The sequence below is a fragment of the Macrococcus sp. CoH-51_TC_04 genome (assembly GCF_058188655.1).
Window position 1 is genome coordinate 1 of the sequence record NZ_JBVGOY010000003.1, and the last position, 57671, is coordinate 57671.

59 protein-coding genes and 1 rRNA gene are annotated in these 57671 nt (G+C 37.9%); 14 read left to right on the plus strand and 46 right to left on the minus strand.

Annotated elements, in window-relative coordinates; translation table 11 throughout:
* Positions 1–1148, minus strand: a 16S ribosomal RNA gene (locus ACZ2V4_RS03955); the annotation flags it as partial.
* Between the two features lie 537 nt (positions 1149–1685).
* Here ACZ2V4_RS03955 and ACZ2V4_RS03960 point away from each other — a divergent pair.
* A complete protein-coding gene (locus ACZ2V4_RS03960) occupies positions 1686–2090 on the plus strand; it encodes a YgzB family protein (protein WP_086039104.1) in 405 nt (134 codons plus the stop codon).
* A 6-nt stretch (positions 2091–2096) separates the two neighbouring features.
* Here the strand turns inward: ACZ2V4_RS03960 and perR are convergent, their stop codons facing one another.
* The 3 genes from perR to ACZ2V4_RS03975 form a co-directional block, all read right to left on the minus strand.
* Positions 2097–2546 carry a Fur family transcriptional regulator gene (perR, locus tag ACZ2V4_RS03965; RefSeq protein WP_219492958.1) on the minus strand — a complete coding sequence of 150 codons (450 nt, stop codon included), beginning with the start codon at positions 2544–2546 and terminating at the stop codon, positions 2097–2099.
* Positions 2547–2617: 71 nt separating this feature from the next.
* A complete protein-coding gene (locus ACZ2V4_RS03970; protein WP_283722572.1) occupies positions 2618–3565 on the minus strand; it encodes a phosphoglycerate dehydrogenase in 948 nt (315 codons plus the stop codon).
* The gene (locus tag ACZ2V4_RS03975; RefSeq protein WP_219492962.1) at positions 3566–4030 is read right to left on the minus strand and encodes a peroxiredoxin; all 465 of its coding nucleotides are present in this window, start codon (positions 4028–4030) and stop codon (positions 3566–3568) included.
* 81 nt (positions 4031–4111) lie between these two features.
* Here ACZ2V4_RS03975 and ACZ2V4_RS03980 point away from each other — a divergent pair, with 81 nt between their 5' ends.
* Together ACZ2V4_RS03980 and ACZ2V4_RS03985 are read left to right on the plus strand one after the other, a co-directional pair.
* Positions 4112–5398: a glutamate-1-semialdehyde 2,1-aminomutase gene (locus ACZ2V4_RS03980; RefSeq protein ID WP_283722574.1), complete on the plus strand. Its 1287-nt coding sequence runs from the start codon at positions 4112–4114 to the stop codon at positions 5396–5398.
* Positions 5399–5460: 62 nt separating this feature from the next.
* The gene (locus ACZ2V4_RS03985) at positions 5461–6543 is read left to right on the plus strand and encodes an FUSC family protein (RefSeq protein ID WP_219492965.1); all 1083 of its coding nucleotides are present in this window, start codon (positions 5461–5463) and stop codon (positions 6541–6543) included.
* Between the two features lie 43 nt (positions 6544–6586).
* On the opposite strand, the gene ACZ2V4_RS03990 is transcribed toward ACZ2V4_RS03985, so the two are convergent.
* From ACZ2V4_RS03990 to mutY, 4 genes are all read right to left on the minus strand, one after another.
* The gene (locus tag ACZ2V4_RS03990; protein WP_490514520.1) at positions 6587–7189 is read right to left on the minus strand and encodes a DNA-3-methyladenine glycosylase; all 603 of its coding nucleotides are present in this window, start codon (positions 7187–7189) and stop codon (positions 6587–6589) included.
* A 141-nt stretch (positions 7190–7330) separates the two neighbouring features.
* Positions 7331–9079 carry an ABC transporter ATP-binding protein gene (locus tag ACZ2V4_RS03995; protein WP_490514521.1) on the minus strand — a complete coding sequence of 583 codons (1749 nt, stop codon included), beginning with the start codon at positions 9077–9079 and terminating at the stop codon, positions 7331–7333.
* A 122-nt stretch (positions 9080–9201) separates the two neighbouring features.
* Positions 9202–9753 carry a nucleoside tri-diphosphate phosphatase gene (gene ntdP, locus ACZ2V4_RS04000; RefSeq protein ID WP_041636159.1) on the minus strand — a complete coding sequence of 184 codons (552 nt, stop codon included), beginning with the start codon at positions 9751–9753 and terminating at the stop codon, positions 9202–9204.
* A 65-nt stretch (positions 9754–9818) separates the two neighbouring features.
* On the minus strand, positions 9819–10853 hold the full coding sequence (mutY, locus tag ACZ2V4_RS04005) for an A/G-specific adenine glycosylase (RefSeq protein ID WP_490514522.1): 1035 nt from the start codon (positions 10851–10853) through the stop codon (positions 9819–9821).
* Positions 10854–10949: 96 nt separating this feature from the next.
* On the opposite strand from mutY, the gene ACZ2V4_RS04010 reads away from it, so the two are divergent.
* On the plus strand, positions 10950–11930 hold the full coding sequence (locus tag ACZ2V4_RS04010; RefSeq protein WP_490514523.1) for a metal-dependent hydrolase: 981 nt from the start codon (positions 10950–10952) through the stop codon (positions 11928–11930).
* A 47-nt stretch (positions 11931–11977) separates the two neighbouring features.
* Here the strand turns inward: ACZ2V4_RS04010 and ACZ2V4_RS04015 are convergent, their stop codons facing one another.
* The 8 genes from ACZ2V4_RS04015 to ACZ2V4_RS04050 form a co-directional block, all read right to left on the minus strand.
* Positions 11978–12772: a hypothetical protein gene (locus tag ACZ2V4_RS04015; protein ID WP_219492973.1), complete on the minus strand. Its 795-nt coding sequence runs from the start codon at positions 12770–12772 to the stop codon at positions 11978–11980.
* Positions 12773–12780: 8 nt separating this feature from the next.
* Positions 12781–14310, minus strand: coding sequence for an ABC transporter ATP-binding protein (locus ACZ2V4_RS04020; protein WP_219492974.1), 1530 nt, complete (start codon positions 14308–14310; stop codon positions 12781–12783).
* A gap of 12 nt (positions 14311–14322) precedes the next feature.
* Complete coding sequence (locus tag ACZ2V4_RS04025; RefSeq protein ID WP_219492975.1) at positions 14323–14637, minus strand: YfhH family protein; 315 nt, start codon at positions 14635–14637, stop codon at positions 14323–14325.
* A complete protein-coding gene (gene recX, locus ACZ2V4_RS04030; RefSeq protein ID WP_219492976.1) occupies positions 14615–15427 on the minus strand; it encodes a recombination regulator RecX in 813 nt (270 codons plus the stop codon). Before recX ends, ACZ2V4_RS04025 begins: the two co-directional genes overlap by 23 nt.
* A 66-nt stretch (positions 15428–15493) precedes the next feature.
* A complete protein-coding gene (locus tag ACZ2V4_RS04035) occupies positions 15494–16201 on the minus strand; it encodes a glycosyltransferase (RefSeq protein ID WP_420493914.1) in 708 nt (235 codons plus the stop codon).
* A gap of 196 nt (positions 16202–16397) precedes the next feature.
* Positions 16398–16913 carry a type 1 glutamine amidotransferase domain-containing protein gene (locus tag ACZ2V4_RS04040; protein WP_283722580.1) on the minus strand — a complete coding sequence of 172 codons (516 nt, stop codon included), beginning with the start codon at positions 16911–16913 and terminating at the stop codon, positions 16398–16400.
* A gap of 90 nt (positions 16914–17003) precedes the next feature.
* The gene (gene rlmD, locus ACZ2V4_RS04045) at positions 17004–18383 is read right to left on the minus strand and encodes a 23S rRNA (uracil(1939)-C(5))-methyltransferase RlmD (protein WP_490514524.1); all 1380 of its coding nucleotides are present in this window, start codon (positions 18381–18383) and stop codon (positions 17004–17006) included.
* A gap of 11 nt (positions 18384–18394) precedes the next feature.
* Entirely contained in the window at positions 18395–18553 is a 159-nt protein-coding gene (locus ACZ2V4_RS04050) for an SE1561 family protein (RefSeq protein WP_157819712.1), read from the minus strand.
* A 131-nt stretch (positions 18554–18684) separates the two neighbouring features.
* On the opposite strand from ACZ2V4_RS04050, the gene yfkAB reads away from it, so the two are divergent.
* Positions 18685–19812, plus strand: coding sequence for a radical SAM/CxCxxxxC motif protein YfkAB (yfkAB, locus tag ACZ2V4_RS04055; RefSeq protein ID WP_490514525.1), 1128 nt, complete (start codon positions 18685–18687; stop codon positions 19810–19812).
* A 297-nt stretch (positions 19813–20109) separates the two neighbouring features.
* On the opposite strand, the gene ACZ2V4_RS04060 is transcribed toward yfkAB, so the two are convergent.
* The 4 genes from ACZ2V4_RS04060 to ACZ2V4_RS04075 form a co-directional block, all read right to left on the minus strand.
* The gene (locus ACZ2V4_RS04060; RefSeq protein ID WP_211321858.1) at positions 20110–20628 is read right to left on the minus strand and encodes an acyl-CoA thioesterase; all 519 of its coding nucleotides are present in this window, start codon (positions 20626–20628) and stop codon (positions 20110–20112) included.
* 90 nt (positions 20629–20718) lie between these two features.
* Entirely contained in the window at positions 20719–20892 is a 174-nt protein-coding gene (locus tag ACZ2V4_RS04065) for a hypothetical protein (protein ID WP_170134823.1), read from the minus strand.
* Between the two features lie 55 nt (positions 20893–20947).
* Positions 20948–22177 carry an aminopeptidase gene (locus ACZ2V4_RS04070; protein ID WP_219492981.1) on the minus strand — a complete coding sequence of 410 codons (1230 nt, stop codon included), beginning with the start codon at positions 22175–22177 and terminating at the stop codon, positions 20948–20950.
* 11 nt (positions 22178–22188) lie between these two features.
* Positions 22189–22386, minus strand: coding sequence for a DUF1128 domain-containing protein (locus ACZ2V4_RS04075; RefSeq protein ID WP_133445801.1), 198 nt, complete (start codon positions 22384–22386; stop codon positions 22189–22191).
* 174 nt (positions 22387–22560) lie between these two features.
* Here ACZ2V4_RS04075 and ACZ2V4_RS04080 point away from each other — a divergent pair, with 174 nt between their 5' ends.
* From ACZ2V4_RS04080 to ACZ2V4_RS04090, 3 genes are read left to right on the plus strand one after another with little or no spacing between them, the layout of a single operon-like run.
* Positions 22561–22866: a YtxH domain-containing protein gene (locus tag ACZ2V4_RS04080; RefSeq protein WP_219492982.1), complete on the plus strand. Its 306-nt coding sequence runs from the start codon at positions 22561–22563 to the stop codon at positions 22864–22866.
* 24 nt (positions 22867–22890) lie between these two features.
* Positions 22891–23919 (plus strand): YihY/virulence factor BrkB family protein, encoded by a 1029-nt coding sequence (locus ACZ2V4_RS04085; protein ID WP_490514526.1) that lies wholly within the window; start codon positions 22891–22893, stop codon positions 23917–23919.
* Positions 23920–23938: 19 nt separating this feature from the next.
* The gene (locus ACZ2V4_RS04090) at positions 23939–24508 is read left to right on the plus strand and encodes a beta-class carbonic anhydrase (protein WP_219492985.1); all 570 of its coding nucleotides are present in this window, start codon (positions 23939–23941) and stop codon (positions 24506–24508) included.
* A gap of 37 nt (positions 24509–24545) precedes the next feature.
* Here the strand turns inward: ACZ2V4_RS04090 and ACZ2V4_RS04095 are convergent, their stop codons facing one another.
* The 5 genes from ACZ2V4_RS04095 to map all read right to left on the minus strand — a co-directional run bounded on the left by ACZ2V4_RS04095 (position 24546) and on the right by map (position 28097).
* Positions 24546–25169: a response regulator transcription factor gene (locus ACZ2V4_RS04095; protein WP_219492986.1), complete on the minus strand. Its 624-nt coding sequence runs from the start codon at positions 25167–25169 to the stop codon at positions 24546–24548.
* A gap of 1 nt (position 25170) precedes the next feature.
* Positions 25171–26190, minus strand: a complete 1020-nt coding sequence (locus ACZ2V4_RS04100; RefSeq protein WP_219492987.1) for a sensor histidine kinase — start codon at positions 26188–26190, stop codon at positions 25171–25173.
* Entirely contained in the window at positions 26187–26882 is a 696-nt protein-coding gene (gene liaF, locus ACZ2V4_RS04105; RefSeq protein ID WP_219492988.1) for a cell wall-active antibiotics response protein LiaF, read from the minus strand. Before liaF ends, ACZ2V4_RS04100 begins: the two co-directional genes overlap by 4 nt.
* Positions 26883–26894: 12 nt before the next feature.
* Positions 26895–27248, minus strand: coding sequence for a hypothetical protein (locus ACZ2V4_RS04110; RefSeq protein ID WP_219492989.1), 354 nt, complete (start codon positions 27246–27248; stop codon positions 26895–26897).
* A gap of 93 nt (positions 27249–27341) precedes the next feature.
* Positions 27342–28097 (minus strand): type I methionyl aminopeptidase, encoded by a 756-nt coding sequence (gene map, locus ACZ2V4_RS04115; protein WP_219492990.1) that lies wholly within the window; start codon positions 28095–28097, stop codon positions 27342–27344.
* A gap of 124 nt (positions 28098–28221) precedes the next feature.
* Here map and ACZ2V4_RS04120 point away from each other — a divergent pair, with 124 nt between their 5' ends.
* Positions 28222–29211: an FUSC family protein gene (locus tag ACZ2V4_RS04120; RefSeq protein WP_413475227.1), complete on the plus strand. Its 990-nt coding sequence runs from the start codon at positions 28222–28224 to the stop codon at positions 29209–29211.
* Positions 29212–29602: 391 nt separating this feature from the next.
* Here ACZ2V4_RS04120 and scdA read toward each other — a convergent pair whose 3' ends face one another.
* From scdA to murT, 3 genes are all read right to left on the minus strand, one after another.
* Positions 29603–30283 carry an iron-sulfur cluster repair di-iron protein ScdA gene (gene scdA / locus ACZ2V4_RS04125; RefSeq protein ID WP_219492992.1) on the minus strand — a complete coding sequence of 227 codons (681 nt, stop codon included), beginning with the start codon at positions 30281–30283 and terminating at the stop codon, positions 29603–29605.
* Positions 30284–30489: 206 nt separating this feature from the next.
* Positions 30490–31215 (minus strand): lipid II isoglutaminyl synthase subunit GatD, encoded by a 726-nt coding sequence (gatD, locus tag ACZ2V4_RS04130; protein WP_419895075.1) that lies wholly within the window; start codon positions 31213–31215, stop codon positions 30490–30492.
* Positions 31215–32528 carry a lipid II isoglutaminyl synthase subunit MurT gene (gene murT, locus ACZ2V4_RS04135; protein WP_490514527.1) on the minus strand — a complete coding sequence of 438 codons (1314 nt, stop codon included), beginning with the start codon at positions 32526–32528 and terminating at the stop codon, positions 31215–31217. The genes gatD and murT overlap by 1 nt, the downstream gene beginning before the upstream one ends.
* A gap of 156 nt (positions 32529–32684) precedes the next feature.
* Here murT and ACZ2V4_RS04140 point away from each other — a divergent pair, with 156 nt between their 5' ends.
* Positions 32685–33185 (plus strand): ferritin, encoded by a 501-nt coding sequence (locus ACZ2V4_RS04140; protein WP_219492996.1) that lies wholly within the window; start codon positions 32685–32687, stop codon positions 33183–33185.
* Between the two features lie 78 nt (positions 33186–33263).
* On the opposite strand, the gene ACZ2V4_RS04145 is transcribed toward ACZ2V4_RS04140, so the two are convergent.
* Positions 33264–34346 (minus strand): YkvI family membrane protein, encoded by a 1083-nt coding sequence (locus ACZ2V4_RS04145; protein ID WP_219492997.1) that lies wholly within the window; start codon positions 34344–34346, stop codon positions 33264–33266.
* Between the two features lie 152 nt (positions 34347–34498).
* On the opposite strand from ACZ2V4_RS04145, the gene ACZ2V4_RS04150 reads away from it, so the two are divergent.
* A complete protein-coding gene (locus ACZ2V4_RS04150) occupies positions 34499–35392 on the plus strand; it encodes a 3'-5' exonuclease (RefSeq protein WP_490514528.1) in 894 nt (297 codons plus the stop codon).
* A gap of 23 nt (positions 35393–35415) precedes the next feature.
* Here the strand turns inward: ACZ2V4_RS04150 and ACZ2V4_RS04155 are convergent, their stop codons facing one another.
* The 4 genes from ACZ2V4_RS04155 to rlmD (ACZ2V4_RS04170) all read right to left on the minus strand — a co-directional run bounded on the left by ACZ2V4_RS04155 (position 35416) and on the right by rlmD (ACZ2V4_RS04170) (position 39036).
* Positions 35416–35622 (minus strand): hypothetical protein, encoded by a 207-nt coding sequence (locus ACZ2V4_RS04155; protein WP_219492999.1) that lies wholly within the window; start codon positions 35620–35622, stop codon positions 35416–35418.
* 15 nt (positions 35623–35637) lie between these two features.
* Positions 35638–36702, minus strand: a complete 1065-nt coding sequence (gene dinB / locus ACZ2V4_RS04160) for a DNA polymerase IV (RefSeq protein ID WP_219493000.1) — start codon at positions 36700–36702, stop codon at positions 35638–35640.
* 135 nt (positions 36703–36837) lie between these two features.
* Positions 36838–37539: a glucosamine-6-phosphate deaminase gene (locus tag ACZ2V4_RS04165; RefSeq protein WP_490514529.1), complete on the minus strand. Its 702-nt coding sequence runs from the start codon at positions 37537–37539 to the stop codon at positions 36838–36840.
* Positions 37540–37671: 132 nt separating this feature from the next.
* On the minus strand, positions 37672–39036 hold the full coding sequence (rlmD, locus tag ACZ2V4_RS04170; protein WP_420493923.1) for a 23S rRNA (uracil(1939)-C(5))-methyltransferase RlmD: 1365 nt from the start codon (positions 39034–39036) through the stop codon (positions 37672–37674).
* Between the two features lie 330 nt (positions 39037–39366).
* Between rlmD (ACZ2V4_RS04170) and ACZ2V4_RS04175 the strand changes: the two genes are divergently transcribed.
* Positions 39367–40200 (plus strand): glucose 1-dehydrogenase, encoded by an 834-nt coding sequence (locus ACZ2V4_RS04175; protein ID WP_283722598.1) that lies wholly within the window; start codon positions 39367–39369, stop codon positions 40198–40200.
* A 77-nt stretch (positions 40201–40277) separates the two neighbouring features.
* On the opposite strand, the gene ACZ2V4_RS04180 is transcribed toward ACZ2V4_RS04175, so the two are convergent.
* From ACZ2V4_RS04180 to ACZ2V4_RS04190, 3 genes are all read right to left on the minus strand, one after another.
* Entirely contained in the window at positions 40278–41237 is a 960-nt protein-coding gene (locus ACZ2V4_RS04180; protein ID WP_219493015.1) for a diacylglycerol kinase, read from the minus strand.
* Between the two features lie 11 nt (positions 41238–41248).
* On the minus strand, positions 41249–42691 hold the full coding sequence (locus ACZ2V4_RS04185; protein ID WP_219493017.1) for a helicase HerA-like domain-containing protein: 1443 nt from the start codon (positions 42689–42691) through the stop codon (positions 41249–41251).
* 101 nt (positions 42692–42792) lie between these two features.
* Positions 42793–43314 (minus strand): GrpB family protein, encoded by a 522-nt coding sequence (locus ACZ2V4_RS04190; protein ID WP_219493018.1) that lies wholly within the window; start codon positions 43312–43314, stop codon positions 42793–42795.
* A gap of 224 nt (positions 43315–43538) precedes the next feature.
* Here ACZ2V4_RS04190 and ACZ2V4_RS04195 point away from each other — a divergent pair, with 224 nt between their 5' ends.
* A complete protein-coding gene (locus ACZ2V4_RS04195; RefSeq protein ID WP_420496164.1) occupies positions 43539–44261 on the plus strand; it encodes an SGNH/GDSL hydrolase family protein in 723 nt (240 codons plus the stop codon).
* A 63-nt stretch (positions 44262–44324) separates the two neighbouring features.
* On the opposite strand, the gene ACZ2V4_RS04200 is transcribed toward ACZ2V4_RS04195, so the two are convergent.
* From ACZ2V4_RS04200 to gatC, 4 genes are read right to left on the minus strand one after another with little or no spacing between them, the layout of a single operon-like run.
* Positions 44325–45134, minus strand: coding sequence for a tyrosine-protein phosphatase (locus tag ACZ2V4_RS04200; protein WP_219493023.1), 810 nt, complete (start codon positions 45132–45134; stop codon positions 44325–44327).
* A gap of 57 nt (positions 45135–45191) precedes the next feature.
* Positions 45192–46619 carry an Asp-tRNA(Asn)/Glu-tRNA(Gln) amidotransferase subunit GatB gene (gatB, locus tag ACZ2V4_RS04205; protein ID WP_012657537.1) on the minus strand — a complete coding sequence of 476 codons (1428 nt, stop codon included), beginning with the start codon at positions 46617–46619 and terminating at the stop codon, positions 45192–45194.
* A gap of 13 nt (positions 46620–46632) precedes the next feature.
* Complete coding sequence (gene gatA, locus ACZ2V4_RS04210; RefSeq protein WP_219493025.1) at positions 46633–48078, minus strand: Asp-tRNA(Asn)/Glu-tRNA(Gln) amidotransferase subunit GatA; 1446 nt, start codon at positions 48076–48078, stop codon at positions 46633–46635.
* A 1-nt stretch (position 48079) separates the two neighbouring features.
* Positions 48080–48379: an Asp-tRNA(Asn)/Glu-tRNA(Gln) amidotransferase subunit GatC gene (gene gatC, locus ACZ2V4_RS04215; protein WP_012657539.1), complete on the minus strand. Its 300-nt coding sequence runs from the start codon at positions 48377–48379 to the stop codon at positions 48080–48082.
* Between the two features lie 177 nt (positions 48380–48556).
* Here gatC and putP point away from each other — a divergent pair, with 177 nt between their 5' ends.
* Entirely contained in the window at positions 48557–50089 is a 1533-nt protein-coding gene (gene putP / locus ACZ2V4_RS04220; protein WP_490514530.1) for a sodium/proline symporter PutP, read from the plus strand.
* A gap of 85 nt (positions 50090–50174) precedes the next feature.
* Here putP and ACZ2V4_RS04225 read toward each other — a convergent pair whose 3' ends face one another.
* The 6 genes from ACZ2V4_RS04225 to ACZ2V4_RS04250 form a co-directional block, all read right to left on the minus strand.
* Positions 50175–51341, minus strand: coding sequence for a CamS family sex pheromone protein (locus tag ACZ2V4_RS04225; protein ID WP_219493026.1), 1167 nt, complete (start codon positions 51339–51341; stop codon positions 50175–50177).
* Between the two features lie 12 nt (positions 51342–51353).
* Positions 51354–53345 (minus strand): NAD-dependent DNA ligase LigA, encoded by a 1992-nt coding sequence (gene ligA, locus ACZ2V4_RS04230; RefSeq protein WP_420496166.1) that lies wholly within the window; start codon positions 53343–53345, stop codon positions 51354–51356.
* A 3-nt stretch (positions 53346–53348) separates the two neighbouring features.
* Entirely contained in the window at positions 53349–55514 is a 2166-nt protein-coding gene (pcrA, locus tag ACZ2V4_RS04235) for a DNA helicase PcrA (RefSeq protein WP_219493028.1), read from the minus strand.
* Positions 55514–56197: a heptaprenylglyceryl phosphate synthase gene (pcrB, locus tag ACZ2V4_RS04240; protein WP_219493029.1), complete on the minus strand. Its 684-nt coding sequence runs from the start codon at positions 56195–56197 to the stop codon at positions 55514–55516. The genes pcrA and pcrB overlap by 1 nt, the downstream gene beginning before the upstream one ends.
* 104 nt (positions 56198–56301) lie before the next feature.
* A complete protein-coding gene (locus tag ACZ2V4_RS04245) occupies positions 56302–56952 on the minus strand; it encodes a M15 family metallopeptidase (RefSeq protein ID WP_219493030.1) in 651 nt (216 codons plus the stop codon).
* A gap of 13 nt (positions 56953–56965) precedes the next feature.
* Positions 56966–57649, minus strand: coding sequence for a M15 family metallopeptidase (locus ACZ2V4_RS04250; protein ID WP_219493032.1), 684 nt, complete (start codon positions 57647–57649; stop codon positions 56966–56968).
* Between the last annotated feature and the right edge of the window lie 22 nt (positions 57650–57671).

Genomic DNA, 57671 nt, shown 5'->3' on the forward strand with positions numbered 1-57671 from the left:
TAATGATGGCAACTAAAGATAAGGGTTGCGCTCGTTGCGGGACTTAACCCAACATCTCACGACACGAGCTGACGACAACCATGCACCACCTGTCACTTTGTCCCCCGAAGGGGAAAGCTCTATCTCTAGAGTTGTCAAAGGATGTCAAGATTTGGTAAGGTTCTTCGCGTTGCTTCGAATTAAACCACATGCTCCACCGCTTGTGCGGGTCCCCGTCAATTCCTTTGAGTTTCAGTCTTGCGACCGTACTCCCCAGGCGGAGTGCTTAATGCGTTAGCTGCAGCACTGAGGGGCGGAAACCCCCCAACACTTAGCACTCATCGTTTACGGCGTGGACTACCAGGGTATCTAATCCTGTTTGATCCCCACGCTTTCGCACCTCAGCGTCAGTTACAGACCAGAGAGCCGCCTTCGCCACTGGTGTTCCTCCATATCTCTGCGCATTTCACCGCTACACATGGAATTCCACTCTCCTCTTCTGCACTCAAGTCTCCCAGTTTCCAATGACCCTCCCCGGTTGAGCCGGGGGCTTTCACATCAGACTTAAGAGACCGCCTACGCGCGCTTTACGCCCAATAATTCCGGATAACGCTTGCCACCTACGTATTACCGCGGCTGCTGGCACGTAGTTAGCCGTGGCTTTCTGGTAAGGTACCGTCAAGGTACGTTCAGTTACTAACGTACTTGTTCTTCCCTTACAACAGAGTTTTACGATCCGAAAACCTTCTTCACTCACGCGGCGTTGCTCCGTCAGACTTTCGTCCATTGCGGAAGATTCCCTACTGCTGCCTCCCGTAGGAGTCTGGGCCGTGTCTCAGTCCCAGTGTGGCCGATCACCCTCTCAGGTCGGCTATGTATCGTTGCCTTGGTGAGCCGTTACCTCACCAACTAGCTAATACACCGCGGGTCCATCTATAAGTGACAGCAGAACCGTCTTTCACTATCGCTTCATGCGAAGCTAGATATTATCCGGTATTAGCTCCGGTTTCCCGAAGTTATCCCAGTCTTATAGGTAGGTTACCCACGTGTTACTCACCCGTCCGCCGCTAACGTCAGAGAGTGCAAGCACTCTCGTCTGTTCGCTCGACTTGCATGTATTAGGCACGCCGCCAGCGTTCATCCTGAGCCAGGATCAAACTCTCCATAATAGATTGCTTGATAAAGCTCTTTGATTGCTTGAGGCAATCACTCTTGGGAGTGAACTTAATCACTCAAATTATTGGAATTAACGTTGACATATTGTCATTCAGTTTTCAATGTTCATTTTTGTTGCTACAAGATAAAATCTTAACACGTTTCTTTCTTGTTTGCAAGCTTTATTTTGAAGAAGTTTTACACTCACGATTTCTTATTTGAAATGTTTTGTGCGCCGTTCTTACTCAATTAATATTAAATGTTTGAGAACAAAGTTTCAATAGTCTTTTTTACACTTTTTCAATTTGTTTTTCAAACGCTTAATCGTTGGCGTCGCTTGTTTTTGCGACTTTTATATCTTAACAAGTGAACCCATATTCGTCAAGCCTTTTTATAATTATTTTTTATTTATTATTCTTTCTTCTATATATTATAGTTCTATTGATAATTATCCTTTAGGTTATAACACTCATTTTAATTATAGCGCGTTATTATAACAGTATATAAAGAATATGTTATAATTCTTGTCAGTATATATAGGAGATGATGATTTGAAGTTATTCAATAGAAAACCTACGAGTAAGATCAACAGAATGCGCACTTGGGCACTTTCTATTATATTTATTGCAATGATTGTAATGTATATAGGTGCGGCAATATTCTATTTCTCTCATAGTAAACTGCTGTTTTCATTGTTTTTATTGATTGGTACATTATTATTCTTATTTAGTTTCGTAATGTATTTCTGGATTGGTATGCTATCGACAAGAACTGTACAGGTACGCTGTCCAAACTGTGAGCATTATACAAAGATGCTTGGCAGAGCGGATATATGTGCTAACTGCAACCAGCCATTGACACTTGACCCTTCATTAGAAGGTAAAGCGTTCAATCAAGATTACAATAATAAGAGAAAGAGCAAGGCACTTGAAGAACAAAATAAAAACGGAAACTAATTTTAATTAGTTTCCGTTTTTATTTTGACATTCTGGACATACACCATAAATCTCCATACGATGATGGGTAACAGCATAACCTGTAATATGTTCTGCAATATTCTCTACTTCATCTAATCTCGGGTAGTGAAAATCTTTAATCTTACCACAAGCTGTACAGATAATGTGGTAATGATTCTGCGTATCAAAATCAAATCTGCTCGCTGCATCACCATATGTGAGTTCCTTTACAAGACCGCTCTCTTTGAAGACCTTTAAGTTATTATAGACAGTAGCCACACTCATATTAGGGAAATTCGGGGATAGCGCTTTATAAATTTCATCAGCTGACGGGTGACTATCTGTTGCAATAAGGTACTGTAAAATAGCTTGTCGTTGAGGTGTAATCCTTACGCCAGTCTTTCTTAACGTGCTAATTGCTTCTTGCAGAAAGTCTTTCTGCGTATGAACTGACATTTGATCACCTCTTTTTACTTTATAGTAATTCTATTTTACATCTTAATTTTCCTTATTGTCAAATACCTAGTTTAGTACCCTTTGTCTAAGTCTACCAGATTCTTGAAGTTATGTTTATTATCAATTCCCATATTCATATTATCAACAAAGATATTTGTAGCACGTTGATTGTAATGGGTACTCAGTCCAGTTATATGTGGTGTCATAATTACGTTGTCTAATTTATATAGTGGATGCTCCGCTTCAAGGGGTTCGTTATAAAAGACATCTAGGCATGCAAATCTAATGACTTTATCTGTCAATGCCTGAATCAGTATATCTTCTTTAACTACTGTACCTCTACCTACATTAATAAACAGTGCGTCACTCCCCATCGCCTGGAAATCTTCTTGTTTAAGTAGATTTATCGTACTTTCTGTTTCCGGTAATACATTGACAATTATATCTGATTGTTCAAATGCGTGTAGGCGTTCATCAATCGCATATACTTCATCAAAATACGCTATATCTTGCCCTGTTGTATTGATACCAATTACTTTCATATTGAATGCTTGTGCAATACGTGCAGCATACGACGGGATTTCTCCTGTACCGATAAAGCAGATGGTCTGCTCGAACAGTTCTTTGTGTCTAATGTCTGTTTTAAAGCCTTTATCCTGTTGTAATTTGTAATATTCTAATACATTTTTGTAGTCCGTCATAATATAGCTGAATATATACTCCGAGATTTGTACTTTATGAACGCCACGTGCGTTCGTTAATATCATATTTCTCTCTTTAATTGTTTTAAGTGGCAGCTTGTTAACTCCAGCTGCATACCATGCTATCCATTTTAAATTCGGGCATTGTGAGAGAAATGCTTCATCCACTCGTCCGTCATGTGAGATTAATATATCCATACTTTTCTTATCTTCATCAGTCATATCTTTTAGCGCTATTGATTTAAATGAATGCTCAGGGTACTGTGCTATAAGATTATTCAATAACTCTCCAAGTTTTACATTCGAAATAATGTTCATCTATTTTTCTCCTTGCAATACTTTTTTGATATCTTCCATCTGAGTCTTCACTTTAACACCGTCAAAGACTTCAATGATTCGTGTATCGTCATCAAGAATAATCGTTGTTCTGACAATGCCCATTGATTCCTTACCGAACGACTTCTTGAGCCTATATATACTTAGCTGCTTTGAAAAACCATAGTCTTCATCTACTAGCAAATCGAATTTCAGATTATGCTTATTAATAAAATTCGTATGCTTTACTTTACTATCTCCACTTATACCATATACTTGTGCATCCAGAGCATTAAGTACATCTAGATTATCATTGAAATCACACGCTTGAGTTGTACATGTTGGTGTATTATCTCTCGGATAGAAGTATAAAACTGTCTTTTTACCGAACAGATCTTGATTTGTAATGATTTCCCCATCTTGATTCTCCATCTTAAAATCAGGTAATAACATTCCCTTTTCTAACATAAATAACACTCCATCCTCAAATATTGTATAAGTATATGATAGTATAGTAGACGAAAATACAAAACAAAAGAGGTCGATAAAATGAACTTTAGTAATTCAGAAGCAATACAAAATCGTGCGAATGCGGCAATCCTTGGAGGTGTTAACTCACCTTCTCGTTCTTATAAAGCAGTTGGTGGCGGTGCGCCTGTAGTGATGGCGCGTGGTGAAGGTGCTTACTTCTATGATGTGGACGGTAATAAATATATTGATTATCTTGCAGCTTATGGCCCAATTATTACAGGTCATGCGCATCCTCACATTACTGAAGCCATTAAACGTGCAGCTGAAAGTGGTGTATTATATGGCACTCCAACAGAACACGAAGTTGTGTTTGCTGAAATGCTGCAAGAAGCAATCCCATCATTAGAAAAAGTACGCTTCGTTAACTCAGGTACGGAAGCTGTGATGACAACGATTCGTGTTGCGCGTGCATATACTGGCAGAGATAAGATTATTAAATTTGCAGGATGCTATCATGGCCATTCAGACTTAGTACTTGTGGCAGCAGGCAGTGGCCCTTCACAACTTGGTACTCCGGACTCGGCAGGCGTACCAAAGAGTGTGGCACAAGAAGTAATTACGGTTCCATTTAATGATATAGAACAATTCAAAGAAGCATTCCATCACTTCGGCGATCAGATTGCAGGTGTATTAGTTGAGCCAATCGTCGGTAATTTCGGTATTGTAGAACCATACGCTGGATTTCTTGAAGCAGTGAATGAAGTGGCACATAGTCACGGGGCGCTTGTTATCTATGATGAAGTTATCACTGCATTCCGTTTCTGCTACGGTGGTGCACAAGACATGCTTGGTGTAAAACCTGACTTGACAGCTTTCGGTAAAGTTATTGGTGGCGGCTTACCGATTGGGGCATACGGTGGACGTCAGGATATCATGGAACATGTTGCGCCTCTTGGTCCAACTTATCAGGCAGGTACGATGGCAGGCAATCCATTAAGTATGCAGGCAGGTATCGCTCTACTTGAAGTGATCAAGGCTGAAGGTACTTATGATTATCTGGATAAGCTTGGTGAGATGCTCGAGACAGGCATGAATGAACTGATTGAAAAATATAGTATCAAAGCCAATATTAATCGTCTTAAAGGTGCAATGACAATTTATTTTACAGATGAAAAAGTAGAGAATTATGAACAAGCTGAAGCTACCGATGGAGAAGCTTTCGCCAAATTCTTCAAACTGATGCTGCATCAAGGAATCAACCTTGCACCTTCTAAATACGAGGCATGGTTCATTACTATCGCGCATACCGAGCAAGATATTCAAGATACACTAATCGCAGTTGAAAACAGTTTCAAACAAATGTAGCTTGAAAAAATATGCAATGTCATGTATAAGTGTACTAACGAATAAATAAATGAGGTCAAAATATGAAATTAGGTGCACGTATATTCAAAACTGGAATTGCTATTATCGTTGCCCTGTTAATCGCACATCAAATCAATGGGCAAGGCGCTATCGTTGCTGGCATCTCAGCATTATTTGCAATGCAACCCAATGTGTACAGATCATTTAAAACGATTATTGAACAATTTCAAGGAAACTTAATAGGTGCTGTACTTGCAATAATCATGGCTTCTTTATTTGGTTTTCATATCGTCATTATCGGCATTACTTCTATCATGCTGATTTCAATATTACAGAAAGTCAACCTTTCACATGTTACAGGTCTTGCTGTAGTCACTCAGCTCATTATTATGGACCACCAGGACGGTGCGTTCCTAGAATCTGCTGTTTTACGATTTACGTTCGTTATGATCGGAGTGATCAGTGCGTTTGTCGTGAACACATTATTTTTGCCACCTAAATTCGAAAGTAAGATTTATTATCAATGTTTGAGTATCTCGAGTGATATTTTCAAGTGGATTCGTCTAGAAATTAATGGCTCAACAGAATTCCATGCAGTAAAAAGAGATATAGATAACATCCGCAGTCGTATCGAGAAACTTGAAGAACAGTATAACTTGTACAAAGAAGAACGTGCATACACGAAAAAAGGCAGTATTCGGAATCTACGCAAAAAGATCATCTTTAAAGAGACTGTACTGGCAACGCGTCGCGCCTATGATGTACTGCGCAAAATGCATAGATACGAAAATGATGTCATTAATTTGCCGGAAGAACTAAAAGTTCAGATTAAATTTGAACTCGATGAATTAATGACACTACATGAAGAGCTGCTTATGCGGATATCAAAGAAAGTGCCCGCTACAAAACATGACTGTCAAACCGGGATAACCGAACCTTATAAGCTCAATATCATGGATGCATTTCTTGAAGAGATCAACACGACACCAAGTGATGCATATAGCAAGGAACATATATTTGTAATTATCGGGACACTATTTGATTATCGTGATAAACTCGAACACCTTGATCGTATTACACATAGCTTCTATAAGTTTCATAAAGAGGATAAGAAATTCAGAATCGAACATAGTGAAGAGTTATAATTTGTTCAACATAAAAGGGAGTGCGAAATCGCACTCCCTTTTATCATTGCCAACCATTATTCTCTTCTACCACGACTTTATCTTTTGATACGTGTGGATTTCCTTTTACAGTAAATCGATAGAGATAATCCACCGCTTCTTCTTTATTATCGATTCCGATACGCTTTGATGCTGTAATTACTCTCGGTGTTCTGCCTTCTCTTATACATACGCCGTCGTCATTTAGACGCGTTCCGTTGTAATGTTCTCGTTTAATTCCTAAACTTTGTGTCAGTTTTCCTGGTCCGTCCGTCAGATGATTTTCACGACCTCGCCTCTCTATCATCGTATCTATTCCTGTTACTGGTTCGATTCCACGGATAAGCACCCCTTCAGGTTGTGTTCTATCTTTCGTTATAAAGTTCATACAATGATGTCCATGCATCGTATATACATAAATCGTACCAAAGTCGCGATACATCATTTCGTTCTTCTTAGTCCGACGCAGCTGATATGCATGTGCTGCTTTATCATGTTCCCCAAGATATGCTTCTACTTCAGTAATATATCCACCGGTAACAGCACCATCCTGCTCAGTGTAGATATACTTTCCGAGCAAGGCTTGTGCTGCTGTTAATGTATCATGTGCTAAAAATGTTAAATCCATTTAAATCACCTCTTCCAGACCTCTATATAACTTTGAGATAAACATAGATTGATCAATTTCCAGTTCACTTACTTCTTTTGGAAACAATGAATTTTGCAGATAGACCTTGTTGAAATCACTATAGATTTAAATAGATAATTCTTAATCAACATTTTCTAAGTTTTGAATAGAATAGAGATTATAATAATGTTCGTGCTTTTGCATCAATTCGTGGTGTGTACCCATTTCAACAATTTCACCATCTTGAACCACTACAATCTTATCTGCATGTGTGATTGTCGACAATCTATGTGCGACGATTACTGTTGTTCTATCTTGAGATAGAGACTCTAGTGCTTCCTGTATCACCGCTTCACTTTCAAGGTCCAGTGCACTTGTCGCTTCATCCAGTATAAGAATCGGTGGATTCTTCAGGAATACACGAGAAATTGCAACACGCTGCTTCTGACCACCTGATAACTTAACGCCACGTTCGCCTACTTCTGTATCGTAGCCGTCAGGTAAACTCATAATAAAGTCGTGGGCATTCGCGAGTTTCGCAGCCTGAATCATCTCTTCTTCTGTGGCACCAGGTTTTCCTAACAAGATATTATTACGAATCGATTCAGAGAAGAGAATATTATCCTGCATGACCATGCCTATCTGTGTACGTAAGCTTTCCAGTGTATAATCTTTAATCGGATGATGATCTACGATGATTTCACCTTGCGTAACATCGTAGAATCTCGGTATCAGACTGATCATCGTCGATTTACCCCCACCGCTCATTCCAACAAACGCTATAGTTTCACCACTTTTAATATCCAGATTAATATTGTGCAATACTTCTGTATCATCTTCGTTATACTTAAATCCAACATTGTTAAATGAAATATCTCCTCGGTGGATCTGAATATCACGTGCGTTCTTCGTATCTTTAATATCATAAGGTTCATCAAAGAGCTGGAACATTCGGTCCATCGACGCCATGCTTTGTGTTAATGTCGTTGATGAGCTGACCAGTCTTCTTAAAGGGCCATACAATCTGTCAAGATACGCGATAAATGCTGCTAATGCACCGACTGAAAGGTGGCCACCAATGACCTGCCATGCACCAAAGCCTACTACAAGCAATGGCCCGACATCTGTAATCGTATTGATTACAGCAAAACTTTTGGCATTCCATCTGGTATGATTCATCGCCTTATTCAAAAAGTTCTTGTTGCGTCTATCGAACCGCTTATTCTCCTCTTCTTCGATGGCAAACGTCTTGATCAATGTCATACCTTGAACACGTTCATGCAGGAATCCTTGCACTTCTGCCAGTGACTGACTACGTTCACGCGTAAGCCTACGTAGGTTGCCGAAGAAATAATAGACGCTGAACATATAGAATGGAAAGACGATCAATGACACAAGTGTCAGCTTGACATCCATCGTGAACATGATGGCAAGTGCAATGATAATCGTAACTAAGTCCAGCCATACATTCATCAGACCTGTTATGATGAAATCCTTCGTCGATTCGACATCATTGATAACACGTGAGATGACTTCTCCAACTTTATTGTTAGCATAAAATCTCACGCTCAGTGCCTGAAGATGCTTATAGAGCTTCTTTCTAATATCGTATAAAATCTTGTTGCTTGTCCATTGTGCAAGATACTGTCTGAAATACTCAACAGGCGGACGAATAACTGTGAAGATAAATCCAAACAGGAGTAATGCTTGCAGTAATGCTTCTTTCTTCTCTGCAACTGACATCGATGTGTTATTGATGACATCATCTATAACATATTTGATCAGTAATGGTATTAACAACGGAATTCCAAACTTTAATATCCCTATCATAATCGTCAAGATAATCAGCATCGTATAGGGTTTTACAAATTGCATATAGCGCTTTAACATATTATTCTCCTTCAATATTATTCTTCTTCGTTAATGAATCAAAAAAACGAACAATGCAGAAAACGACATACATTTTCTTCACACTGTCCGGATTTAACAAAGAGGATTACTGCCCCGTATCCTTAATCTTCCTTGATTCTCTTTTGAAAATGAAATCTTTCCTGCCAGACTTTGATAAAGTCCGGAGCAAATGGTCCTTTCTTTCTTTCAATCCATTGTTGCAAAATGTCAACGTTTCGCCTTAGAATCAAATCGATCTCTTCGGGATAGTTCATCTGTTTCATGTGCTGCTGATATTCATCTTCATCAAGCAGATGATACTTACCATTTGGATATACTTTAATATCCAGGTCGTAATCAATGTACTTAATAGCCTCACTATCACATACGAACGGTGAGGATAAGTTACAGTAATAATAAACGCCATCTTCACGGAACATACAGATGACATTGAACCAGTATTCTGCATGAAAATAGACGATTGCAGGTTCACGTGTAACCCAAGTTCGACCATCACTCTCAGTTACAAGAGTACGATTATTCCCTCCGATAATGACATGATTTGTTCCTTTTAAAATCGTTGTTTCGGACCAGATTCTGTGAATTTTCCCATTATGTTTATAGCTTTGAATCTGCACATTCTGGCCTTCTTTTGGTATGGATTCTTTGACCATGTTCCACACCACCTATATTTAGTATTTGCATTTTAAATTATAACATAACTTTTTTCACATTTAACCTATTTCAACTCATCAATATATTTTTTGAATATTTTTGTCATCGATACAGGGAAATTGAAACGTTCCTTCTCCTCTATATCTATAAATTTTGCGTCATCTACACGACCTAATGCCACGGCACGATAAACTTCCATATCCCATGTCACATGCGTAAACTGATGCTTAAGTGACATAAAAGGATCATCTTCAACATATAACGACATATTCAGCTGTTCTTCAATCGTGTCTTGATGCATGTCGATATTAAACATCGGAAACTGCCACATCGACTGCAGTAATCCAGTCGATGGTCGCTGCTCAATATATATCTTATCGTCATGCATAATTACAAGCACTTTCCAATGTTCTATCTTCTTTTTAATCTTCTTTAGTTTGACAGGTCTTAACTGTACAGTACCTGCATTATAACTTTCACAATGTTGTTGAACTGGACAGAACATACATAATGGTGCCTTAGGTGTACATACAGTCGCGCCAAGTTCCATCAAAGCTTCATTAAAGTCACCTGCTGCTTTTGGCATGACATCCATCACCTTGTCTTCAAAATGACGTCGTGCTGATGAGCTCGATATATCAAAATCATCATTATCCAATCTAGAGAACACACGATAGACATTGCCATCAACTGCTGGTATTTGATGATTAAATGCAATGCTCATTACCGCACCTTGCGTATAAGGGCCAACCCCTTTCAACTTTAAGAAGTCTTCAGGATTATTCGGTACCACGCCATCATAGCTTTCCTGTACTTCTTTTACTGCACTATGGAAATTGCGTACACGAGAATAATACCCAAGCCCTTCCCAATATTTCGATACTTCATCAATCTCTGCAGATGCCAGCGTCCGTATATCAGGAAATCGTTCTGTAAACTTCAAATAATAAGGTTTAACCGTATTGACCTGTGTCTGCTGCAGCATCACTTCTGATAACCAGATTTTATATGGATCTTTCGTTTCTCTCCAAGGCATCTCTCGTTTATTTTTATAAAACCAATCCAGGAGATGCTGCGAAAATTGCTGTTTGTTTAACATTGCTTTCCTCTTTCTAAAAAAATTTAAATTCTAAGCATGAATAATTTATCATTATATTCTATTTGTTCTATAATAAAACTTGAAAGGAATGATACTATGGATACTGCCACTCATGTCGTTATGGGCGTTGCACTTGCTGGCCTTGCAACAATCGATCCTGCAGTAACTTCTATGTATCCTGCGGTTGTGACCACTGTTATGGTCGGTTCACAAATACCTGATATCGATACCGTACTGAAGTTACGTAATAATGCAGTATATATCACTCATCACCGCGGGATAACACACTCAATACCATTTACATTATTCTGGCCAATTGTGCTTACTGTTATGGCGATGCTCATTTTTGAAGTGGATGCCCCGTTCCATCTATGGATGTGGGCACAAATTGCTGTATTGCTGCATGTCTTTGTAGATATCTTTAATTCATATGGGACTCAGGCGTTACGACCACTTACTAAGAAATGGATACAAATCGGTATTATCAATACATTTGATCCGATTATATTTATGTCACATATCATTGCAATATTGTTATGGTATATCGGCTTTAATCCCATCTCTACGTTTGGTAGTCTCTACTTACTCCTTATCGTCTACTATATCATTCGACGTATGCTGCAACAAATGATTAAGAAGAACGTCCTGTTACGTATTCCTAAAGATGAGACAGTCATTAAATCATTTGTTGCTCCAACAATAAGATTCTTTGAATGGCGTATTGCTGTCCAGACTGATAAGTATGACTATATCGGTAGAAGCTATAAGGGAAGTGTTCACTTCAGTGATAAGTTCGTACGTAAGAAACTACCAGATAAAGTAGTGATGCAGCACGCAAAGCATGACAGAAACTTACGTGCATTCTTAAGCTTTAGTTCTATATATCGCTATACAATCACAGAGACGGGTACAGGATATGAACTTCGCTTTATCGATTTACGTTACTTAAAGAACGGACATTATTCATTCGTTGCAATTCTCAGCCTGGATAGCGCATACCGCGTCACACATAGCTACACGGGATGGGTATTCTCAGAAGAAAAATTACAGCGTAAGCTCGTTAAGAGCAAAATTTAACCCGAATATCGACGTGTTATTAATAACACGTCGATATTCGGGTTTTTCTATGATTCAATTTTTTTACTGACTTTTTTATTAATATTAATTTCATCCTTCAAGATCGTAAATAAATAATCAAACCACGTATAGAGCATAACAAGTTCAAAAATAAAAATAACTTGTGAAGGCAGATTAAAAAATGCATTTGTGCCAAACACCGTAGATTCCTGTACCCCATTGATCACAAAGTTGAATGGGTTGAGTTTCAGTATATTCATCAGTAAGTCTGGCAAGTTTCCTGGAACCCAGAGAATCGGCGACGTGATAAGAATAATAAGCAGGAGCAATACAATCATCGATTTTATATTACGGGTTAAATGACCTCCTAGTGCGACTATAGTACAGATAGGCATCAGTAAAATAATGGTCATCAGTACAAAGTAAAGAATACAAAATATATTTGTCGTTAATTCAATTTTATTTCCTAATGCAACAAGCTGCAGTACGATATAAGAAATTATGAATATAAAAATAAAATTCATGATTTGTACTGTAATAAGCACATAACTCGGTAGATTCGTTATATTAAGTACATAGCCTCTCGTATGTAGAATCTTCATCGCATAATAAATCGAGCAACCGATACACATAAACATTAAATAACCACTGACCTGCCATATTTTTGTGATACGTTCTAACGGAAGACTCTCCGTAACATTCATATAGAAGAAAGTTGCAGCTATTACAAAAATATTTAAGGCAAGCCAGGATAAATAGAGCTTCTGGTTATAATAAAATTCAAGCAACGCATTTTTTAATGTGTGCGGAATATATTTTATTGAAAGATAAATTTCATTCATGTAAACACCTACATCTGTATAATCAGCCATTCGCCTTTGCTGAAGTCAGCAATAGCGTAGCCATCATCTAATTTAATAATCCATTGTTCTGTACTAATATTGAATTTCTGTCTCAGCTTTTCTTCATTGACTATCGGAAAACTAATGCCATTCATAATATCGTAGTCATTAAAGTGAAGATAGATTTCATTTTTAGTGAGTTTAATTTTAAATCGATCGTTGGTTTCAGGGTACAGTTCTTTATTGATAACACTATGATGCTTCCCGAGGTAGCCATTGAAGAATTCCCTGAAGTTCGAATAGTTGTCATACATATAATCTTCAAGCTCACTTATTGTATACTCATCATACAGTGCTGCTGGATTAATATATATAATGTCCTGCTGCTTAACTTCCATAGTCCTCTTCTGATAATCCACTTTATATGTTTCATCACCAATACTAGAAATCGTCATAGTATTACCAGCTGGTAATTTCACCTTTTGTCCGCCTTGAAGTTCGGTCGGTTTATTCGTAACACCAATTGCATACTTTTCACGAAATTCATCCACAGTTTTCTCTACAATCCCTTTTTCATCAGCTGCAACTTCTGTTTTCTTCATACCGATGTCATTGATCATCAATAGGAACATCATTGCAATACCTGCGATTAACATCAATGTCGATATTAATGTACGCTGTAGTTTTTCATCAAAGATTGCGCCGCCATACTTTTTTATACGACTTAACCGTTCATCTTTGTCGTGATTAAGGCTACGTGACATACGCATCTGAAGATCAAACAATTCACGCTCTTCATCTGTACGGCAACTATAATAATCACTTACATAAGATTGATATAAGGGCAGCACTTCATCAGGAGCCCCCGATTGCTTTACTTGCCCATGACTCATCCATGTAATGTAGTTTGCACGTGTTCGAATCAATTCCATATTTGAATCAATCAGCACGATAGCACGTCTTTCTTTCTTAAACATATCGATGACCATATGAAACTTCTTCTTAAAGTCCCTATCCATATACTGATAAAGTTCATCAAAGATAATCACATCGGGCTTTATAAAATATGCAAGGCTTACGAGCAGCTTCGTACGTTCTTCTATCGTTAATTGCTGGATCGAACACTTCTCCTTGCCACCAAGCTCAGCAAAGTCGAGCACATGTTTACGCTTTTCATTGTATGATTGAAGCGGCATATTGTACGTAAGGAAAACGGACTCGATCAGTTGTCTGACTGAAGTACTGCCTTCAAATATATGATTATGACTTGCAAGAAATGTTAAATATTCATTCTTAACACGACCACTGTTAGGTTCAACAACTTTAGCCATAAGTTTTCCGATAATGGATTTACCAGAATTCGGTAAGCCGACTAAAGCAAGTATTTCCCCGCGATAGAGATGAATTGTTACATCCTTAACTTCAACAACATGGTTCTTTGATTCAGGCAGCATCAAATCTCTGAACTTCTGAAAACCACTGACTTGTCTGAAATACTTTGTAACATTAAGCAACCTCACCAAAATTTCACTCGTCATCTTTCAATCTCCTTATAATTGTAGCAATGCAAGCGGGATACCTTCTTCATCAAGTGTTCCACCCAGTCTGAACCCCCAGGCAAACACACCTTTAACGCGGTCTACCTTAAAGTATTCCGGCTCGTTTCCTACGAGCGCATATACCTTGCCAGGCTGTACTTTCTGTGCATCGACTAAATAGCTTTCTGCAATAAGTGCTTTACGCATCCATACTTCGTATTCATTCACAATGCCCATCATTTCAGCTTTACGTGCTTGCTCTCTGTAATCTGCTGTAATCTGTTGTAACTCATGCGGCGTCATTTCAATCAATTTCTTCTCTTCCACTTAATCCACTATCCTTTATCTTTGTCATAATATCATCATACTGAAATCCTTTTTGCATTAAACTTTGAATAATTTTCTGATTAAGCATGAAACCTTCATGTTTTCTTGCGAGTCTGGTCACCGTTTTTTCGAATGCTTTATCTAATGCCAGGTCACTTGTCTCAAGTTTAACATTTTTCATCACATCATTTGCAATATCCAAATTATACCCTTTTTGAATAAGAGTTTGAATAATTTTCTGTTCAATCATTTTAGCGGATTGTTTCTTTTCATATTTTCTCATAACTTTCTGTGCAATCTTATCGATACGCTCTGAAGTGATCAGACCTTCAAACTGTACATTATATTTATCTATAATCGCTTGTTCAACGCCGAGCTGCTTTAAGTTTTGCACGAATATTGCAGGACCTTTATCTGTTGTGTTCAGCAATGTATTCATATAACTCTTCGCATAATCATCATGGTCGATATACTTATTTTCTTTACAATACTGAATGACCCGCTCGATTACTTCACTACGCACTTCATCGCCTGCGAGATAATTTCTCACTTCTGATTCTGTGCGTTTCTTATATGATAAATAGTTTAAAGCATTGTTAATCGCAACTCGGTAACCATCATATTCACCGATATTACGTAGATCTTCATCTGATAATATGAGATCTTTCCTCAAATTAAAATAGACATACGTCGCTGCATCAATACCGGCAAAGAAATTGCCGTTTATGTATAGGTTAAATCTATCCTTGTTATGTTTTTGAACTTCAATCTTCGTAATCTTATGTTCCATCATAACCCTCCATCATACCGCCCTCAAAAATAAAAAATACGAGACAGTATCTCGTATTTCATTATATTATAAACCCGTTAATGCTTCATTATATTGCATTTCAGTTATTACATTCTGCTCTAACATTTTATTTAACGTGAACTCTGTTCTGGATTTGAGCGCTGCATCATTGTGGTAATCATCGATCTGATAAATAGACGGTGCATTAATTGCACTTGCAAGCAGCGCACTTTGCAGAACGGTTACTGGTGGATAGTACGCATTACTCACATGTGTACTCCTATTAAAATAATAATTTGCAGCATCTTCAGCTGAGTACAGATTATCACCAAAGTAAATCGTATTTAAATAATAACTTAATATCTGATCCTTTGAATAATTGTTCTCAATGCGTTTAGCTACTACCACTTCTTTAATCTTTCTGGAAATCGATTTCTCATTGTTAAAGAAATAGGTCTTCGCCAACTGCTGTGTAATCGTACTGCCACCTTGAGATGCTTCACCATTTTTCAATGAGACAACTATTGCACGCGTCGTACCTAACCAGTCTACGCCAGTATGTTTGTAAAATCTTTTGTCTTCTAATGCGACAAATGCACCCGTTAAATTTTTTGGCATATTATTTGCCGCAACGAACGTCTGTTTTTGTTCAATTGATTGCAGATCATCAATATTAACACGATAGCCCTGAAATATATTAAAGCCAATATAAAATGTTAATAATAAAAACGGAATAAATAAAATGGATAAACATCCACAACCTTTTCTTTTCATGCAGTCACCTCTTAGTCAATATCATATCATCACGCATATTGAATAGGAATTATTATTGATAAATAGAGGTTAAAATCAATCTTAAGACCGAGAAAGGACATCTCCTGAGTGTGAATCTTCGATTAAAAACTGTAAAATAGGTCTGATAATCGTAACAAAAAAGGCATCTCTAACGAGATACCTTTTAATAATGTCATTATTTAAGTAAATTTAATGATTCTCTATTGAAGTCTTCTAAATCATCAGGTGTACGAGATGTTACGATATTAGAATCCACAACTACTGATTCATCTACAACTGTAGCCCCTGCATTTTCGAGGTCTTTACGCACTGATAAGAAACTTGTTAATTTCTTACCTTTTAATAAATCTGTATCGATTAATAATTGCGGTCCATGACAGATAGCAAATACAGGTTTTTCAGCTTGAACGAAATGTTTCGTAAATTCACCGAAACGACCTTGCTCATCTCCACGTAACATATCAGGTGAGAAGCCACCAGGGATAAGTAACGCATCGAAGTCTTCAGGTTTTACATCGCTGATTGCTTTGTCGACTTGAACTTCTGTATCTTCAGATTTACCTTTTACAGTACCTGTTTCCTTACCGATTACAGTAATTTCATGTCCTTCGTTCTTAAGGGCCTCAACCGGGCTCGTATATTCTACGTCTTCAAATAAATTATCTAGTACTACTGCGATTTTCTTACTCATAAGATAAACTCCTCCTAAAATCGTTATAGTATTGTTTACCCCACTTTGAAATGATAAAACATCCACATTGAATTATTACGAATGTATTTATTATTTCCCTAGTTTTCTTTTACGTGTAAGCTTCACTACCGCTTCCACTTGCGCTGTTTGAGGGAACATATCTACTGGCTGAATATACTCCACCTGAAATGCTTTCGTTAAATGCGCTAAGTCTTTCGCCAATGTCGAAGGATTACAGCTCGTATAGACGAATGTCTTCGGTTTGATTTCATTGATTAATTTAATCGTTTCTTCAGATAATCCTGTTCTTGGCGGATCCACTGTTATTACATCTGGATAGAAGCCCTCTTCAATCCATTCATTTAATTTCTCTGATGCATCGCCAACTTCAAACTTACAGTTATCTGCACCATTTAATGTAGCATTATATATTGCATTCACGATACCATCTTCATTCGTATCCATACCGCGTACTTCACCTGCATTATCCGCTAGCCATATACCAATCGTACCTGTTCCACAGAATGCGTCTACTACATGCTCCTTACCTGTAAGTGCTGCTGCATCGCGTACTTCATTATAAAGTACAACAGTCTGTCTCGGATTAAGCTGGAAGAAGCTTTCCGCTGATAAGTCATAAATATGATCTTGTAGTTGTTCACGAATTGTTTCCTCACCCGCGATAACGATTGTTTCATCACCCATAACAATAGATGTTTTCTCCGTGTTAATGTTTAATGCAACACTTTTCACGCCAGCTAGACGCATCACACGTTCTGCTAATAAATCTTGTTTTTTTAGGTGTCTTGTATTTGTGACGAACACAACTTGAATTTCACCTGTTGCAAGTGCCACACGGGTAACGATATGGCGCACACCTTTTTCGCGCATCGGATTCTTACAAGCATCGATATTAAGCTCGCTCATAATCTTCTTCACTTCATTCGTCGTATGCATTGTACGGTTATCCTGCACGATACATTCATGCAGATCAATTAACGTATTAGAATGCTCTTTATATAACCCCGCACGCACTTTACGTCCGGTCTTTTCTACAGGGAATTGATTTTTGTTTCTATACGTATAAGGATTATGCATACCTTTAACATCTTTAATTTTGTCGAGCTTCACGTGCGGTGCATATTTTGTCAGCGCATCTTCAACAATTTGTTTCTTATACTTTAACTGTCCACGATAAGAAAGATGCTGTAGTTGACACCCTCCACATAAATCGAATACATTACATTTCGGTTTTACACGTTCATTTGATTTTTCACGAATCTTAACCATCTTTGCCTGCAAGTATTTCGGGTTAATATCTGTTACTTGTGCGACGATGACTTCTCCAGGCAATGCCCCGTTTACAAAAGTAATCTTGCGTTTAAAATAACCAATACCTTCTCCGTTGATACCGAGTCTCTTAATTGTTAAAGGAAACTGCTGACCGACTTTTACTTGTATATCTGTCATATATAATCTCCTTAATGTTTAATTGATTTTACTTTCTGTTCTAACTGATCAAGCAACGCTAACCATTCATCAATATCATGGATGTCTGTTGTTTCAGGATTTACCGAATCAATCGTCTCCATAAAATCATTTAATTTTACTTTAATTTCTTCTAAAGAATCTTTAGTCATAATGTGCTCCTTTTTATTCTATGAATGTATTCATTATGTAACAGATTTCTTAAACTTTCAATGTATTTATTGACAACACTCCTTACACGTTCATAATAGTAAACGGACAATAAATGGAAAGAAGGCAAATTATGATCGCTTTAAAAGATAAAATTTCAATTCACAATGATCCATGGGAAGCATACAAGGAAGTGGAGAAATTTGGTGAGACGAAGTTATCTAATATAGAATTTACGACGACAACACTATGTAATATGCGTTGTGCACATTGTGCTGTCGGTTATACATTGCAACTCAAGGATCCAGATACAATTGATATGACGACGATACTTAAACGTTTAGATGAAGTAGAACACTTATCAACATTAAGCATCACAGGCGGAGAACCGATGTTCTCTAAAAAATCGATTAAAGAAACGGTAACGCCTATACTTGAATATGCTAAGTCACGTGGTATCTATACACAGATGAACTCAAACTTAACGATAAACTACGAACGTTATGAACCACTAATAGATTTAATAGATGTGATGCATATTTCTCATAACTGGGGAACGATCGATGAATTTGCGGAAGTTGGTTTTCACGTGATGGATAAGAAACCACCACTTAAAGCACGCTATAAATTATATGAACAAATTATAGAGAACGCACGACGCTTATCTGAGGCAGGAATGTTTGTCTCAGCAGAAACAATGCTCAATAAAAGCACGTTACCTCACCTAGAGAAGATTCATAAGGAAATCGTCAACGATATGAAATGTGCGCGTCACGAAGTACATCCGATGTATCCATCAGACTTTGCAAGTGATTTGAATGTGCTAACAATAGAAGAAACGAAAACTGCAATCAGACAATTACTATCATTCAGAGATGAGGATACATGGATGTTATTTGGTACGTTACCGATATTACCATGTTCTATGAATGCAGATGACTTATCATTTTTAGATGAGGTCCATAGTGCAAAGAACGTTACAGTTCGTAATGATCCAGATGGACGTTCACGACTGAATGTCAATGTATTTACTGGAGATGTGATTGTTACAGACTTTGGAGATGAAACAGGCACAATCGAGAATATTATTGATACACCACTCCAGGATGTATACGATAAGTGGAAACAGAGTGCTCTCAATCAGACGATTAACTGTCACTGCCCGAAAGTGAAATGTCTCGGTCCGAATCTACTCGTGAAGAACATGTATTATCCAGATGTCGACTTTAAAGTAAACGAAAAACGCATGCACGAACAATAGAAATTAAAAAATCACGTGAAGCAGTATGCTTTACGTGATTTTTTGTTGAGCTTGTTTTGATGAGTGTCCATTTGGCGGACACTCGTGATGTTATTTCTGCGCGAGTGTCACTTTTTTGGACACTCAGCCTTATTTTTATGCGCGAGTGTCACTTTTTTGGACGCTCAGCCTTATTTTTATGCGCGAGTGTCACTTTTTTGGACACCCAGCCTTATTTTTATACGCGAGTGTCACTTTTTTGGACACTCAGCCTTATTTTTATACGCGAGTGTCACTTTTTTAGACACTCACTCCATACTATATCGTCAAATTATTCGAGAAAAACTGATGCAGATCCTTACTCTTACTTCGACGCTCTTTACGTACTTTTGCACGTTCTTTCCCGGTTTCATTCAGCCATACCTGGTCTTCAGTCTCAGCTATAACTTCTGGCACCATAACCGGCTGATTATGCTCATCCAATGCAACAAACGTTAAGAAACTGATCGCCGCCAGATGCTTTCTTTGTTCCAATATATTTTCAGCAACTATTTTCACACAAACTTCTAATGAAGATGTCCCGGTATAGGTCACAAGTGCAACCATTGACACAATTTCTCCAGGTCTTATCGGCTGCAGAAAATCTACAGAATCTGTACTTGCAGTGACGACGGATCTTCCACAATGTCTCGTTGCTGCAATGCTCGCCACGTCATCAATCATCGCCATCAGCTTTCCACCAAACAATGTATTATGATGATTCGTATCCGATGGGAAGATCTGCTGTGTTTTCACAGTTCTTGATGCACTCATTGATTTTTTTGATCGTTCGCTCATATTTATTCCCCAATCATATATAGTTGACAATATTATATCAAAAAAAAGAAAGAGGATGCGGATTCTTAATCCGTATCCTCTCAATTATTATTAGTGAACGTTATCAGCAAAGACTTTCTTTTCTAACGCTTCTTCTGGTGTGTCGATGATATCTGCTTCTTTAGAATCAAAAGCTTTAATTAAAAACATCATTAGTACGCCACCAAATACAAAGATTGCGAAGATAAACGCAATAAGTACAAACCACATCATAGCTACTGACATGTCCATCCTCCTCTTAACCCATTAGTAATCCTATTCTATCATTTAATTCTCTAAATTAAAATGCCCAATTTCCATTTAAGAAAATCTCTTCTTCGTTTCCTTCAGATGTTACACCATAAATGTTCATTTGTGCTGAGCCAATCATAAAGTCTTCGTGTGTAATCGAGTTGTTCAGTCCTGCAGCTTCAAGTCCTTCATCATCCAGCTCCTTACCACCTTCAAGACAGAATGGGTATGCTGAACCTAATGCTAAATGACATGATGCGTTCTCATCAAACAATGTGTTATAGTATAAGATCTTAGAATTAGAGATTGGTGAATCATGTGGTACCAGCGCGACTTCTCCTAAATACTTCGCGGCGTCATCTGTATTTAGCAGTCCTTCTAGTATATCTTGACCCGTTTGCGCTTCAAAGTCGACTACTTGCCCATCCTTAAACGTTAATTTAAAGTTATCGATAATATTTCCGCCGTAACTCAGTGGCAAAGTGCTAGAAACATAGCCATTTACTCTATCTTTATGCGGTACAGTAAATACTTCTTCTGTTGGCATATTCGCCATGAACTCTATACCGTCTTTATTAATACTTGATGCACCACACCAAATATGACCTTCTGGCAATCCAATTTCAAGGTCTGTCCCTGGTGCTTTATAGCGCAGTGCTACATACTTCTTATTGTTTAAATAATCAGCTTTGCTATGAAGATTATGATTATGCGTAGCCCATGCAGCTTCTGGATCCTCGCTATTCATACGTACGCTATCTAAAATTGCATCTAATAACTTTTCAAATGCTGCTGTTTCATCAAGTTCTGGGAATACAAGCTTCGCCCATGCAATTGATGGATAGGCCGCAACAGTCCAGCTGAACTGATCTGATTGCATCATCTTCATATAATCTTTAAAAGCAGTACCGTATGCTTTCATATTCGCTGAGACTTTCTTAGGATCGGCATCCTTTAAGTTTTCTGGACTTGATGAAATAAGTGCAAGCTGAGCTGCATAGTCATTCGCATAATCCATACGCTCATCCACTAAATATTGTGGTACGCTTTCGAAACTTTCCTGTTTACGATACTTGAAGTTTAACTGCGCCAGCTTATCGTCACTATAATTCACTTTAACATCGCTGGCACCCGCTTCATAAGCCGCTTCAACAACAAGATGAACGAAATCTTGCGCGTCCACCGTCGCGCGAATATAAACGCGTTGCTCAGGTTGAACGTTCATACCTACCTTGACGAGTAATGCTGCATACTGCTTTAATTGTTCTTCTTTATACATTGTAATCCCCCTTATTTACGTAAACTTCCTAGTGCATCTGTGAGCGCAGACATTTCGCTCGGTGAAAATGTATCACGTTTCTTTACCATCTCATAAATCTCTGTCAGCTCATCCACCTTGTTATCATCTATAGATTCTGGCTTGATCACTCCGATATTTACGAGCTTTAATTTCTTAACAATTTCATCGATCATTTCTGCTTTATTCATAGGACACCTCTTCAATTTTTTTATTCTCTAAACATTTTATCAAACTATTCTTAACTTTAAAATTAATTATTTTCAAAAACTTACTCTTAATTGTTTATTCTATCTACATTTTGGCTATATAATAATTAATAAGTGCAGATAGCACATTTCTTATATTTGAGAGGAGATTATATTATGAACAACAAATTAGTCCCAGCAGTCATCGCTGGTGCAGTCATCGGTGCTGCAGTATCAATGGCTGATAGAAAGACACGTAACTCTGTTAAAACCTCAGTTTCAAAATCGAAACAAAACGGTATCACTTCACAAGGTTCTACAAAAAACAAAGTATCAAATTTAAAAGATGAATTATTATACTGGAAAGAAACAATCGATGAAATCCGTCGTAACAATCCAGAACTAGAACGCGCAATATTAGATGCTAAAGATACTTTCATCGAAAAGAAAAATCAAAAGAAAATCTCAGGACCAAACGGTTAACTTAATATACTTAGAGGTGAAATTATGTCAAAGGACAATAAGAGTACCTCTAAATTTCTGACTCAGGCTGCAAAAGGTCCTGAGTCTCATAATTTAGAGGTAGAAAACAAAGATAAACTATCTAATAAAAATGAGCAGTATGTAAGCAATCAAAGGTTTAAATCAAAGCAAGCTAAGAAAGATGACGAAACATTATACGTTTCTAAGATTAACAAACCGGCAAAGTATAAACATAACGGTAATTTTTTTAACAAGTTACTATTTAGAATCGCTAAAGACGATGCTGCAGGATTATCTGCGCAGCTCGCATATTACTTCTTACTGTCTTTATTCCCAATGCTGATTTTCCTATTGACATTAGTCCCATTGTTTAAAGTGTCCCCTGAAACAATCACGAATATGATTGCAAAGAATGCCCCTGGAGATGCAGCGAATATGATTACCGATGTAATCTCTGATGTGATGAACAACGCAAACGGTGGATTACTATCATTCGGTTTAATCGCAGCACTTTGGTCAGCATCTAACGGCATGACAGCACTAATGAATGCATTTAATGTATCTTATGAAGTTGAAGATGCCCGTAATCCTATCGTATCAAAGTTACTTAGTGTGTTATTTACAGTGGTGATGGTGCTTGTATTTGGTGTTGCATTAGCATTACCTGTATTCGGTGAACAAATTGGCAATTATTTATTTGGTCAGTTCGGGCTAGAATCACAATTTAAATGGATCTTCTCGCTTGTTAAAGTCGCACTTCCACTGATTATTACGTTTATAGTATTTACGACATTATATGCGATTGCCCCGAATATTAAACTTCAATTTAAATCTGTTATACCAGGTGCTTTGTTTGCAACGATTGTCTGGATTGGTGCAAGCTTCCTATTTGGATACTATGTAAGTAACTTTGGTAACTACTCTAAGACTTACGGTAGTATCGGAGGAATCATCGTCTTAATGTTATGGTTATATTTAACAGGTTTTATCATTATTATTGGTTCACAGATTAATGCTATAATTCATGAAAAGAAACTAAGTTCTAATCAATAATAGTGAAAGAGGGATAACGTTGACTTTATTATCAAACATGCTTGAATTTAATAAAAAGTTTGTAGAAAACAAAGACTACACACAATATGAAACGTCTAAAGTGCCAGACATGAAGGCTGTACTATTAACATGTATGGATACAAGGTTACAAGAATTATCAACGAAAGCACTTGGGCTTAAAAACGGCGATGTGAAAACCGTTAAGAATGCTGGAGCTACAATTACACACCCTTATGGTTCTACGATGCGTAGCTTACTTGTTGGCATTTATGCATTAGGAGCTGAAGAAATTATTATTATGGGTCATAAAGATTGTGGGATGGGTGGTCTTGATGTTGATAAAGTTAAATCAACCATGATTAATCGCGGTATCAAACAAGAAGTGATGGATACGATTATTCACTCTGGTATCGACGTAGACCATTTCTTAAGCGGCTTTAATGATGTGAACGAGAACGTACGTGAAAACGTTAAAATGGTTTATAATCATCCATTATTCGATCGTTCAGTACCGGTACACGGGCTCGTCATCGAACCGCTTACAGGTGAAGTAGAGTTACTGATTAATGGTTATGATAATGTACAATGAAAAGAGTAAAATGCGGATGTCCGCATTTCACTCTTTTTCATTCTATTAAATCATGTTGAAATGCATAGATGACTGCTTGTGTTCTATCCTGTACTTCAAGTTTACTCAGTATATTGCTCACATGTGTCTTCACCGTTTTAATCGTAATATGGCTTGCATCTGCAATTTCCTGGTTAGAATATCCTTTTGCAATCAGTAATAATATCTCTTTCTCGCGTTCTGTCAACATATCATGTAGTTCTGCCTTCTGGTTCATACGTGCGCGCATTTTCATCATTACTTCTTTTTCAAATACAGACTCACCTTGATATGTTTTAATAATCGCATCTCTTATTTCTTCAGCGCTGCTCGTCTTTAATATGTAACTGTCCACACCCGCATCTAGCGCTCGATACACTTCTTTATCTTCTATAAAGCTCGTAAGCATTACAACCTTCACCTTTGGCATTTGACATTTAATTTTTGCTGTCGCCTCAATCCCGTCCATCTCATTCATTACCATATCCATAAGTACAACGTCCGGTTTAAGATTTAACGTCTTCTCTATCCCTTCTTTACCGTTTGATGCTTCTCCAACAATTTCAATGCCTTCTTGCATCGATAAATAACTTGATATTCCGATTCTGACCATCTCATGATCGTCTACAAATATTACGCGCATGTTATGCCTCCTCTAATGGCACTTTCACTTCAATACGAGTGCCTGACTGTGGTGCAGATATAATTTGAAATGTGCCGCCAATTTCGAGCGCTCGTTCTTTCATCGTATTAAGTCCGTATCTTGAATCGTCAACACGCTCAATATCGAACCCTTTGCCATCGTCGCTTAACCTGAGTATTACTTTATTCCCCGTTTTGAATAGTTCGATAACAATCTGCGTCGCCTCAGCGTGCCTTAATGTATTAGAAATGGATTCCTGAGCAATCCTAAACAGATGATCTTCCACACCTTTTTCGAGCTGTATGTCTTCGATATCTGATGTGATATGTAGTGGTATCTTCTGTTTTAATTCTTTTAGTAGTTGCTGAATGCCTTCTTCGAGCGTTCTGTTCCTCAGTCCGATTGGTCGTAAGTGTAGCAACAACGCACGCATTTCAAGCTGTGTTTCTCGTAACATTTTATCCAGTAATTCGAGCTGCGATTTCACTTTCTCTTCATGCGTGCCTGCTTTTAGGGCAGATAACATCATAGATGCGGCGAACAGTTGCTGACTCACAGAATCGTGTAACTCTCGTGCGAGCCTCTGCCGTTCTTCTTCAACGATTTGTTTCACTGTCTCTTCGTTTATCTTATGTACATCGTTAGTAACAAGCTGATTCTGTCGTTTAATATTAGCCATCGATAGGCTTACTTCATTAATTGCATGCAGTACGTCAATGACTTCCACATTCTGATTAATTGCGGTATTAATTTGAATCCCGTCTTCAATTTGTTCAATTTCATTTTTAATACGCATAAGTTGTTCGTTCTGGCGATATGCAACGATGGAGCCCATAATAATACATGCAAGTATAACCGTTACATTTAAAAATAAAAAGGCGGGTACACCGACAATTTGTGTATATAGCATTCCTTGAAAGTATATGATGTTGACGAATATTCGGTCTAGAATAAAGAACACAACCGCTAAACTATAGACAAGTATGAGCATCGTTCCGATCATCTTCGTATAATTATTCATCGGTACTGCACCTCGAGATCTCCTACAATTGACGATACGAATAGTTTAATTTCAATGCCATTTGGGTACTTCTCAGTTTCGTATACTACACGTTCGTTACGCGCTTTTTTCACATAATGCTCTTTAAAGTTGAGCTGTCCGTATAGCGTTGTGTAATCCACCTTCACTTGATAACGATGTGGTACTGTAATTGTCGTCTTTCCGATTGCGTTGCGAATCACAATGATATTCGACTGTTTTAAGTTAGCAGCTTGTGTAAGATCGATGTCCATATCTCCGACAAAATGCTGTAAGTTCATATCTTCAAACTTGTATACTTTATCAGGTGTCGATTGAAAGCTTAGTAGTGACTGCTTATGAATCGACATACTGTCATCCTTCGTCTGGATAACTTCCATCGGTTGTTTCTTATAGATGATATAACGGATTGCTACAATAACGATAAACAGAAAGATTACAATTAAAGTATATGGATTGGATAACATGCCGAATAACAGCATAATAACGCCAATCCAAAGTATGATGAGCCCCCTTAGATTCTCTTTCATCATCGTGCTAAAGTATATCATGAGCAAACCTGCTACGATAACAAGCAGCATCCCGATTTTTACGAAGAAGATATAATAAATATTTGAAAGCAGTATTAATGTGAAGAATGCGATTAACATTTCAGAATTTACAATTTGCTTCAAAGCGTCACATCCTTATGGTTTTACGTTCGATAACAATAATATTTCATACTGTATATTTTGCTTTTCAATCTCTAAATTTGCAAGCAATTGTTCAATTTCATCAATATCATGATCAAGGTCGTTAATTCTCTGAACTAGTGGCGTGCGATTGTGTAATAGCTTATTAGAAACAGCGGACTCAAGCGCGTCAAGTTCCTCTTGTACATGTATTTTCTCACACGATAACTTAACAACTTCACTCAGCTTCATACTTTTAAGTAAGTTAATATCTGAAATCTTCTTATAGCTCGCGGCAATTTGTATGTAAAAGGTATTTTCTATACATCGTTTGACAGTTCTATTGAGATGCATTTTAATCTTTCGCATAGTACTTCCTCCTACGGTTAGTACTCTAATTATAAAAAAGTTCCAAAGCCATAAAAAGCGGCTCTGGAACGATTCTTTTCTCAGACTTTAGGACTAGTCTTCTAATTTAGTTAAAAACAATGGGCCTTCAGCTGTAACGACAATTGTATGTTCGATTTGTGCGACAAAACTTTTATCTTTCGTCTCAAACGCCCATTCATCCTTACCGTCTGTCACGATTGTCGCTTTAGAAGAAATGAACGGCTCAACCGCTAGTACCATTCCTTCTTTAAGTAGTACTTTATCCATTGGATCATAGTAATTCATAATGTGCTGTGGTTCTTCGTGCAAGCTCTTACCAATGCCATGACCTGTTAAGTTTTTAATCACTGTTACACCATTCTTACGTGCAGTGGCATTCACCGCACGACCTATATTACTTAACTTCGCTCCTGGTTTAATCTTCTTCATCGCCTCATTAAATGCCATCTCTGCAACATCAATCACCTTTTGTTTCATTGGCTCTGAAGATTCACCAACTACGAATGAAATACCTGTGTCCGCATAATAACCATCTTTACATCCTGAAACATCGACGTTCACAAGATCTCCTTCGTTAATAATACGTGTCCCTGGTATGCCATGTGCTACTTCTTCATTCACACTGATACAAGTATATCCCGGGAAGTCATATTCAGTAATCGGAGCACTCTTCGCATCATGCTTTTCAAATAATTCCTTTGCGATATTATCAAGTTCTTTCGTTGTCATACCAGGCTTTGCGGCCGCTTTCAATGTTTCACGGATTTCCGCACAGATCTTACCTATTGCTTGTAAGCCTTCTAAGTCTTGCTTTGATTTTACGATCATAATAATCTCTTCTTTCAGTTTAATTTAAGGATATGTATTGATTATAATGTATAAATTCAATATCATATATTCATCACTGTTTATTATAACAGACTCAAACTATTACACAATTGGAATGATTACAATGAAAATTAACTGGTTCAAGAAATTAATCGGCGCAAGAACAATCAAGACAGGACTTGCGACATTTTTGACTGCATTAATATGTCAATTATTAAATTTACCTGCGATCTTTGCAGTTATTACATCTATCGTTTCCATTGAACCGACTGCCCGCGCTTCATTGAAAAAGGCATTCGTCAGATTTCCTGCATCAATACTCGGAGCATTCATCGCAGTTACAAGTACATATTTCTTAGGCGATTCACCTTTAAGCTATAGTATCGCTGCAACCGCAACCATATTCGTATGCTATAAACTGAAACTCTATGACGGTCTCCTTGTAGCAAGTCTTACGGCTGTAGCGATGGTACCAAACATTCATCAGGACTTTGCGTTTAATTTCTTCTCCAGGCTTGCTACAACGACAATCGGTCTAACGACAGCGGGTATCGTTAACTTCTTTGTGATGCCACCGAAATATCATATACAAATCGCTCAACTCCTCGATGCATTGGAGTCCAAGCTAATGAAGATGCTATCTTTACGTGCAACTGAAATTAATTCTGGATTGTCTGATCTAAGTAGTGCTACCCCACTTGTAGAAGAATCAAATAAACTGATTAATAAAATCGATACGTTGCTGCAATATCAAAAAGAAGAACTTCAATTTCATGAAGATAAAGCGATTAAATATGAAATTACACAGTTGAAACATCGTCTTGATGTTAATAGACTCATTCAGCTTCATGTGAATCAAATGATTTTATTACCGGATGGGACATATTTTACGTTAACTGTTCAGGAAAAAGAAGCGCTGAATCATTTAGTTAATGCGTTCAAACAGTTTGGAGAGAATCGTACATACACACCAGACAGAAAAGCACTCAGTCTGCTTAAGATGAGCGTGAAGCATTTGACAGAATTTGATGATAATCAAATGCGCAGCCATTACATCTATGAAATATTGATGATTAACAGATTACTGATGAATCACCCGAATAGAGTGAAATAAAAACACGGAACGTCTCGTTGTAGACGTTCCGTATTTTTATTGGGAGAATATTATATGAATGGCCGAGGATTGGCCACTCACGGATACTTTTATATGTGGGTGTCACTCTTTGGGACACTCGGCATTATTTTTATGTGCGGGTGTCACTCTTTGGGACACTCGACATTATTTTTATGTGCGGGTGTCACTCTTTGGGACACTCGGCATTATTTTTATGTGCGGGTGTCACTCTTTGGGACACTCAACATTATTTTTATGTGCGGGTGTCACTTTTTCGGACACTCGACATTATTTTCATGTGCGGGTGTCACTTTTTCGGACACTCAACATTATTTTTATGTGCGGGTGTCACTTTTTCGGACACTCACGCATCCTCGCACACGCACCAAATCTAAAGTCTTTCAAATAATACATTATTCTCAAGGTGTACATGCTGGAATGTCTCTCGTTCAAGCATGGCTAATCGTTGATAAACAACTCTGTACGTACCACATGCATCCAATGGCGGTGTAAAGTCATTCGTAATTTCACGTAGTCGTTTAAGCATACCCCCTGCACCGTCATGTTCACTTTCAAGCTCATCAATATGTGGTTTTAGCTGAGCGCGCAACTCTTCTGTGGGATTGTCACTGTATTCGATAATTAATGGGAATACAGTATCATCTTCGTCTTTCGTATGTTCAATGAGTTCATCTCTTAACTTCATCACTAAAGTCTTCATTTCAATTAAATGTGGATGACGCTCCCCATGTACTTTCGCCACTTTCGTAATGTACGGCATTAAGTTTCTGAACTCTTCTTCGAGCGGTTTATGATATTTATTCTGGATATAGTTAATCAAACTTCTGTTATCTAAATATTGTACATCTAATCCTAATCCGTCACTTGATTCGTTGTCTAATTGGTTAATTTCTTCAAGTAATGTTTCAATCGGCGCGCTCTTTTCATGTATTGCTTCACTCAGCGAAATATCACCTCCGCAACAAAAGTCAATTCGATTTTTTCTGAATATGTCCGCAGCTTTAGGTAATTGTTTAACGATATCTGATACTTTCATATTTGCTGTAATCATGATTATCACTCCGGTTTATTATTTAATACACCTTTATTATACACCTTTAAGATATATTTAAAATGCATCTTTAAGATTATTCTTTAATTTGTCACAAAAATCACTTCGTTAGTGATATTTCAATTTAAATAAATAACACGATGCAGAAAATAATAATTTCCACATCGTGCGTGTATTAGTAGCATCTCACTACTACTTAATCTCAGTTATTTTTCTTCGAGTAACCTTCTTACAATGACTTGCTTCGCTGCTTCTTCACGTGTATTATCCAGCTTGATTTCAGGGAACTGCATATTTTTACGTTCACATGCTGTGCGCAATAAATAATCAGTAATTTCGTGGTTCTTCGGTAATATTGGTCCGTGCAGATACGTCCCTAATAGATTCTTATAATGGAGACCCTCTTCTTTATCTTCATCGTTGTTTCCAAATCCACTGACGACATGTCCTAGTGTTCCATAATTATGATATGTTCTGCCGCCATGATTCTCAAATCCTACAATCTGTCCGAATGTTTCAGACTCAATAACAATATCGCCTACTAAACGTTCTGGTTTAGATTCTGTATAGAAATCTAATATATTCAGTCCACGTAATTCCTGGCCGTCTGGTGTGATATACTTCTCACCAAGGAACTGATATCCCCCACATATCGTAAGTGCGGGCATACCATCTTCTATCGCTGCTTTAAAGTCATCTTTCACACGGAATAGATCATCCGTTGCAATTTTCTGTTCGCGGTCACTTCCGCCACCAATAAATAGTAGATCTGCATCGCTGATCTTAATTCCTGCTGTCGTATTAATATCCGTGACATTTACATCAATACCATACCACGCTGCACGTTTTTTAAGTGCAATAATATTTCCGATATCGCCATATAAATTGAGTTTATCCGGCATAAAATGAAATATTTCTATCGCTTTACTCATTATTTATGCCCTCCTTCAAAGTATGCTGTAAGTGTCTGATGCATCGGTTCTAAAGAGGTATAGTTCGGAATACATACTGTATACTCTGGGCGTTCAAGTATTGTCTTTGTTGCGCGTCTAATATCTTGATCAACTTCAATCTGTGCAACCACTTCTGCATATTTCAGTCTTAGTGCAATTTCTTCAGCACGGTTTCCTGTACACATAATATAAGGAATGTCCTGACGCGCAAGCTTCTCGAAATCCGCATCCCAGATCCATGATATATCTCTGCCATCTGCACCATTGTCATTTAAGCTGATAATGTAACTTTTAGCGCCTTCTATCTTCTCACCTACAGAAAGGCTGGCATTAAGTCCTGCCGGATTCTTCGCTAGATTGATAATTGCAGATTTACTCCCTGTATTAAAGCGCTGCATACGACCATTGTCAGATTGATAAGTGCTAAATCCTTTATCAATCGACTCATCATTTAATCCTAGTTCACGCAGCACACTGTATGCTGCAATAATATTGAATACATTAAAGTCTCCGGCAATCTGCATATTAAATGTATAGCCGTTAATGACAGGATTTAAAAATGGATTCTCATTCAATGATTCTACTTCATATTTCGGTTGTTCACGTTTAAAACCACATGAACAATGATAGTGTCCGATCTGGTTGTAATGAATCCAGTCGTATATCAGCATCTTTCCACAGTTCGGGCAGTACTTACTTTCAATCATCGTACTTTCTTCAAATGTATGGGCATGACTCTTCATGCCATAGTATACAACATCATCACTTGCAATCTTTAACCGTGATACAAATGGATCATCTGCATTGAGTATCAGTTCAATGCCTTTACCTTTAATATTGTCGGCAATACGATCTACTAATATATCAATCTCACCGAAACGATCCATCTGATCGCGGAAGAAGTTTGTGAACACCATCTTCGTCGGCGTCATTTCATTTAAGACGCGTGGAATAGAACCTTCATCAATTTCTATTATTGCTAACTTCGTATCTTTAGAAGACTGTACGATAAAGCTCGACGTGATACCTGCTGCCATATTGGCACCTTCTGTATTATGTATAATGCATATACCATTCGTCTTTAGCGTATGCCCAATCAGATTACTCGTCGTCGTCTTACCATTCGTACCTGAAATGAACACAACTTCATCAACTTGTGCGCTTAATTTTCTTAATATATCTGAGTCAATTTTACGTGCGACTTGACCAGGTAAATCCGTACCACGCTTCCCCGCCATGATACTTAATTTCCTTGCGACTTTCGCAACATTTATAGCAGCAAATTTTTTCATACGTACCTCCTTATTCAACACTTTATTATATCATCATACAAATTATTCGCATATCAATTTACATTTGTATTTATAATTATTAATGTTATACCATATTATTATATTTACCATTTAAACTATATTATAATAACTGTAACAACTAAAGGAGGTCATACTATGTTATCTCAAACATTAACAGATGCTTTAAACAAACAGATGAACGAAGAATTCCAGGCTGCACATGCTTATATGGCAATGGCTGCATACTGTGCTAAAGAAAGTTATGATGGATTTGCCAACTTCTATGAACAACAAGCTGAAGAAGAGCGTTTCCATGGAACTAAGATTTATAACTATTTAAACGACCGTGATCAGCATGCCATCTTCTCAGAAATCAAAGCACCAAAGAATGACTTTGCTACAATTCTTGATACCTTTGAGGCAGGGCTTGTACAAGAGCAGCAAGTGACAAAGAATTTCTATAACCTAGCTGAGCTCGCAAAAAATGATAATGAGTATGCAACAATTTCATTCTTAAACTGGTTCTTAGATGAGCAAGTTGAAGAAGAAGCGATGTTCAAGAAGCATATTGATTATATTCGTCGTATTAAAGATGATGCAAATGCACTTTATCTATATGAGAAGGAACTTGGTAAACGAGAATTTCAGGCTGAATAATATAGCGACCAGTAAACAACGAAATGCACCCCAAACGTTAGATTTTAGATCTGACTTTTGGGGTGCATTTCAAGCTTATTAAGCCTGCTGCTTATTCTTGTTATTCATCCTTAATTTCAGCGGAGCGAGCATTATGATGATAATCAATAAATAGTTCATGTTGCCGAGTATCGGATATACTTTGTTCACAAGTTTCGTAAATCCTACGAAACTTAATCCGAAACCTGTAAGTGTTGCTAATATATAGAACACTCTAAACTTCACTGTACCTACTGTCGTAAAACGTGCTGAGAAAGCATAGAACATACTAAGAGCCGTGTTAAAGATCATCGTAAACACGATAACCGACATTGCAATACCAAGTATTGGTGAGATTTCATTTACAATACCGAGCATCGGTAACGGTAAGTCTTTAACAGTTTCGATTTTAGAGAATATTGCAAGATGACTAAGTATAATCAGTAAACCTAATACAAGTCCTCCGACTAACCCTCCAAGTGCAGCGGCACGTTTATTGCCTTCAGAACCCCCGATAACAATTGCCATTGCAGCACCCAGTCCTATGTTCATCGATACGTAGTTCACACCTGCAATAATCCAATGTGGGAATGGTGAAGTTACCGTATTTGAAATATAATCTAGTTCTGCATAAGGTGTGTCTAATGTCACGATACAATAAATCGAAATAATAACAATCATAATAACTAGAAATGGTGTAATGTTACCGATAACCTTTACGATATGGTCAATTTTAAGCATTCCAGCGATAATTACGACTAATGCCATTAATGCTGTTCCATAAGCTGTCGGTATGCCAAATTGCTGTTCTAAGTTAGAACCAGCACCGGCAAGCATCACAACACCGAAACTAAATAACGTAATAATCAGTACAACATCTATTATCCAAGCTAACACTTTTCCGATTCCAGGATAATCTGTCAATCTTTGAATCACAATTTGATGGTCATCTGCTTCTGTCTTGCTACCTGCCCAGACGAGAATCATCCCGATGTACGCGAATAATATGGTTGATACAATCGCACCGAATATCCCCATTGCTCCAAAGCTTGTAAAGTACTGCAGTATCTCTTGCCCTGATGCAAATCCAGCGCCTACAATAACACCAACAAAGGCACTGCTGATTAAAAAAATCTTCTTCATAATATCCTCCCAATTTATTCACAAGTCAAATGATTACAGATTCCAGCAGAAATCATGTAATATTACTTGCATATCCATTAATCTATTCCCTTTTTTATAAAGATAACTCTTTATTCTCTGAATAAATAAAATATAAGTTCAAAGGAGTATACATGAATTCTTTTATTGCATTAGATTTCGAGACTGCAAACCATAATGCTGCATCAATTTGTAGTGTTGGTATGGTAAAAGTTATAGATAATATGATGACAGAAACTTTCTATACGCTCGTAAATCCCGAAACAAACTTTAATACTTCAAATATAAACGTCCATAATATAAAACCTGAAGATGTTGCTCCATCACCTACATTTGAAACCGTCTATCCTCACATGCTGTCATTCATCGGAGACTTACCAGTCGTGTGTCACTTTGCACAGTTTGATATGAAAGTCCTCCATGCATCGATCAAACGTTATCACTTTGAAATGCCGACGCTACCCTACTTCTGTTCTTGCATTATGGCGAGAGATACGATTACAAACCACAGCTACAGCTTAAAAAATATGATGGCCTATTATAACCTGAATTTCCACGGTCATCATCACGCATTAAACGATGCAAAAGCATGTGCCATGATTACAGTGCGATTGTTGAAGAATTATGAGTCACTCAATCAATATTTAACTTATAAGCGACGCAAGAAATACATTAGCAGCGTGTCGCTTACGTCAAAGCGTGCACAAATGTCATGTTATCAGACAGATTTAAATCATATCACGCCTGATACATCTAAAGTAAATAAAGATCATCTCTTCTATAGCAAGCGCATCGCAATAACAGGTACACTGCACAAGAAACGTAAAGACATCGTACAGTATATCGTGAATAACGGCTTTATATATACAGAAGAAATAGATACAATAGATATCTTTATTATGGGTAAATCTAAGCAAGGGGTTTCAAAAAAAGAGGGCATCGTACGTAATAAAATTGCGCTCGGTAAAGAAATTATGCTCATCGATGATGATAAACTGAAAAGCTTAATTGCCTTTTATGACATATAAAAAGTAGCATTCATGTTCGAATGCTACTTTTTCGTTGTTTCTTTAATTGATTTCTTAATACTCTGCTTCGTTACAGGACGCTCTAATTTGTGGTCGACCCAGAATAAAAATACCGCTACAGCAATAATGCCGAGTAACGGTAATATATCAAAACCACTTTCAATGACATGCATCACATACATCACGATAAGCAGTGCGGTTATTCCAATAATCGCAAATTTGAATTTCATAATTGTTCCTCATTTCTAGAGAAAATCATATATCGTTAGATTTTCGTACACTTTATTTTTTATATTCCCTACCTGAACCCCGACTAAACGGATTTCTTCATTTTCTAGCTTTAAATCTGTATAGAGCAAAACAGCTGTTGCATATATCTTATCTGCCTGATCAGTAAAATCGAGCAGCTTCGTCTGCTTCGTATGGCTTTCAAAGTCGCTTGTCTTAATCTTTACCGTTATCGTATCAGTCACTTTATTCATGCTTTGAAGCTTCGCTGCGACTTTCTCCGTCTGCTCATTCATTACGCGTAAAATATAGGATTCATCATTCTTATCATGCGCAAATGTTGTCTCCTTACCGATTGACTTGCGTTCACGTTCGACCTCTATAATATCAGTGCCAATACCACGTGCTTTGTTATATAAGCTTGACCCTTTCTTGCCGAACTGTTCAATAAGTTCAATCTCGGATAACTGACGTAAGTCTTTGCCAGTTGCTATCTTTAGCTTATGCATCTTCTGTTCAGTCACTTTACCGACACCCGGAAACTCACCAATCGGCAACGCATCTAATATTTGCTGCACGTTATTATAATGGATGACGGTTAATCCGTTCGGCTTATTCATACCGGAAGCGATTTTAGCCAGAAACTTATTATAAGAAACACCCGCACTGCACGTCAAATGTGTTGCCTCATATACATCACGTTTAATAGACGCGGCAATTTGGCTGGCACCAAGATCCGGACGTACGAGATGCGTGATATCGAGGTATGCCTCATCTAACGATAACGGCTGCACAATATCCGTGTAACTCTTGAAGACATTCATAATTTGCTGTGACACAGACTTGTACACATCAAACCGAGGACTCACATAATAACCATCTGGGCATAACTGATATGCGCGAGACGTCGGCATCGCGCTATGCACACCAAACTTCCTCGCCTCATAACTCGCTGTCGCCACAACGCCACGATTACGACTCTTACCACCAACGATAACAGGCTTACCTTTAAGTTCAGGATTATCCCGCTGTTCCACCTGCGCATAGAACGCATCCATATCGATGTGAATGATTCTTTTCATAATATCACTTCTTTTATTCAATAAATTCGGTACATCATGTTTCTTGATTTTGCAAGCAGATTTATATAGGGAATGTTAAAACCCTTTATATTTGCTCTACTGCATTGTTTATCAGTAATAACTCTACTCTTTTCGTTATATAAGCTTACCTGCTGACTCGTCCACAATTATTGTAACATTCGGATGTCGTTGTAATATAGATGCAGGCACCTGTTCTGTCACACTGCCATGTACCGTATTATAAATTGCCTCTGCTTTACTTTCACCATATGCAAGTAAAACAATACGCTTTGCAGCCATAATATTAGCAATCCCCATAGAAATTGCTTCTGTTGGCACTTCATCTATCGTGTCGAAGAAGCGCGCATTCGCCTCAATCGTAGAAGGTGCAAGCTTTACGAGTTGTGTCGTAGATTCAAAACTCGTACCAGGTTCATTGAAACCGATATGGCCATTAGATCCGATACCAAGTATTTGAAAGTCAATCGGATGACACGTAAGAATATCATTATAACGGCTTATCTCTTCATCAATATTACTTGCTAATCCGTTCGGTAGAAATGATGCTTTAAGCTTTTTATATTTAAACAGTTGTTCATTCATAAAATAAGCATAAGACTGTTTATTCTCACGACTTAATCCTACATACTCATCCAGGTTTACAGAAGTAACATCCGTCAAATCAATATCGCTATGAACCACTTCTTCATAAAACGAAATCGGTGTCGAACCTGTTGCGAGACCTATCGTTTTCGCACCACTTTCTATAGATGCTTTAAATAATTCGAACGCTTTTTTTCCACCCATTTGTGGATTAACAACTTTTATAATCTCCATTTGTATACCTCTTCCAATATCATAATAAAGTTAGAAAATATTTACATACGCTACTAGTGTATACAATTTTCAATATAATAGCTATGTTATTCAATATAAAAACGTATAGCCTGGATGACTATACGTTTCAATTTATTTCGTTAATTTCACAACACATTCAACATGCGGTGTCTGCGGGAATAAGTCCACTGGTTTTACGTATTCTAATTTATAACCTGCATCTGCAAACTTACGGCAATCACGTGCACATGTTCCTGGATTGCAGCTGACATAGACGATTGTTTTAGGGCTTTGTGTAATTAATGTCTGAATGAAGTCGTCATCTAACCCTTTACGTGGTGGATCGACAACTGCGACATCAAACTTCACGCCTTGTTCGCTCCACTTCGGTAAGATTTCGTCTGCTGAACCTGTTTCAAAGTGAACATTATCAATACCATTCATCTTCGCGTTCTGCTTCGCCATCTTAATCGATTCATGCACAATTTCCATCGCATAGACTTGTTCTGCATGCTGTGCGAGTGCGAGCGAGATTGTTCCGATACCACAATATGCATCGAGTACCGTTTCATGTCCTTTTAAGTTTGCCGCTTCAAGGGCAAGGTTATATAATGCTTCTGCTTGTGGTGTATTCACCTGGAAGAATGAGTTTGGTGATACTCTGAATTCTAGTCCTAACATCTTATCTGTATAATACGGCGTTCCGTGTAATACTGTATTGTTACGTCCAAGAATTACGTTACCTTCTTGATTGTTGAAGTTTAATACAACGCTTTCAACGTTATCGATTGTGTTCACGATATCATGTGTAATCGATTCAATGTTTTGCAGACGTTTTTTATTCGTTACTAATATGATCATTAGTTGACCTGTATAATGACCTCGTTTCACGACGATATGGCGGATTTCTCCGTTATGGTTGCGCTCGTTATAAGGTACGATATCGTATTTGCGCAGAATATCTCTTACTTTCACAATCGCTTCATCGATTGCTTTATGCTGAATATAGAAATTCTCTACAGGGACGAGCTGATGACTGTTCTTTCTGAAGAATCCAGTTTCAACATTGCCGTTTACTGAACGTACTGGGATTTGCGCTTTATTACGGTATTCGTATGGGTAATCCATTCCGACTGTTTCCCATACTTTTACTTTTTTAAATTTCCCTAATCGTATAAATGCACTTTCAACGAGATGCTGCTTAAACTTAAGCTGTGCATCATATGACATGTGCTGCAGCGTCATCGTACCTACTTGTCTACCGATAATATCTTTCTCTTCAACACGGTCAGTGCTTTTTGTTAATACATTCTCAAGTCTTGCAAATCCAAATGTTTTACCGACTTTCATGACTTTGATCGAAACTTCTTCGCCAGGTAATGCCCCTTCAACGAAGAACGGATAATCGTCAATCTTTACAACGCCCGCACCTTCATGTGTTAAATCTACGACTGTTCCAGTAAGTATTTCATTCTTGTTAAATTTAATTTGTTTCATAATTGCTCCTATAGTTTATTTGTACAAAGTGACTGTTATTGATTGCTTCCCTGGTAGTTCCATATCTCGCTTCTTGTATAAGATCGATGCTATACGCCAGTTCATAGAGTAAATCCATATTATAGCTCGGGAATCCAGAGGCAGTAGCCTTATTATCCTTCAATATGAACGGTTTGTCTATCTTATTAAAATAAGAGACACTCCATTCGCCCCATTTCTTGAGTACTTTTCTACTCCACTGTTATCTTATAGGAAAATTTGATGTGCGTAAAAGGTTATATATAACATAATGAGGGTAATATAAACCATCATATTTGAAGGAGTTTTGTTATGTATCTTGATCTAAAAGGTAAGGTCGCAATAATCACTGGTGGAGCATCAGGTATAGGACGCGCTACAGCTTTACGTTATGCACAAGAAGGCATCAATGTTGTTATCAATTATCATTCTAGAGAAGGTGAAGCACAAGCATTAATCGAAGCACTTCAGTCATATGGTGTTGAGGCACTGATGATTCAAGGAGACACAACCAGTAAGAATGATATGGAACATCTCGTAAAGGAGACAATCAAACACTTCGGGGAATTCCATATCTTTGTTAATAATGCAGGCATCCAGTCCGACGTTCCAAGTCATACGATGTCGATAGAAACATTCGATAAAGTAATCGATGTGAATTTACGCGGAACTTTCATTGGGTGTCAATTAGCCTTACGTCACTTTATGGAAAATAAATATAAAGGTACGATCATCAATATATCAAGCGTCCATGAAATTATACCATGGCCACATTATGCGCATTACTGTGCAAGTAAAGGCGGTGTAAAACTACTTACACAAAGTCTCGCTCTCGAATATGCACGTGTACAGATCCGCGTTAATAACATTGCACCTGGCAGTATCAATACACCAATTAATGCAGAGAATTTCAAGACAGAACAAGATAAGAAAGATGCAGATTTATTTGTGCCGATGGGGTATGTTGCAGAACCTGAAGAAATCGCAAGTGTCGCTGCATTTCTAGCAAGTAAGGAAAGTAAATATATTACCGGCCAGACGATTGTAGCAGATGGTGGTCTGAGTCTATATCCATCTCATCGAAACTTTGAACATGATGCACTGCTCGATGAATTTACTGATGAGATTAATGTGAAGACAAAATAAAATGATTACAAGATAATATTTAATCCTATATCGATAACTATCTAAACGGCGGAACAAAAGTGTTCTGCCTCTCCATTTTAATCACGTACTACTTTCGTCATTTCACGATATTCTTCTTCTATCTCAATCTTCTTCTCTGTATTCAGCTGTTCTAATAAACTAAAGACATTAATATGACGTTCAAGATTAATAAAGTGAGCTGGTAATATACCTCCAAATTCGCCATCGACATTTAACTGCACCTTATCAAATGACGATACTTTTATGTCTTTAGCTTTAACATAACGTACTTTAGGATGCTTAATATGTTCCCCTCTTGAAGCAAGCGTAAATATATGTCCGAACTCCGCAAAGTTCACTTTCTCTAATATTAATAACGTAAAGTAGCCATCATTAATCGATGCATCCGGCACGAGCTTCTCAAAGCCACCTACCGAATTTGTAAGGCCTATCAGAAACATCATCGCTTCTCCGCTGTATACTTCACCATCATATTCGATACGTACATCACTTGCTTTAATTTCTGGGAGCATCTCTAATCCTTTAACATAATAAGCAAGCGGTCCCAGTACTGTCTTCAGTCGGCTCGGCGCCTCATAGCTCACTTCCGTAATCTTTCCGCCTCCAGCGATATTAATAAAATAGCGATTATTCATTTTACCGACATCTACTGATACTGTCTGCCCACTGACAATCACATCAACCGCTTCATCGATATCTTTTGGGATGAGTAACGCACGACCAAAGTCATTCACGGTTCCCATCGGTATAATACCGATGTCTGGTCGATAGTCTTTTTCTGCGATACCGTTAATCACCTCATTAATCGTACCGTCTCCACCTGCTGCAATTACCAAGTCAAACTTATCTTCCACTGCACGTTCTGCAGCAGCTGTTGCATCACCTGCACTCTTTGTTGCATAAGCGCTTGTTTCATATCCTGCATCTTCTAACTTAATTAATACATCGGGTAATGCTTTTTTGAATAGCTCTCTACCGGATGTTGGATTATAGATAATTCTGGCACGTTTTCTCACGTACACTCCTCCTAACGTCTTCTCGTTCCAAATATATTCCTTACAATTTCACGCCCAATTTGTCTTCCCACACTTGTAAGTACGCTTGAAGCAATCTTTTCGAAATCAGATTTTTGCTTTCTTTTAGGCGCTGCTTTTTCAGCTTTCGCTTCTTTAGTTTGTGCTTTTGTTTTCGATGCTTCTACTTTCTTCTGCAGTATTTCATACGCACTCTCACGATCAACCGTTTCATTATACTGTGCATGATATGGGTTGCCTTCTATAACCTTAACTTTCACTTGTTCATCAATCACGCCAATCTTACTTTCCGGCGGACGGATAAATGCACGTTCTACAATACTCGGCTGTCCGTCTTCATTCAAACAGGAAATGAGTGCTTCTCCTGTCTTCAATTCTCCAATAACGGACGCGACATCAATTTCAGGGTTTTGTCGGAACGTTTCAGCTGCACTGGCAACAGCTTTTTGATCACGTGGTGTAAATGAGCGTAAAGCATGTTGAACACGGTTTCCAAGCTGACCTAATACTTCATCAGGTAAGTCGATTGGATTTTGAGTAATAAAATATACCCCGACACCTTTAGAACGCACGAGACGTACTACTTGCTCCACTTGTGTCACAAATGACTTCGGTGCACCTTTAAACAGTAGATGTGCTTCATCGAAAAAGAATACAAGCTTCGGCTGTTCTATATCTCCGACTTCCGGTAATGTTTCAAAGAGTTCTGTTAATAACCAAAGTAGAAATGTAGAGTACAATACTGGTTTTGTATATAAATTGTTGGCCATCAGGATGTTGATGACACCCTTATCTTCCGTTGTTTCCATAAAGTCCGATAACTTTAATGCCGGCTCCCCGAAAAACTGATCAGCACCTTGTGTTTCTAATGATAATAACTTACGTTGAATTGCACCTATCGATTGCTTCGTGATATTACCATAAACACCACTATATTCGGTCGTATTTTCATACATTTCCTTTAATAATGCCTGTAAATCTTTCAGGTCCAGTAGAAGCAGACCTTGCTCATCACTGATTTTAAACGCAATATCTAATATGCCAGACTGTGTATCATTCAATTCTAGCAGACGACCTAAAAGCATAGGCCCCATATCTGTAATTGTCGCTCTGACAGGTGTGCCTTGTTCTCCAAATATATCCCATAACCTTACAGGAAAGGTTTGAGGTGTATAATCATCAATCTGTAGGTTGTTTAATCGTTCTTGAATCTTATCATTAATCGTCATCGCTTCTGCAATGCTCGCCAGATCCCCCTTAACATCAGCCAGGAATACAGGCACCCCGGCTTTAGAAAACTGTTCAGCCATAACTTTTAGTGTGATAGTCTTACCCGTACCTGTTGCACCTGCTATCAAACCATGACGGTTTGCCATAGGAAGATCTAAATATATGTTATGATCAGCTGCTTTAGCTATCTTTATATTATTCATCATTTGTTACCCCTCATTTTGTATTATTGAATACTTTTATTTTACATGAACAGCACGAATATGCAATTTTGACACAAAAAAATAGAGGGTGGAGACCACTCCTCTTAATTATTTAATCGGTACCAGTATATCGCTTTTGCTTCAATCTCTTTTAAATATTCATCTTCTGCACGTTGCAATTCTTGAGATGCTTTTGTTAAGCGATTTAACTCCTGCTTAAACAGCCTGTATGCGATACGCTCTTTATGATGTGTCCTTAAATAATCTCTAACTGCTAGTTTTCTCTCAAGACTATTACAGTCTGTACGTTCAATAATAAGTACACATATCTCTATATCGTTCTTATGTGCAGTAAACAGTAGATACTTGTTATTTCTATCTAGTGACGTTTGAGTTAATGAATAACCAATTCGTTCCATCTGAGCGACATAACCATCAAGCTTGTTTAAGTCCTTGACTACCGGTAATATTTCTACTGACGGTATGACACTTACACCTTCAATGGAGGTACTACCAATGTGATGTAATTCAACAATTTCATTCCGAAAGACTTCTATTAGTTCCTTAGAAGCGTTGATATATATTTGATGATAGTCAAGATCACTATATAATTTATAATCTAACATAGAATTCCCCCATCCCCCGCAAGTTACTTCGTATTTCGTGCTAATTTAAAGTAGTTTATCATATTAAATGTAATATATCTATGAATATTAATAATATTTAGAATAATAAAATATTTATTCATATACTTTACCCATTCTTCACAAAAATAGTTTTCATCATCATATATTATTTATATCTGTTATTTGATAAAATAATAATATCTATGAAACTGGAGGTTAAATTAATGAAAAATATATTATTCTGGATATATATATTAGCAGCGATTCTACTGATTGGTGCCGGCTATAAATACTGGCAAGGTAAAGTAACTGAAGGCGGAGAAACAAAGGAAGCACAATTAAAAAGCGCTGCTCATCAATCAGAAGAGCAAGAATCAGAAAAAATATCTCTACCACACGTCTTCAAAGAACCTGCAATCCAAAAGATTTATGAAGAACAAAAGAAAGATAATAAAAGGATGCAGCTGACGTTTGTAAGCACACCGTATCAAACATCAAATAAAGATACGAATGTCGCAAATACATTTATTTCAAATTTACAAGAAGATGTAAATTATAATATTGTTGATGTTGATGCAAGTTCTAACACATTAAACAGTGATGATATTAATAAAAAAAATCCAGATGTCGTTATTTTAGATGCGCTTACACTTAATGACTATATCGAAGGCGTAACTATCGAAGACCATTTGAATAATCTTGAAGCAATCCTTAATAACATTAAAAATGAACACCGAAAAATTTACGTTACTGGTACACGTAGGATAAATGATGATGAATTTAATACTTACCAGCAAAAAGAAGCAAACTTCCTGCAAAACCAGGACGTGTATTTCATCCCAGTAAGTGAAGCTGTCAAAGATAAATATGACAATGATACAGAGCTCCTTACGAAAGATGGCGTGACGAAATGGAGTAAAGCCATTACAGACGAAATATTAAAATAAGACTATCGGGACTTTGTCTCGATAGTCTTTTTTATGAACGTATCACTTTGCACTTATGTCAATTTAGAATAAGCCTAGAAATTTCTTTTTCTTTTCTTTCTTCTTCTTTGCGTGTCTCTCTGATGAACTCTCAGTCTTAATGATTTCTTTCGGGCTTAAATATGGTATCTGTTCACTAAGCAGCACTTTCTTCGCATTATCTTTGAAACGATCAGCAACTTCACTGCCAAACTTATGTTCAATCGTTTCGTATGCTGCTTTCATATGGAAATTACGGTTATTTACATTGTGGGCATCACTTGCGACGAAATGAATCAATTGATGTTCAATCATAAGGTCTGCAATAGATTGTGCATGATGACCTAAATTGCCAACAACTACCCCAGCTGTAACTTGTGCGAGTGCACCGAGTTCAATCAGTTCAGCGAGTTTCTTAGGGTTCTTCTGAAGCTCAGTATTACGTTCTGGATGAGCGATGATTGGAACATACCCTTCCATTGCAAGTTGTGTAAATAACTGCTCCGTATAAATCGGCACTTCATTAGATGGAAATTCTATTAATACGTAAGGCCCTGCAAGCGGTAATGCTTTACCACTGTTCAAATCTGTGATGACATCACCGTAGATCCTAATTTCCTGACTGGCATGCACATTAAGTGGAATGTTATTCTCTTTAATAAGCTGATTTACCTTGTCTGTTAGTTCTTTAATCTTCGGACCGAAATTGTCATATAACTGAATTTTATGATGCGGTGTTGCAATAATATCTGTAATCCCTTCTGCAACGGCTTGTCGTGCCATATCAAGAGTTTCTGTTTCTGTCTGAGCACCATCATCGACACCGTACAATATATGGTTATGAATATCTATCATACTTTCACCTCTGTATAGGACAAAGAGCCTGAATACTCATCCAGGCTCCTGTTTTATTTATCTTTTTTCTAATTCTTCACGCAAAATTTTATTAACAAGCTGTGGATTTGCCTGTCCTTTAGAAATCTTCATAATCTGACCTACTAAGAAGCCTGTAGCTTTACCTTTACCGTTCTTGAAGTCTTCAATAGATTGAGGATTATTATCTAACGCTTCAGTTACGAACGCTTTCAGTTGTTCAGGATCAGAAATTTGAACAAGACCTTGTTCTTCCATAATCACTTTCGGTGCTTTACCTGTTTCTACTGTATCAGCAAACACTTTTTTCGCAATTTTAGAAGAGATTGTACCATCTGCAAGCAACTTCACCATTTCACTTAAGTTCTCAGGCGTTAATGCAGTTTCATGTAACTCCTTCTGGTTCTTGTTTAAGTATTCGTTTACGCCACCCATCAACCAGTTTGATGAAAGTTTTGCATCTGCGTCAAGTGCGATCATCGCTTCGAAGAAATCAGACATTTCTTTCGTTAATGTTAATACGTGCGCATCGTATTCAGGTAATCCATACTCTGATACATACTTCGCTTTACGTACATCCGGAAGTTCAGGAATTGATGCACGCACACGTTCTTTCCATGCTTCGTCAATATATAAAGGTACTAAGTCTGGTTCTGGGAAGTATCTGTAGTCGTCAGACCCTTCTTTAACACGCATAAGGATCGTCTTACCTGTCGACTCGTCAAAGCGACGTGTCTCCTGTAAGATTTCTCCACCATTTAATAGTACTTCTTCCTGGCGTTTTACTTCGTGCTCTAAACCTTTCTTAACGAATGAGAAAGAGTTTAAGTTTTTAAGTTCTGCTTTCGTACCAAACTTCTCTTGACCTACAGGACGTAATGAGATGTTCGCATCACAACGCAGTGATCCTTCTTCCATACGGACGTCAGATACGCCTGTGTACTGAATGATTGCTTTTAACTTCTCTAAATACGCATACGCTTCTTCAGGTGTACGAATATCTGGTTCAGATACAATCTCAACTAATGGCGTACCTTGACGGTTTAAGTCTACTAATGAATAGCCATCTTTATGCGTTAATTTCCCTGCATCTTCTTCCATATGAAGACGCGTAATACCGATACGTTTCGTTTCGCCATTCACTTCAATATCGATATAACCATTCTCACCAATCGGCTCATCAAACTGTGAAATTTGGTAAGCTTTCGGGTTATCCGGATAGAAATAGTTTTTACGGTCAAACTTCGTTTCAGTTCGAATATCCATATTTAGTGCCATCGCTGCACGCATTGCCCAGTCAACGGCAGTCTTGTTTACGACCGGTAATACACCAGGGTATCCAAGATCTACAACGTTAACATTCGTATTTGGCTCTGCGCCAAAATGTGCAGGAGAAGCTGAGAACATTTTCGATTCTGTCTTTAATTCTACGTGGACTTCTAGTCCGATTACTGTTTCAAAATGCATAGTTTAAGTCTCCTTATAATGATTGATAACGTTCGTGCATGTTAAAGCTTTGTTCATAGTTATATGCAACGTTGTATAAAGTTTTCTCGTCGAATGGTTTACCGATTAACTGTAAACCGATTGGACGGCCGTTTGACTCTCCGCATGGAATAGACATCGATGGTAACCCTGCTAGGTTGATTGGAATTGTTAAGATGTCATTCGCATACATTGTTAATGGATCATTAATTTGAGCACCGATGTCAAATGCTGTAGTTGGTGCAGTCGGTCCAACAATAATGTCATAGTTTTCAAATACACGTTCAAAATCTTGTTTAATTAATGTACGTACTTTTTGTGCTTTTTTGTAATATGCATCGTAATAACCAGAGCTCAGCGCATAAGTTCCTAACATAATACGACGTTTCACTTCGTCACCGAAACCTTCCTGGCGTGTCTTCTTATAAAGTTCTTCTAAGTTTTGTGCCCCTTCTGCCTGATATCCGTAACGAATACCGTCAAAACGTGCTAAGTTCGCACTTGCTTCACTTGAAGAAAGAATGTAATACGTTGCAACACCGTATTTAGAATTAGGGAGTGATACTTCATCAACTGTTGCACCCATCTTCTCTAATGCTTTAATCGCTGCCTGTACACTTGCCTTAACTTCTTCAGATACACCTTCACCTAAATATTCTTTCGGTACTGCTACGCGAAGACCTTTAATATCCTTGTCAATTTGTGAAGTGAAGTCTACATTATCGACTGGTGCACTTGTTGAGTCATGTGGATCAAGTCCTGAAATCACTTCTAATACAGTTGCGTTATCTTTAACGTTACGCGTAATTGGTCCAATTTGGTCAAGTGACGATGCAAATGCAACTAAACCGAAACGTGATACACGACCGTAAGTTGGCTTCATTCCTACTACACCACAGTATGATGCTGGTTGACGAATAGAACCACCCGTGTCACTACCGAGTGAGAAAGGTACTAAGCTTGCAGCAACTGCAGCTGCAGAACCACCAGATGATCCACCAGGTACTGCAGTGTGATCAAATGGATTAACTGTTTTCTTGTAGAATGAATTTTCAGTTGAACCACCCATCGCAAACTCATCCATGTTCAGTTTACCGACAAGAATACCATTTTCTGCATTTAATTTATTCATTACAGTAGCGTCATATACAGAATTAAAGCCACCTAAAATTTTAGACGCACAAGTTGTTTCAACATCTTTCGTTACGATGTTATCTTTAATCCCCATCGGAATTCCAAATAATTTACCTGATGGTGTTTCGTTATCCATAGTCTTTGCTTTCTCTAACGCAGCTTCTTTATCTAAAGCTAAAAATGAATTGATGACTGTATCATCTTTTTCGATGTTCACAAAAGTATCTTCAACTAATTCAGAAGGTTTAATCGTTTTATTCTGAATCATTTGAGATAAGCTTTCGATTGATTCGTATCTTAATGACATATTATTCTCCTCCGCCTAAAATAGATGGCACTTTAAATTGTCCATCTTCTGTATGTGCAGCATTCTTTAAGATTTCTTCCTGTGTTAAGCTCGTCTCTGCCACATCTTCACGCAATACATTCTGCAAATCTAATACGTGGAATGTCGGTTCTACACCTTCAGTATCCACTTCTTCTAATTGATCCGCAAAGTTAAGAATTGCTTCAAGTTGTGCACTGAATTTTGTTGCTTCTTCTTCAGTAATTTCTAATCGTGCTAAATGTGCAACGTGTTTAACTTGCTCATTTGTAATCTTTGACATGTGAGTCCTCCTTATGTACATATAACATCTTTAAATTTTATCAAATTTTAACGAAAAAATCTAAGCATACTAAAAATAATTCTATGAAAACGCTTAAATCCCTATTATAATAGATATATTGTCACTCTAGTACAATAAAATTCAGCGTTAATTGTAAAAATAAAGGAGGATAAACAAATGGGCTTGATATTAGGTCATACGTTTCAAAACGTAAAAATTGAAGCAACATGGATGACGTATGTCATGATTGCTGTATATTTCTTAATCCTGTTAGGGATCGGTTATTATGCATATAAACAATCAACAAGTACATTAGATGAATATATGCTTGGCGGTCGTAACCTTGGACCATTAGTAACAGCACTTTCTGCTGGAGCAGCGGATATGAGTGGCTGGATGCTGATGGGATTACCAGGTTCAGTGTACGCTACAGGACTCTCTGCCACTTGGATTGCAGTCGGATTAACGATAGGAGCTTGGTTAAACTATATCTTAGTTGCACCAAGATTACGTGTTTATACGGAGCTTGCAGATAACGCCATTACAATCCCTGACTTCTTCGAGAAACGTGTTAGTGATCATACACGTATACTGAAGATTATCTCTGGTCTTGTTATCGTCGTGTTCTTCACATTATATACGCATGCCGGAATGGTTTCTGGTGGCGTATTATTCGAAAGTTCCTTTGGATTAAATTATCACTACGGGCTTATACTTACTGCAAGTATCGTAATTATCTACACGTTGTTTGGTGGATATCTTGCCGTATCGCTTACGGACTTCTTCCAAGGGGTAATCATGTTAATCGCATTAGTGTTAGTACCAATCGTAGCATTGATAAAATTAAATGGTATGGAAGCTTTCGATACTGTCGTTGAACTTAAACCGACGAACTTAGACTTCTTCAAAGGTACGACTACAGTTGGTATTATCTCTTTACTGGCATGGGGCTTAGGTTACTTTGGACAACCACATATTATCGTGCGCTTTATGTCTATTAAGTCACACAAACAGTTACCTGCAGCAAGACGCATCGGCATCTCATGGATGACAATCTCATTAATCGGTGCCTGTGTTACAGGACTTGTTGGTATTGCATTTGTAAATAAATCAGATGCTAAGTTAGACAATCCTGAAACAATCTTCGTAATGATGAGTCAAGTGTTATTCCATCCACTAATTGCAGGATTCTTCCTAGCAGCAATCTTAGCAGCTATTATGAGTACGATTTCTTCACAGTTACTTGTTACAAGCAGTGCTTTAACGCAAGACTTCTACATGTTATTACGTAAAACGAACATTCAGGACACAAGTCGTGAGAAAGAGTTCGTTATGATTGGACGTCTATCAGTATTACTCGTTGCAATTGTTTCAATGGCAATTGCATGGAGCCCAAACGATACAATCTTAAACTTAGTTGGTAACGCATGGGCAGGATTCGGTGCGGCATTCGGACCGCTCGTATTGTTATCGCTTTATTGGAAAGGTTTAACGAAGCATGGTGCGATTACAGGTATGGTACTTGGATCAATTACAGTAATCTTCTGGATTGTGATGAAATCACACGGTGGTATCTTTGAGTTATATGAAATTGTTCCAGGGTTCTTTATCAGTTTTGTGTCAACTGTACTTGTAAGTATGGTTACACCGAAACCTGAACAACGTATTATTGACGAGTTCGATGAAATGAAACAAATTGTGAATTCATAATAAAAAGGTCGAGACAACGTGTCTCGACCTTTTACTCTTTCTCCACGGTTGCATGTTCTTGCGTGCAGATTAATATCTAAGTTCGCTATTCATATACATGAATGTACGGTGCTTTATCACCTTTTTCTTTCACTATTAATGCGCGAGGTCTAGTGTTGTCTACGATGGAGATTTCAAAGCGATCGACATGCGCAAAGCTTTTCATTGATAAGTCTGCGATATATTGGGTTACACCGATAACTTCTGCTTTTCCATAGTAATCTAATGGCACATTAATTTTCAGTGACTGTATCTTATCATCAACGAAATAACCTGTTCCAATTGCCTGTGTAAAGTTCGGGAAGTAGTTCTGTAGCTGATCGTTGAACTGCTTAAATCCATTATTCAGTTTTTCATCCAGTTCTCCCACTTCGTCCGATGGCACTAAGATGTAATCTTCATTTATTTTCTTCCAATCATCAATCTTACTGCTTCCAGCTTTACTCGTACCATATGAAGTAAACGATCCAGGTGTGATGCTTTCAGCCGATGACTGTACAAACACAGCAAACGTGATCGGAATATTTTTCAGTTCCTGCTTTACACGTAATCTAGAAAGTATTTCATCAGACATCTGCTTAGCTTGCTTCTCGATTTCTTTTTTATCGAGTTTCACATTATAAGTAGTTCCAAACGCTTCTTTTTGATAATAGTATACACTATTCATTGCAAGACCGATTGTCATACCTGAAAGTTTCTGTTTTTTTGCATCTTCTTCAGTATAGAAATTCTGTTCTAATAGATGCGACAAATACGCTGGAGATTGTCGGGCAATTTTTTCCCCATCTGTTTCTCCTTTGTGTGACGGGTTGAGACCGAAATTGGCATAAGCGTTTTTTTCGATTCGCTCGTCTTTATCCATATTATCGATTTCCTGCTTTGTATATTCCGGTTCAAGATAGCTCTCAACAGCACTCTTCGATAATAATTGCCCATCACGGTATAAATATTTATCTGGTGTGTACACTTTCTTGCTGATATTTAATAAACCGTCCTCAAATGCTTCGCCATTGTAGCTGCTTACCATATTCGAACTTGTAAGTCCACGTGCCTGGCTCTCTTTGAATGGTAACAATGTTCTATAATAATCATTTGATATCTGTACGTCTGTTGAAATTTGTTTATCCTTCTCTTTGTTGTTACTTTCTGGTGTACCATTTGAACAGCTTGCCAGAATAATTGTAGACAACATTAATATCCCTATTCGCTTCATAGATTTCCCCTCTTAATTTCGTAATGCATCCACCATCATTTGCTCCGTCCATACAGGAATTCCGAGTGACTCTGCTTTTTCTCTCTTGCTACCGGCATCACTACCTGCAATAACAATATCTGTCTTCTTCGTTACAGAACTTGTCACCTTTGCACCAAGGTTCGTTAATGCTTTCGTTGCTTCGCTACGAGACATGATAGTAAGTTTACCTGTTAAAACAATCGTCTTCTCGCCGAATACCGGATGAATTTCGATATCATCTTTCGTAACCCCAGTATAGCGCATATTTACACCATATTGTTCTAGTTTTTCAAGCAGATGAATGATGTCTTCATTTTGCAAGTAAGTGACTAAAGACTGTGCCATCTTCTCACCAATATCATCAATTTGTGTCAATGTTTCAACTGTGGCATTCTTTAAATTATCCATCGTTCCAAATTCCTGTGCAAGCACCATACTCGCCTTTGCACCTAGATGTCTGATACCTAATCCAAAGAGCAGCCGTTCCAGTGAATTGGCCTTAGAAGCTTCTATCGCTGCCAGTAATTTATCGACTTTCTTCTCTCCCATACGTTCTAAAGATAAGAGTCGTTCACGTTGTAACGTATATAGATCTGCAACGTCATTTATAATATCTTCATTGTATAAGACTTCGACGATACGTTCCCCTAAACCATCAATGTTCATCGCCGTTCTGGAAACGAAATGGATCACACCTTCTACAAGTTTCGCATCACATTTCGGATTGATGCAGCGCAAAGCCACTTCCCCTTCAATGCGTACCAGTTCATGACCACACGACGGGCAAATTTCAGGCATATGGTACGGCTCAGTATCGTCAGGTCTTCTGTCCAATACGACGCGCACTACTTCAGGTATAATCTCTCCTGCTTTTCTTATAACGACCGAATCACCGATGCGTATATCTTTCTCGTGAATTAAATCCTCATTATGCAGCGACGCACGTCCTACAGTAGTACCCGCTACTTTCACCGGCTCTAAAATTGCAGTCGGTGTTACAACACCAGTACGCCCGATAGACAGCTCGATATCCTTTAATGTCGTTATGACTTCTTCAGCAGGAAATTTATAGGCAATCGCCCACTTCGGACTTTTCGCCGTAAAACCGAGCTCATCCTGCTTACTTAAATCGTTTACCTTAATGACGATACCGTCAATATCATAGGCTAGATCATTGCGCGCTTCTGTCCAGTATTTAATATACTCGAACACTTCTTTCATATTACGACAAAGCTTTCGTTCATGATTCGTTTTAAAGCCGATTTCGTCTAACTTGTCTAAAGCTTCACTTTGACTTTGTGCATCAAGCTCTCTTAAATCGTTCACACTGTATAGGAAGATATCTAACTTACGTTTCGCAGTAAGCTTAGAGTCCAGCTGTCTTAATGAACCTGCTGCAGCATTTCGTGGATTTGCAGCTAGCTGTTCTCCAACCTTTTCCCGATATGCATTAAGCGCAAGGAATGACTTTCTAGGCATATAGGCTTCACCACGCACTTCAAAAGTGAGCGGTACAGATAACGTCAATGGTATCGCATGAATGGTCTTTAAATTCTGCGTGATGTTCTCACCCGTTGTACCATCACCACGCGTTAAACCTTGAACGAATACACCATCGACATACTTCAGTGATACTGCAAGACCATCAATTTTCAGTTCAACCATATATTCCACTTCGCCGACTTCATCTTTAACACGCTTATCAAATGCCAGCAAATCTTCTTCGCTGAAGGCGTTGCCAAGACTTAACATCGGTGTATCATGATCAACTTTCTCAAATGCAGAGACCGGTGTCCCACCTACACGCACAGTCGGAGAATCATCCGTCTTCAGTTCTGGATGCTCACGTTCAATATCAATCAGTTCGTGCAGTAACTTATCATATTCACTATCAGGTACAGAAGGATTATCCTGTACATGGTATTCATAGTTATACTGGTGTAGCAACTGATGCAGTTCTGTTACTCTCTGTTCAATATTCATACATTACTCCTTCTTTTCAATTGGGGCAAACTGGCTTAACAGTCGCTTCATCCCTACAGATTTGAAAATGATATCCAGTTCTGTTGAACCACCTTTATCTGTCACATTGCTGATTAATCCTTCTCCCCATGATTTATGCATTACTTTGTCACCAACTTTATAGGTAGCTTGAGCTTGAGCAGCAGAAGCCGCTTGCGTCATTCTACGTGCTGGTCCGCGTTTAACACCTGCTGGAAACTTTCTCGCTACTGGTATATCCAGAATATCCTCTGGAATTTCAGAGATAAATCTCGACTTCTTATTCGCTTGTGTTCGGCCGAATAAGTTACGCATCTCAGCATGAGATAAATAAAGATGTTCTTCTGCCCTTGTAATTGCAACGTACATTAAACGACGTTCCTCTTCCATCTCGCTATCACTATTCAAGCTACGGCTATGCGGGAATATCGACTCTTCAAGACCTGCAACAAAGACGACTTTAAACTCTAAGCCCTTTGCTGAGTGCATCGTCATCAGCGTAACTCCCGCTTCTAAATCTGCATTGTCAACATCTGCAACGAGTTGTAAATCTGTCAGGAAATTAATTAAGGACTGTTCTTCAACTGGCGTGTCCTTTTCATAATCTTTCGGCACATTCATAAACTCCTGAATGTTCTCAATACGTGACTGTGATTCTAAAGTATTCTCTGCTTCAAGCATCTTCATATAACCCGATTTATCGAGCAGTGTCTGGGTTAATTCCGTAATAGATAAGAATTCCTGCTGCTTCATTAAGTTGTCCATCATTGTATAGAATTCAACGAGTTTCTCTGTCGTCTTCTTCGGCAGTCCGATAAAATCTACTTCAGCTAGTGCATCAAAGTAACTCAGACCATTATGCTCTGCATAAGCGATAATCTTATCTAGTGCACCAGGCCCTATACCGCGTTTTGGTGTATTGATAATTCGCGTAAAACTGATATCTTCGTTGCTATTAGCAACAAGGCGAAGATAACTAAGCAGGTCTTTAATTTCTTTTCTGTCATAGAACTTTGTGCCTCCGACCATCGTATAGCTGATGTTTGATTTCATCAGCGTTTCCTCGATAACACGAGACTGTGCATTCGTTCGATACAGTATTGCCATATCACTAAGCGCATAGTTTTCACGCTTTTTCTTCAATATCTCTGAAACGATATACTCCGCTTCTGCACGTTCTGACATCGCTTTATAGTAGTTGATCTTAGAGCCATGGTCGTTGTCTGTCCAAAGTGCTTTCGGTTTGCGTTCTGTATTATTTTTGATCACTTCATTTGCAGCAAACAGAATATTTTTCGTCGAGCGATAATTACGTTCTAAAAAGATCGTCTTAGCATCTTTATAATCATCTTCAAAGCTTAAGATGTTATAAATATCTGCCCCACGCCAGCCGTATATCGACTGATCCGAGTCACCGACGACACAAATATTCTTAAATTTATCGGCAAGCATCTTCACGAGTAGATACTGCGCTCTATTTGTATCCTGATACTCGTCGACATGGATATACTGAAACTTCGACTGGTAATAATCCAGAACTTCAGGGACACGTTCAAACAGTTGAATCGTCGTCATAATGAGGTCGTCAAAGTCCAGTGCATGATTCTTAAGCAGCACGCGCTGGTACTCTGCATAAACTTTGCTGATCATCATACTCATAAAGTCACTCGCTGCCTCAATCGCATCATCAGGTGATTTCATTTCATTCTTTAAGTTCGAAATTTCTGCAACGAACATACGTGGATCATACTTCTTCGGATCGATATTCTCACGTTTTAATATATCCTTAACGACAGAACGCTGATCTGTTGGGTCTAATATCGTAAAGTTACGCTCAATACCGATACGGTCAATATCACGTCTTAATATACGGACACACATCGAGTGGAATGTTGATATCCAGATAACATCACTCTCGTCACCGATAATCTTCTTGACACGTTCTTTCATTTCTTTCGCCGCTTTATTCGTAAATGTGATTGCTAGAATCTTATAAGGTGAAACATCTTTCTCATCAATTAAATAAGCGATGCGATGTGTCAGCACGCGTGTCTTACCAGAACCTGCTCCTGCCATAATAAGAAGTGGGCCTTCTGTCGTCATCACTGCCTGACGCTGCTCTTCATTCATATGTTTTAATAAATCATTCATTATAATCCTACCTTTACTGTTTGTAATGCTGCCTTAATATCTGTATAGATGACGTTCCCAACGACAATTGTATCTGCGACTTCAAGCATCTCTTGTGCGCGTGCGCGTGAATCAATACCTCCACCATATATCAGACGCGTAGATTTCAGTTTTCGTTTTGCAGCCTTAACCATTTCCACATCACCATAGGTTCCGCTATATTCTATATACATTGTCTTCAGCTTATATACTTCCTCAATCATCTCAGCATAGGCTTCAATATCCTCTGTCGATAATACTGTATTCGCCTTCGTTAGCTGCGCCACTTTACTCTCTTTGTTAAGTACAATATAGCCCTCTAATGTAAACAGGTCATAATCAATCATATGACCGAACTGTTTAATTGCTTCGTGCAGTATTCCATTGTGAAACGCTACATCCGAACTGTTAAGTACAGAAGGAATCATATAATGATCAAATCCTGGTATCGCACTTTCCAAAGTCGATAATTCTAGTACGCAAGGGACTGTATATCTCCTTACACGGCTCATTAAATCGAGTACATTATCTACCGTTACATTATCAGATCCACCGATAAAGATGGCATCTGTTCCTGACTCGCAAATAAGCTCCAGGTGTGCATCGCTAATTTCTTTCGCTGGATCTAACTTAAATACATGTTGCCAATCTTTCACTTCGTACATAATGTCTCTCCTTTAAATATTATTATTGTATATTATATCATTTATCATTCATAACATTAAAAAAAGAGAGGATGAGATTTTACAATTTCTTCTCATGCTCTCTATTATTGTACTGTCTGATCTTTCGGGTATAATCCAAGATATTCTTCAAGTGTTATGTTCTTAGTAAATATATCTTTTGCAATCTTTGTGCCAACATATCGCACATGCCATGACTCATACTGATACCCTGTAATATTTGACTTACCTTCAGGATACCTGATGATAAATCCATATTTATGTGCATTTTGTGCCAGCCATTCTCCTTCAGTCGTATCACCAAATGAAATCGTTAAATCTTTCGCAGAGTCAACAGAGCCAATATCAAAGGAAAGTCCTGTCTGATGTTCAGAGTAACCAGGGCGTGCACTATAAGTGTCTGCATTCGCATCTCGTGCTTTAAACTCTTTATATAGTTTTTCCTGCATCTGATAAGAACGATAGCCACTTCTTACAACGAGATATTCTTTATCTTTCTTGGCATCTTTAATCATCTGATCTAATTTCATACGCGCGTATCGATTCTCTCCAGGATTGAAATCAGCAGGCAATCTAATTTTCTTATTAACGATGAGTATATCATTAATATATGTAACGCCATTACGCGTTATGCGTTCATATTTCGGTGATGCTACATATGTGTCTTTCTGTGTGACAACTTGTTCATTTGAACAGGCAGCTAAACACACAATAATGATGATGAGTAATTTCTTCATGCTGTTTAACCCCTTATTTTAGACCGAGATATTCTTCTAATGTGAGGCCACTTTCATATACCTTCTCCGCTGTAGGTTGCCCTAGATATCTTAAATGCCACGGTTCATACTGGTACCCCGTAATATCAGTTTTTCCTTTCGGATATCGTATGATGAACCCATATTCATGGGCATGACTTTTCAGCCACTTACCTTCTTTTGTATCCTCAAAAGATTCCATAAAATCGTCTGTGCCTTCAATATTACCTAAATCAAATGCAAGTCCCGTCTGATGTTCAGAATGACCAGGGCGTGCACTATAGGTGTCTGCCTTCTTCTGTCCATCTCTTGTAACATACTGGTTATATAGTGATGCTTGCGTCTCATAACTTCTAAAGGCACTACGGAGTACGAAGTTTAATCCGTCTTCGTTCCCTGCAGCGATCAACTCATTTAAATGCTGATTTGCCACCTGACTCACATCTGGATGATACGTTTTTGGAAGTGCTATATCTTTATTTACGATGAGAATTCCATCGATATAGGTGATTCCGTCTTTTATTTCTTTGTGATGTGTCGTTGCTCCTTGCTTTTCTTTAACTTGTACCGTTTCTTTTTTATTGTTTTGAGTCTTGTCTTTAGTTTCAACAGGTGCTTTACCCTCTTGGCAAGCAGTAAGCAGCATTGCCGACAACAGTATTACAAATAATTTTCTCACAGATTCTCCTCTTTTCATTTTT

Excerpts from the sequence above, each read along its gene's own strand:
- pcrA (WP_219493028.1), bottom strand. The coding sequence starts at position 55,514 with ATGAATGATTTATTAAAACATATGAATGAAGAGCAGCGTCAGGCAGTG.
- ACZ2V4_RS04165 (WP_490514529.1), bottom strand. The coding sequence starts at position 37,539 with ATGGAGATTATAAAAGTTGTTAATCCACAAATGGGTGGAAAAAAAGCG.
- gatB (WP_012657537.1), bottom strand. The coding sequence starts at position 46,619 with ATGCATTTTGAAACAGTAATCGGACTAGAAGTCCACGTAGAATTAAAG.
- pcrB (WP_219493029.1), bottom strand. The coding sequence starts at position 56,197 with ATGTACGAAGTGAAAGATTGGCAACATGTATTTAAGTTAGATCCAGCG.
- putP (WP_490514530.1), top strand. The coding sequence starts at position 48,557 with ATGGGCTTGATATTAGGTCATACGTTTCAAAACGTAAAAATTGAAGCA.
- ACZ2V4_RS04060 (WP_211321858.1), bottom strand. The coding sequence starts at position 20,628 with ATGAGCGAACGATCAAAAAAATCAATGAGTGCATCAAGAACTGTGAAA.
- ACZ2V4_RS04195 (WP_420496164.1), top strand. The coding sequence starts at position 43,539 with ATGAAAAATATATTATTCTGGATATATATATTAGCAGCGATTCTACTG.
- ACZ2V4_RS04100 (WP_219492987.1), bottom strand. The coding sequence starts at position 26,190 with ATGAATAATTATACGAAGATGATCGGAACGATGCTCATACTTGTCTAT.
- ACZ2V4_RS04140 (WP_219492996.1), top strand. The coding sequence starts at position 32,685 with ATGTTATCTCAAACATTAACAGATGCTTTAAACAAACAGATGAACGAA.
- ACZ2V4_RS04150 (WP_490514528.1), top strand. The coding sequence starts at position 34,499 with ATGAATTCTTTTATTGCATTAGATTTCGAGACTGCAAACCATAATGCT.
- ACZ2V4_RS04035 (WP_420493914.1), bottom strand. The coding sequence starts at position 16,201 with ATGAAAAGAAAAGGTTGTGGATGTTTATCCATTTTATTTATTCCGTTT.
- ACZ2V4_RS04075 (WP_133445801.1), bottom strand. The coding sequence starts at position 22,386 with ATGAATAAAGCAGAAATGATCGATGAAATTGTTAAGAAATTAAAGCTC.
- ACZ2V4_RS04145 (WP_219492997.1), bottom strand. The coding sequence starts at position 34,346 with ATGAAGAAGATTTTTTTAATCAGCAGTGCCTTTGTTGGTGTTATTGTA.
- gatC (WP_012657539.1), bottom strand. The coding sequence starts at position 48,379 with ATGTCAAAGATTACAAATGAGCAAGTTAAACACGTTGCACATTTAGCA.
- ACZ2V4_RS04070 (WP_219492981.1), bottom strand. The coding sequence starts at position 22,177 with ATGTATAAAGAAGAACAATTAAAGCAGTATGCAGCATTACTCGTCAAG.
- murT (WP_490514527.1), bottom strand. The coding sequence starts at position 32,528 with ATGAAAAAATTTGCTGCTATAAATGTTGCGAAAGTCGCAAGGAAATTA.
- ACZ2V4_RS04175 (WP_283722598.1), top strand. The coding sequence starts at position 39,367 with ATGTATCTTGATCTAAAAGGTAAGGTCGCAATAATCACTGGTGGAGCA.
- ACZ2V4_RS04245 (WP_219493030.1), bottom strand. The coding sequence starts at position 56,952 with ATGAAGAAATTACTCATCATCATTATTGTGTGTTTAGCTGCCTGTTCA.
- ACZ2V4_RS04190 (WP_219493018.1), bottom strand. The coding sequence starts at position 43,314 with ATGTTAGATTATAAATTATATAGTGATCTTGACTATCATCAAATATAT.
- ACZ2V4_RS03995 (WP_490514521.1), bottom strand. The coding sequence starts at position 9,079 with ATGTTAAAGCGCTATATGCAATTTGTAAAACCCTATACGATGCTGATT.
- ACZ2V4_RS04110 (WP_219492989.1), bottom strand. The coding sequence starts at position 27,248 with ATGCGAAAGATTAAAATGCATCTCAATAGAACTGTCAAACGATGTATA.
- perR (WP_219492958.1), bottom strand. The coding sequence starts at position 2,546 with ATGTCAGTTCATACGCAGAAAGACTTTCTGCAAGAAGCAATTAGCACG.
- ACZ2V4_RS04120 (WP_413475227.1), top strand. The coding sequence starts at position 28,222 with ATGAAAATTAACTGGTTCAAGAAATTAATCGGCGCAAGAACAATCAAG.
- ACZ2V4_RS04020 (WP_219492974.1), bottom strand. The coding sequence starts at position 14,310 with ATGACGAGTGAAATTTTGGTGAGGTTGCTTAATGTTACAAAGTATTTC.
- ACZ2V4_RS03980 (WP_283722574.1), top strand. The coding sequence starts at position 4,112 with ATGAACTTTAGTAATTCAGAAGCAATACAAAATCGTGCGAATGCGGCA.
- ACZ2V4_RS03970 (WP_283722572.1), bottom strand. The coding sequence starts at position 3,565 with ATGAACATTATTTCGAATGTAAAACTTGGAGAGTTATTGAATAATCTT.
- recX (WP_219492976.1), bottom strand. The coding sequence starts at position 15,427 with ATGGAACATAAGATTACGAAGATTGAAGTTCAAAAACATAACAAGGAT.
- ACZ2V4_RS04080 (WP_219492982.1), top strand. The coding sequence starts at position 22,561 with ATGAACAACAAATTAGTCCCAGCAGTCATCGCTGGTGCAGTCATCGGT.
- scdA (WP_219492992.1), bottom strand. The coding sequence starts at position 30,283 with ATGATTACAGCAAATATGAAAGTATCAGATATCGTTAAACAATTACCT.
- ntdP (WP_041636159.1), bottom strand. The coding sequence starts at position 9,753 with ATGGTCAAAGAATCCATACCAAAAGAAGGCCAGAATGTGCAGATTCAA.
- ACZ2V4_RS04010 (WP_490514523.1), top strand. The coding sequence starts at position 10,950 with ATGGATACTGCCACTCATGTCGTTATGGGCGTTGCACTTGCTGGCCTT.
- ACZ2V4_RS03985 (WP_219492965.1), top strand. The coding sequence starts at position 5,461 with ATGAAATTAGGTGCACGTATATTCAAAACTGGAATTGCTATTATCGTT.
- mutY (WP_490514522.1), bottom strand. The coding sequence starts at position 10,853 with ATGTTAAACAAACAGCAATTTTCGCAGCATCTCCTGGATTGGTTTTAT.
- ligA (WP_420496166.1), bottom strand. The coding sequence starts at position 53,345 with ATGAATATTGAACAGAGAGTAACAGAACTGCATCAGTTGCTACACCAG.
- ACZ2V4_RS03975 (WP_219492962.1), bottom strand. The coding sequence starts at position 4,030 with ATGTTAGAAAAGGGAATGTTATTACCTGATTTTAAGATGGAGAATCAA.
- rlmD (WP_490514524.1), bottom strand. The coding sequence starts at position 18,383 with ATGACAGATATACAAGTAAAAGTCGGTCAGCAGTTTCCTTTAACAATT.
- map (WP_219492990.1), bottom strand. The coding sequence starts at position 28,097 with ATGATCGTAAAATCAAAGCAAGACTTAGAAGGCTTACAAGCAATAGGT.
- ACZ2V4_RS04095 (WP_219492986.1), bottom strand. The coding sequence starts at position 25,169 with ATGCGCGTAATATTTGTAGACGATCATGAGATGGTCAGAATCGGAATA.
- ACZ2V4_RS04040 (WP_283722580.1), bottom strand. The coding sequence starts at position 16,913 with ATGAGTAAGAAAATCGCAGTAGTACTAGATAATTTATTTGAAGACGTA.
- gatA (WP_219493025.1), bottom strand. The coding sequence starts at position 48,078 with ATGTCATTAAGATACGAATCAATCGAAAGCTTATCTCAAATGATTCAG.
- ACZ2V4_RS03990 (WP_490514520.1), bottom strand. The coding sequence starts at position 7,189 with ATGGATTTAACATTTTTAGCACATGATACATTAACAGCAGCACAAGCC.
- ACZ2V4_RS04065 (WP_170134823.1), bottom strand. The coding sequence starts at position 20,892 with ATGTCAGTAGCTATGATGTGGTTTGTACTTATTGCGTTTATCTTCGCA.
- ACZ2V4_RS04200 (WP_219493023.1), bottom strand. The coding sequence starts at position 45,134 with ATGATAGATATTCATAACCATATATTGTACGGTGTCGATGATGGTGCT.
- ACZ2V4_RS04225 (WP_219493026.1), bottom strand. The coding sequence starts at position 51,341 with ATGAAGCGAATAGGGATATTAATGTTGTCTACAATTATTCTGGCAAGC.
- ACZ2V4_RS04015 (WP_219492973.1), bottom strand. The coding sequence starts at position 12,772 with ATGAATGAAATTTATCTTTCAATAAAATATATTCCGCACACATTAAAA.
- rlmD (WP_420493923.1), bottom strand. The coding sequence starts at position 39,036 with ATGAAACAAATTAAATTTAACAAGAATGAAATACTTACTGGAACAGTC.
- dinB (WP_219493000.1), bottom strand. The coding sequence starts at position 36,702 with ATGAAAAGAATCATTCACATCGATATGGATGCGTTCTATGCGCAGGTG.
- ACZ2V4_RS04185 (WP_219493017.1), bottom strand. The coding sequence starts at position 42,691 with ATGATGAATAATATAAAGATAGCTAAAGCAGCTGATCATAACATATAT.
- yfkAB (WP_490514525.1), top strand. The coding sequence starts at position 18,685 with ATGATCGCTTTAAAAGATAAAATTTCAATTCACAATGATCCATGGGAA.
- ACZ2V4_RS04050 (WP_157819712.1), bottom strand. The coding sequence starts at position 18,553 with ATGACTAAAGATTCTTTAGAAGAAATTAAAGTAAAATTAAATGATTTT.
- ACZ2V4_RS04085 (WP_490514526.1), top strand. The coding sequence starts at position 22,891 with ATGTCAAAGGACAATAAGAGTACCTCTAAATTTCTGACTCAGGCTGCA.
- ACZ2V4_RS04155 (WP_219492999.1), bottom strand. The coding sequence starts at position 35,622 with ATGAAATTCAAATTTGCGATTATTGGAATAACCGCACTGCTTATCGTG.
- gatD (WP_419895075.1), bottom strand. The coding sequence starts at position 31,215 with ATGAGTAAAGCGATAGAAATATTTCATTTTATGCCGGATAAACTCAAT.